General features: G+C 55.0%; 56 protein-coding genes, 3 tRNA genes, 1 other RNA gene and 1 riboswitch (1 of these 61 cut by a window edge). Of the genes, 32 read left to right on the forward strand and 28 right to left on the reverse strand.

Features of this window, described 5'->3' with window-relative positions; all coding sequences use genetic code 11:
• Positions 1 to 101: 101 nt before the first annotated feature.
• Complete coding sequence (locus tag IPZ49_RS10625) at positions 102 to 668, forward strand: cytochrome b (RefSeq protein ID WP_063932822.1); 567 nt, start codon at positions 102 to 104, stop codon at positions 666 to 668.
• Position 669: 1 nt separating this feature from the next.
• On the forward strand, positions 670 to 1,248 hold the full coding sequence (locus IPZ49_RS10630; RefSeq protein WP_063146121.1) for a YceI family protein: 579 nt from the start codon (positions 670 to 672) through the stop codon (positions 1,246 to 1,248).
• A 38-nt stretch (positions 1,249 to 1,286) separates the two neighbouring features.
• Here IPZ49_RS10630 and IPZ49_RS10635 read toward each other — a convergent pair whose 3' ends face one another.
• Positions 1,287 to 2,336 carry a rhodanese-related sulfurtransferase gene (locus IPZ49_RS10635; RefSeq protein WP_063146122.1) on the reverse strand — a complete coding sequence of 350 codons (1,050 nt, stop codon included), beginning with the start codon at positions 2,334 to 2,336 and terminating at the stop codon, positions 1,287 to 1,289.
• A gap of 218 nt (positions 2,337 to 2,554) precedes the next feature.
• On the opposite strand from IPZ49_RS10635, the gene IPZ49_RS10640 reads away from it, so the two are divergent.
• From IPZ49_RS10640 to IPZ49_RS10650, 3 genes are all read left to right on the forward strand, one after another.
• The gene (locus IPZ49_RS10640; protein WP_023305852.1) at positions 2,555 to 3,481 is read left to right on the forward strand and encodes a Kdo(2)-lipid IV(A) acyltransferase; all 927 of its coding nucleotides are present in this window, start codon (positions 2,555 to 2,557) and stop codon (positions 3,479 to 3,481) included.
• 141 nt (positions 3,482 to 3,622) lie between these two features.
• Positions 3,623 to 4,858 carry a multidrug efflux MFS transporter MdtG gene (gene mdtG / locus IPZ49_RS10645; protein WP_063146123.1) on the forward strand — a complete coding sequence of 412 codons (1,236 nt, stop codon included), beginning with the start codon at positions 3,623 to 3,625 and terminating at the stop codon, positions 4,856 to 4,858.
• A 79-nt stretch (positions 4,859 to 4,937) separates the two neighbouring features.
• Positions 4,938 to 5,312, forward strand: a complete 375-nt coding sequence (locus IPZ49_RS10650; protein ID WP_003858026.1) for a MysB family protein — start codon at positions 4,938 to 4,940, stop codon at positions 5,310 to 5,312.
• A 7-nt stretch (positions 5,313 to 5,319) separates the two neighbouring features.
• On the opposite strand, the gene IPZ49_RS10655 is transcribed toward IPZ49_RS10650, so the two are convergent.
• The 3 genes from IPZ49_RS10655 to mdoG all read right to left on the reverse strand — a co-directional run bounded on the left by IPZ49_RS10655 (position 5,320) and on the right by mdoG (position 9,706).
• On the reverse strand, positions 5,320 to 5,547 hold the full coding sequence (locus tag IPZ49_RS10655) for a YceK/YidQ family lipoprotein (protein ID WP_003858030.1): 228 nt from the start codon (positions 5,545 to 5,547) through the stop codon (positions 5,320 to 5,322).
• An 84-nt stretch (positions 5,548 to 5,631) separates the two neighbouring features.
• Complete coding sequence (gene mdoH / locus IPZ49_RS10660; RefSeq protein ID WP_063146124.1) at positions 5,632 to 8,160, reverse strand: glucans biosynthesis glucosyltransferase MdoH; 2,529 nt, start codon at positions 8,158 to 8,160, stop codon at positions 5,632 to 5,634.
• On the reverse strand, positions 8,153 to 9,706 hold the full coding sequence (gene mdoG / locus IPZ49_RS10665) for a glucans biosynthesis protein MdoG (RefSeq protein ID WP_032622136.1): 1,554 nt from the start codon (positions 9,704 to 9,706) through the stop codon (positions 8,153 to 8,155). The genes mdoH and mdoG overlap by 8 nt, the downstream gene beginning before the upstream one ends.
• A 255-nt stretch (positions 9,707 to 9,961) precedes the next feature.
• Between mdoG and mdoC the strand changes: the two genes are divergently transcribed.
• Positions 9,962 to 11,101 (forward strand): glucans biosynthesis protein MdoC, encoded by a 1,140-nt coding sequence (mdoC, locus tag IPZ49_RS10670; protein ID WP_022647705.1) that lies wholly within the window; start codon positions 9,962 to 9,964, stop codon positions 11,099 to 11,101.
• Between the two features lie 41 nt (positions 11,102 to 11,142).
• Here the strand turns inward: mdoC and ymdB are convergent, their stop codons facing one another.
• The 5 genes from ymdB to csgB all read right to left on the reverse strand — a co-directional run bounded on the left by ymdB (position 11,143) and on the right by csgB (position 13,573).
• Positions 11,143 to 11,679, reverse strand: coding sequence for an O-acetyl-ADP-ribose deacetylase (gene ymdB / locus IPZ49_RS10675; RefSeq protein ID WP_038415816.1), 537 nt, complete (start codon positions 11,677 to 11,679; stop codon positions 11,143 to 11,145).
• Positions 11,680 to 11,759: 80 nt separating this feature from the next.
• Positions 11,760 to 12,080, reverse strand: coding sequence for a type 1 fimbrial protein (locus IPZ49_RS10680; protein ID WP_063146125.1), 321 nt, complete (start codon positions 12,078 to 12,080; stop codon positions 11,760 to 11,762).
• A 153-nt stretch (positions 12,081 to 12,233) separates the two neighbouring features.
• Positions 12,234 to 12,566: a curli assembly chaperone CsgC gene (csgC, locus tag IPZ49_RS10685; protein ID WP_023299776.1), complete on the reverse strand. Its 333-nt coding sequence runs from the start codon at positions 12,564 to 12,566 to the stop codon at positions 12,234 to 12,236.
• Positions 12,567 to 12,622: 56 nt separating this feature from the next.
• Complete coding sequence (gene csgA, locus IPZ49_RS10690; RefSeq protein ID WP_003858043.1) at positions 12,623 to 13,078, reverse strand: curli major subunit CsgA; 456 nt, start codon at positions 13,076 to 13,078, stop codon at positions 12,623 to 12,625.
• A 39-nt stretch (positions 13,079 to 13,117) separates the two neighbouring features.
• Positions 13,118 to 13,573 (reverse strand): curli minor subunit CsgB, encoded by a 456-nt coding sequence (csgB, locus tag IPZ49_RS10695; RefSeq protein WP_023299774.1) that lies wholly within the window; start codon positions 13,571 to 13,573, stop codon positions 13,118 to 13,120.
• A 742-nt stretch (positions 13,574 to 14,315) separates the two neighbouring features.
• On the opposite strand from csgB, the gene csgD reads away from it, so the two are divergent.
• From csgD to csgG, 4 genes are read left to right on the forward strand one after another with little or no spacing between them, the layout of a single operon-like run.
• Positions 14,316 to 14,966: a biofilm master transcriptional regulator CsgD gene (csgD, locus tag IPZ49_RS10700; RefSeq protein ID WP_006809293.1), complete on the forward strand. Its 651-nt coding sequence runs from the start codon at positions 14,316 to 14,318 to the stop codon at positions 14,964 to 14,966.
• Between the two features lie 4 nt (positions 14,967 to 14,970).
• Positions 14,971 to 15,360 (forward strand): curli production assembly/transport protein CsgE, encoded by a 390-nt coding sequence (gene csgE / locus IPZ49_RS10705; protein ID WP_063146126.1) that lies wholly within the window; start codon positions 14,971 to 14,973, stop codon positions 15,358 to 15,360.
• A 26-nt stretch (positions 15,361 to 15,386) separates the two neighbouring features.
• Positions 15,387 to 15,803, forward strand: coding sequence for a curli production assembly/transport protein CsgF (csgF, locus tag IPZ49_RS10710; RefSeq protein ID WP_063146127.1), 417 nt, complete (start codon positions 15,387 to 15,389; stop codon positions 15,801 to 15,803).
• Positions 15,804 to 15,829: 26 nt separating this feature from the next.
• Complete coding sequence (gene csgG, locus IPZ49_RS10715; protein WP_023299773.1) at positions 15,830 to 16,663, forward strand: curli production assembly/transport protein CsgG; 834 nt, start codon at positions 15,830 to 15,832, stop codon at positions 16,661 to 16,663.
• A 43-nt stretch (positions 16,664 to 16,706) separates the two neighbouring features.
• Here the strand turns inward: csgG and IPZ49_RS10720 are convergent, their stop codons facing one another.
• From IPZ49_RS10720 to ghrA, 4 genes are all read right to left on the reverse strand, one after another.
• Positions 16,707 to 17,189 (reverse strand): DUF1097 domain-containing protein, encoded by a 483-nt coding sequence (locus tag IPZ49_RS10720; RefSeq protein ID WP_074143090.1) that lies wholly within the window; start codon positions 17,187 to 17,189, stop codon positions 16,707 to 16,709.
• A gap of 96 nt (positions 17,190 to 17,285) precedes the next feature.
• Positions 17,286 to 17,840, reverse strand: a complete 555-nt coding sequence (locus IPZ49_RS10725; RefSeq protein ID WP_063146129.1) for a molecular chaperone — start codon at positions 17,838 to 17,840, stop codon at positions 17,286 to 17,288.
• A 19-nt stretch (positions 17,841 to 17,859) separates the two neighbouring features.
• Positions 17,860 to 18,597 (reverse strand): phosphatase, encoded by a 738-nt coding sequence (locus IPZ49_RS10730; protein WP_022647697.1) that lies wholly within the window; start codon positions 18,595 to 18,597, stop codon positions 17,860 to 17,862.
• Positions 18,598 to 18,681: 84 nt separating this feature from the next.
• On the reverse strand, positions 18,682 to 19,620 hold the full coding sequence (gene ghrA / locus IPZ49_RS10735) for a glyoxylate/hydroxypyruvate reductase GhrA (protein ID WP_045307923.1): 939 nt from the start codon (positions 19,618 to 19,620) through the stop codon (positions 18,682 to 18,684).
• 229 nt (positions 19,621 to 19,849) lie between these two features.
• Between ghrA and IPZ49_RS10740 the strand changes: the two genes are divergently transcribed.
• Both IPZ49_RS10740 and IPZ49_RS10745 read left to right on the forward strand, forming a co-directional pair.
• A tRNA-Ser gene (locus IPZ49_RS10740) sits at positions 19,850 to 19,937 on the forward strand.
• A gap of 44 nt (positions 19,938 to 19,981) precedes the next feature.
• A non-coding RNA gene (locus tag IPZ49_RS10745) (RtT sRNA) lies at positions 19,982 to 20,117 on the forward strand.
• A gap of 65 nt (positions 20,118 to 20,182) precedes the next feature.
• Here the strand turns inward: IPZ49_RS10745 and IPZ49_RS10750 are convergent.
• Entirely contained in the window at positions 20,183 to 21,088 is a 906-nt protein-coding gene (locus IPZ49_RS10750) for a LysR family transcriptional regulator (RefSeq protein ID WP_058646886.1), read from the reverse strand.
• 109 nt (positions 21,089 to 21,197) lie between these two features.
• Here IPZ49_RS10750 and IPZ49_RS10755 point away from each other — a divergent pair, with 109 nt between their 5' ends.
• From IPZ49_RS10755 to IPZ49_RS10765, 3 genes are all read left to right on the forward strand, one after another.
• Complete coding sequence (locus IPZ49_RS10755; RefSeq protein WP_022647694.1) at positions 21,198 to 22,058, forward strand: pirin family protein; 861 nt, start codon at positions 21,198 to 21,200, stop codon at positions 22,056 to 22,058.
• Positions 22,059 to 22,078: 20 nt separating this feature from the next.
• Positions 22,079 to 22,756: an isochorismatase family protein gene (locus IPZ49_RS10760; RefSeq protein ID WP_003858068.1), complete on the forward strand. Its 678-nt coding sequence runs from the start codon at positions 22,079 to 22,081 to the stop codon at positions 22,754 to 22,756.
• Positions 22,757 to 22,893: 137 nt separating this feature from the next.
• Positions 22,894 to 22,981: transfer RNA gene (locus tag IPZ49_RS10765), tRNA-Ser, on the forward strand.
• Positions 22,982 to 23,194: 213 nt separating this feature from the next.
• On the opposite strand, the gene IPZ49_RS10770 is transcribed toward IPZ49_RS10765, so the two are convergent.
• The 5 genes from IPZ49_RS10770 to efeU form a co-directional block, all read right to left on the reverse strand.
• Entirely contained in the window at positions 23,195 to 24,700 is a 1,506-nt protein-coding gene (locus IPZ49_RS10770) for a sodium:alanine symporter family protein (protein ID WP_022647693.1), read from the reverse strand.
• Positions 24,701 to 25,119: 419 nt separating this feature from the next.
• On the reverse strand, positions 25,120 to 25,911 hold the full coding sequence (phoH, locus tag IPZ49_RS10775) for a phosphate starvation-inducible protein PhoH (RefSeq protein WP_017384762.1): 792 nt from the start codon (positions 25,909 to 25,911) through the stop codon (positions 25,120 to 25,122).
• A gap of 499 nt (positions 25,912 to 26,410) precedes the next feature.
• The gene (gene efeB / locus IPZ49_RS10780) at positions 26,411 to 27,694 is read right to left on the reverse strand and encodes an iron uptake transporter deferrochelatase/peroxidase subunit (protein ID WP_063146130.1); all 1,284 of its coding nucleotides are present in this window, start codon (positions 27,692 to 27,694) and stop codon (positions 26,411 to 26,413) included.
• Between the two features lie 3 nt (positions 27,695 to 27,697).
• Positions 27,698 to 28,825 (reverse strand): iron uptake system protein EfeO, encoded by a 1,128-nt coding sequence (gene efeO, locus IPZ49_RS10785; protein ID WP_022647690.1) that lies wholly within the window; start codon positions 28,823 to 28,825, stop codon positions 27,698 to 27,700.
• Between the two features lie 41 nt (positions 28,826 to 28,866).
• The gene (efeU, locus tag IPZ49_RS10790; RefSeq protein WP_063146131.1) at positions 28,867 to 29,700 is read right to left on the reverse strand and encodes an iron uptake transporter permease EfeU; all 834 of its coding nucleotides are present in this window, start codon (positions 29,698 to 29,700) and stop codon (positions 28,867 to 28,869) included.
• Between the two features lie 251 nt (positions 29,701 to 29,951).
• Between efeU and IPZ49_RS10795 the strand changes: the two genes are divergently transcribed.
• The gene (locus IPZ49_RS10795; RefSeq protein ID WP_063146132.1) at positions 29,952 to 31,136 is read left to right on the forward strand and encodes a NupC/NupG family nucleoside CNT transporter; all 1,185 of its coding nucleotides are present in this window, start codon (positions 29,952 to 29,954) and stop codon (positions 31,134 to 31,136) included.
• Positions 31,137 to 31,206: 70 nt separating this feature from the next.
• Here the strand turns inward: IPZ49_RS10795 and IPZ49_RS10800 are convergent, their stop codons facing one another.
• Positions 31,207 to 31,626, reverse strand: a complete 420-nt coding sequence (locus IPZ49_RS10800) for a DUF3574 domain-containing protein (RefSeq protein ID WP_045307917.1) — start codon at positions 31,624 to 31,626, stop codon at positions 31,207 to 31,209.
• Positions 31,627 to 31,695: 69 nt separating this feature from the next.
• Entirely contained in the window at positions 31,696 to 33,204 is a 1,509-nt protein-coding gene (gene putP / locus IPZ49_RS10805) for a sodium/proline symporter PutP (protein ID WP_063146133.1), read from the reverse strand.
• Between the two features lie 422 nt (positions 33,205 to 33,626).
• On the opposite strand from putP, the gene putA reads away from it, so the two are divergent.
• Positions 33,627 to 37,589 (forward strand): trifunctional transcriptional regulator/proline dehydrogenase/L-glutamate gamma-semialdehyde dehydrogenase, encoded by a 3,963-nt coding sequence (gene putA / locus IPZ49_RS10810; protein WP_063146134.1) that lies wholly within the window; start codon positions 33,627 to 33,629, stop codon positions 37,587 to 37,589.
• Between the two features lie 101 nt (positions 37,590 to 37,690).
• Positions 37,691 to 38,086, forward strand: a complete 396-nt coding sequence (locus IPZ49_RS10815) for a lysozyme inhibitor LprI family protein (RefSeq protein WP_063146135.1) — start codon at positions 37,691 to 37,693, stop codon at positions 38,084 to 38,086.
• Here IPZ49_RS10815 and rutR read toward each other — a convergent pair.
• Positions 38,083 to 38,721, reverse strand: a complete 639-nt coding sequence (rutR, locus tag IPZ49_RS10820) for an HTH-type transcriptional regulator RutR (RefSeq protein WP_022647683.1) — start codon at positions 38,719 to 38,721, stop codon at positions 38,083 to 38,085. The two genes, IPZ49_RS10815 and rutR, sit on opposite strands and share 4 nt — an antisense overlap.
• Positions 38,722 to 38,966: 245 nt before the next feature.
• On the opposite strand from rutR, the gene rutA reads away from it, so the two are divergent.
• Genes rutA through rutG form a run of 7 tightly spaced genes read left to right on the forward strand, consistent with a single transcriptional unit; the run spans position 38,967 to position 44,395 of the window.
• Positions 38,967 to 40,058, forward strand: coding sequence for a pyrimidine utilization protein A (gene rutA, locus IPZ49_RS10825; RefSeq protein WP_063146136.1), 1,092 nt, complete (start codon positions 38,967 to 38,969; stop codon positions 40,056 to 40,058).
• A complete protein-coding gene (gene rutB / locus IPZ49_RS10830; protein WP_063146137.1) occupies positions 40,058 to 40,747 on the forward strand; it encodes a pyrimidine utilization protein B in 690 nt (229 codons plus the stop codon). The genes rutA and rutB overlap by 1 nt, the downstream gene beginning before the upstream one ends.
• Positions 40,748 to 40,758: 11 nt before the next feature.
• A complete protein-coding gene (gene rutC, locus IPZ49_RS10835) occupies positions 40,759 to 41,145 on the forward strand; it encodes a pyrimidine utilization protein C (protein ID WP_015570870.1) in 387 nt (128 codons plus the stop codon).
• A gap of 7 nt (positions 41,146 to 41,152) precedes the next feature.
• Positions 41,153 to 41,953, forward strand: a complete 801-nt coding sequence (gene rutD, locus IPZ49_RS10840; protein WP_022647680.1) for a pyrimidine utilization protein D — start codon at positions 41,153 to 41,155, stop codon at positions 41,951 to 41,953.
• 9 nt (positions 41,954 to 41,962) lie between these two features.
• Entirely contained in the window at positions 41,963 to 42,553 is a 591-nt protein-coding gene (locus tag IPZ49_RS10845) for a malonic semialdehyde reductase (protein WP_063146138.1), read from the forward strand.
• 9 nt (positions 42,554 to 42,562) lie between these two features.
• Complete coding sequence (gene rutF / locus IPZ49_RS10850) at positions 42,563 to 43,057, forward strand: NADH-dependent FMN reductase RutF (protein WP_022647678.1); 495 nt, start codon at positions 42,563 to 42,565, stop codon at positions 43,055 to 43,057.
• Positions 43,058 to 43,078: 21 nt separating this feature from the next.
• Positions 43,079 to 44,395 (forward strand): pyrimidine utilization transport protein G, encoded by a 1,317-nt coding sequence (rutG, locus tag IPZ49_RS10855; RefSeq protein ID WP_046618402.1) that lies wholly within the window; start codon positions 43,079 to 43,081, stop codon positions 44,393 to 44,395.
• A 102-nt stretch (positions 44,396 to 44,497) separates the two neighbouring features.
• Here rutG and IPZ49_RS10860 read toward each other — a convergent pair whose 3' ends face one another.
• The gene (locus IPZ49_RS10860) at positions 44,498 to 45,418 is read right to left on the reverse strand and encodes a DMT family transporter (RefSeq protein ID WP_063146139.1); all 921 of its coding nucleotides are present in this window, start codon (positions 45,416 to 45,418) and stop codon (positions 44,498 to 44,500) included.
• A 116-nt stretch (positions 45,419 to 45,534) separates the two neighbouring features.
• Positions 45,535 to 45,705, reverse strand: coding sequence for a general stress protein (locus tag IPZ49_RS10865; protein ID WP_001273664.1), 171 nt, complete (start codon positions 45,703 to 45,705; stop codon positions 45,535 to 45,537).
• 391 nt (positions 45,706 to 46,096) lie between these two features.
• On the opposite strand from IPZ49_RS10865, the gene wrbA reads away from it, so the two are divergent.
• Positions 46,097 to 46,693, forward strand: a complete 597-nt coding sequence (gene wrbA / locus IPZ49_RS10870) for an NAD(P)H:quinone oxidoreductase (protein ID WP_022647675.1) — start codon at positions 46,097 to 46,099, stop codon at positions 46,691 to 46,693.
• 18 nt (positions 46,694 to 46,711) lie between these two features.
• Positions 46,712 to 46,939, forward strand: coding sequence for a YccJ family protein (locus IPZ49_RS10875; protein WP_022647674.1), 228 nt, complete (start codon positions 46,712 to 46,714; stop codon positions 46,937 to 46,939).
• Between the two features lie 32 nt (positions 46,940 to 46,971).
• On the opposite strand, the gene agp is transcribed toward IPZ49_RS10875, so the two are convergent.
• Positions 46,972 to 48,213, reverse strand: coding sequence for a bifunctional glucose-1-phosphatase/inositol phosphatase (agp, locus tag IPZ49_RS10880; RefSeq protein WP_063146140.1), 1,242 nt, complete (start codon positions 48,211 to 48,213; stop codon positions 46,972 to 46,974).
• A gap of 105 nt (positions 48,214 to 48,318) precedes the next feature.
• Positions 48,319 to 48,819 carry a DedA family protein gene (locus IPZ49_RS10885; RefSeq protein ID WP_045308873.1) on the reverse strand — a complete coding sequence of 167 codons (501 nt, stop codon included), beginning with the start codon at positions 48,817 to 48,819 and terminating at the stop codon, positions 48,319 to 48,321.
• 158 nt (positions 48,820 to 48,977) lie between these two features.
• Positions 48,978 to 49,147: riboswitch (M-box (ykoK) riboswitch) on the forward strand.
• A gap of 60 nt (positions 49,148 to 49,207) precedes the next feature.
• On the opposite strand from IPZ49_RS10885, the gene IPZ49_RS10890 reads away from it, so the two are divergent.
• Positions 49,208 to 50,209: a magnesium transporter gene (locus IPZ49_RS10890; RefSeq protein WP_063146141.1), complete on the forward strand. Its 1,002-nt coding sequence runs from the start codon at positions 49,208 to 49,210 to the stop codon at positions 50,207 to 50,209.
• Positions 50,210 to 50,251: 42 nt separating this feature from the next.
• On the opposite strand, the gene IPZ49_RS10895 is transcribed toward IPZ49_RS10890, so the two are convergent.
• A tRNA-Ser gene (locus tag IPZ49_RS10895) sits at positions 50,252 to 50,339 on the reverse strand.
• Between the two features lie 277 nt (positions 50,340 to 50,616).
• Between IPZ49_RS10895 and IPZ49_RS10900 the strand changes: the two genes are divergently transcribed.
• Positions 50,617 to 51,468, forward strand: a complete 852-nt coding sequence (locus IPZ49_RS10900) for a hypothetical protein (RefSeq protein ID WP_023299756.1) — start codon at positions 50,617 to 50,619, stop codon at positions 51,466 to 51,468.
• A 17-nt stretch (positions 51,469 to 51,485) separates the two neighbouring features.
• The gene (locus IPZ49_RS10905; protein ID WP_023305829.1) at positions 51,486 to 52,013 is read left to right on the forward strand and encodes a helix-turn-helix transcriptional regulator; all 528 of its coding nucleotides are present in this window, start codon (positions 51,486 to 51,488) and stop codon (positions 52,011 to 52,013) included.
• Positions 52,014 to 52,044: 31 nt separating this feature from the next.
• On the opposite strand, the gene IPZ49_RS10910 is transcribed toward IPZ49_RS10905, so the two are convergent.
• Entirely contained in the window at positions 52,045 to 53,658 is a 1,614-nt protein-coding gene (locus IPZ49_RS10910; RefSeq protein WP_063146142.1) for a mechanosensitive ion channel family protein, read from the reverse strand.
• A 173-nt stretch (positions 53,659 to 53,831) separates the two neighbouring features.
• On the opposite strand from IPZ49_RS10910, the gene IPZ49_RS10915 reads away from it, so the two are divergent.
• Entirely contained in the window at positions 53,832 to 54,839 is a 1,008-nt protein-coding gene (locus IPZ49_RS10915; RefSeq protein WP_063146143.1) for an ABC transporter substrate-binding protein, read from the forward strand.
• Positions 54,836 to 55,769, forward strand: the 5' portion of a protein-coding gene (locus tag IPZ49_RS10920) for an iron ABC transporter permease (RefSeq protein ID WP_038415793.1). It continues 98 nt past the right edge of the window; only the first 934 of its 1,032 coding nucleotides appear in the window; it begins with the start codon at positions 54,836 to 54,838; its stop codon lies beyond the right edge, outside the window. Before IPZ49_RS10915 ends, IPZ49_RS10920 begins: the two co-directional genes overlap by 4 nt.

The raw sequence follows: 55,769 nt of genomic DNA on the forward strand, positions 1-55,769 counted from the left end.
TGAAATAAAATAACTAAATAACATTATTCCTTTTTTTCAGTTGCATTATTTAATTAATCCGGCCATTTTTATTGCTCAGTCATTTGAGAACGGAAATTCATATGCAATGGCGTAACTCCTCCAGCCGCTACGGAATAATATCCATGTGTTTACACTGGCTATTTGCACTTGCTGTCTATGCCATGTTTGGTCTCGGCCTCTGGATGGTGACATTAAGCTATTATGACGGTTGGTATCATCAGGCCCCCAAATTGCACAAAAGCATTGGGGTTCTGCTGATGATGGGTCTGGTTTTTCGCGTGATCTGGCGACATCTCTCTCCGCCCCCTCCAGCCCCCAAAAGCCATGGCCGTCTTACCCGCATAAGCGCTGTTGGCGCACATATCGCACTCTATGCCCTGCTGTTCGCCATTATGATCAGCGGTTATCTCATTTCGACCGCAGACGGCAAACCGATCAGCGTGTTTGGGCTCTTTGACGTCCCTGCCACGCTGGCTGACGCCGGTTCACAGGCTGACACCGCAGATGTGGTTCATCTGTGGCTGGCATGGAGCGTGGTGATCCTGTCTGTTCTGCATGGCCTTGCGGCCCTGAAACACCACTTTATCGATAAAGACGATACGCTGAAGCGCATGCTTGGCCGTTCGTCAGTTGACTCTGGAGCATAAAATGAAAAAACGCCTGTTGGGTATCGCATTAGGTTCGCTGTTATTTACCACCGGTTCGGCCATTGCCGCCGACTATAAAATTGATAAAGAAGGCCAGCATGCCTTCGTCAATTTCCGTATTCAGCATCTGGGTTACAGCTGGTTATATGGTACGTTCAATGATTTCGATGGCACATTTAGTTTCGACGAGAAAAACCCTGCTGTCGATAAAGTAAACGTCACCATTAATACTAACAGCGTCGACACTAATCACGCCGAGCGTGATAAACATCTGCGCAGCGCTGAATTCCTGAACGTAGGCAAATTCCCGCAAGCTACTTTCGCGTCGACAGAAGTGAAGAAAGACGGTGATAAGCTCGCTATTACCGGTAATCTTACGCTGAACGGCGTAACAAAACCGGTAACACTGGATGCGAAATTAATCGGCCAGGGCGACGATCCGTGGGGCGGAAAACGTGCTGGCTTTGAAGCCGCCGGCAAAATTCATCTGAAAGATTTTAATATCACCACAGATTTAGGACCGGCATCGCAGGATGTAGAGCTGATTATTTCGGTGGAAGGCGTTCAGCAGAAGTCATAAAACAGGCCCGGCAGGCTTTTACGCCGCCGGGCAATGTTTTACTCCGGGTCCGGAATACCCAGTTTGGTATTCAGTCGGCCCCGGGATTTATTAAAGATCTTATTCCCGTTCTCGCGCCCGGCACGGCGACGACGTTGCTCTTCTTCAGGCAGGATACTCTCTTCACTGCACAGCTCGCTACAGCAGCCATTAAACTTCTCGGCACATGCAGGACACTGAATAAACAGAAGATGACAACCGTCGTTTTTGCAGTTGGTATGCGTGTCGCACGGCGTACCGCACTGGTGGCAGTGAGCGATTACGTCCTCTGAAATTCGCTCGCCCATACGCTCATCAAACACAAAGTTTTTACCGATAAAACGCACCGGTAACCCCTGCTCGCGGGCGCGGCGGGCATATTCAATGATCCCACCCTCAATATGCCAGACTTTATTAAAACCGTTGTGTTTCATCCAGGCACTGGCTTTTTCGCAGCGGATCCCCCCGGTGCAATACATAACGATCTTTTTGTCTTTATGCTCCTGCATCATCTCAACCGCTTTCGGCAGCTGTTCGCGGAAAGTGTCGGCAGGAATTTCCATCGCATTCTCGAAGTGGCCCACTTCATATTCGTAGTGGTTACGCATATCGATGAACACTGCATCCGGATCGTCGAGCATCGCGTTCACTTCAGCGGCCTTTAGGTACTCCCCCACATTAGCGGCATTGAAGTTCGGATCGTCGATGCCATCCGCCACAATACGCTCACGCACCTTCATGCGCAGCACCCAGAACGATTTGCCGTCATCATCCAGCGCAATGTTCAGGCGTAAGCCGTTAAGCGCCGGATCAAAACCATAAAGGAGATCGCGGAAGGCGCTGACTTTGCTTTCCGGCACGCTGATCTGCGCGTTAATACCCTCACGCGCCAGATAGACGCGACCAAACACGTTCAGGGTGGTGAAAGCCTGGTAAAGCGCATCGCGGGTCGCCTGTGGATCGTTGATGGTAAAATATTTATAGAAAGAGATCGTTGTGCGCGGTTCGGTTTCGGCCAACATACGCGCTTTCAACATCTCATTCGAAACGCGGTTGTGTAACACTGGCATGGTGTACAAGTCCTGCAATCGTTGAGAAATAAAAATCGGTCGGCATGATATAGCAAACAAAGACAATTTACATCCACACAATTTACGCTACATTTCAGTCAACCTGATTAATCAGACTTAACACTTGCATATTCTTTCATGTTTCGATGACAGACATTTTGGCTATGCCTCAAAAAATGAGACAATAGCCCTTCAGGACGTTAGAACACAGGACAGACATGACCCAGTTACCGAAATTTACTGCCGCGCTTTTACACCCACGCTATTGGTTAACATGGTCAGGCATTGGCTTGTTGTGGCTAATTGTACAGCTGCCTTATCCCGTAATTTTCCGCATGGGTAAAGGACTGGGCCGCATTGCTCAACAATTTATGAAGCGTCGCGCCAGGATCGCGTATCGAAATCTTGAGCTTTGCTTTCCTCAGATGAGCGAATCTGAGCGTCACGACATGGTGGTTAAAAACTTCGAATCTGTCGGCATGGGACTGATGGAGACCGGTATGGCCTGGTTCTGGTCGGATAAGCGCATGGCGCGCTGGACGGAAGTGGCCGGAACCGGCATGGATCCGGTGCATAATCTCCAGGCCAACCAGACTGGCGTCCTGCTGATTGGCGTTCATTTCCTGACGCTCGAAATTGGCGCGCGCATGTTCGGCATGCAGGCACCGGGTATTGGCGTTTATCGTCCCAACGATAATCCGGTGATCGATTTGATACAGACCAACGGACGCATGCGCTCGAATAAAAGCATGATCGACCGCAAAGACCTTAAAGGGATGATCCGCGCCCTCAAATCAGGTGAAGTGGTCTGGTATGCCCCGGATCATGACTATGGCCCGCAATCCAGCGTGTTTGTCCCGTTCTTTGCGGTGGAAGATGCGGCGACAACCACCGGGACCTGGATGCTGGCGCGGATGTCCAAAGCCGCTATCGTGCCGTTTGTGCCGCGCCGTAAGCCGGACGGTTCAGGCTATCAGCTCATCATGCTGGAGCCGGAACTCACGCCGCCGCTGGATGATGCAGAAACCACCGCGCGCTGGATGAATGCTATTGTCGAGAAATGCATTATGCTCGCTCCCGAGCAGTACATGTGGCTGCATCGCCGCTTCAAAACCCGGCCTCAGGGCGTCCCTTCTCGTTATTAATCTGCATGCGGTCTTCCGGGCCGCAAGCTGTTTTAGCTTTAAAAGCTCCCCGTCATTGCGGCAATCATACCCCAGGCGCATAATTAGCAGGCTTATTACCTCACTGGTCACGGTGCCCTGCACCTCATTATGCGGATAGTTATGTCCTCCACAGATGCTCCCATAAACTGGAAACGCAACCTGACGGTTGCATGGCTGGGTTGTTTTCTTACTGGCGCCGCCTTTAGCCTGGTAATGCCCTTCCTGCCCCTCTACGTTGAACAGCTCGGCGTCACCGGCCATAGCGCACTGAATATGTGGTCCGGCCTGGTGTTCAGCATTACGTTCCTGTTCTCCGCCATTGCGTCGCCTTTCTGGGGTGGGCTTGCGGATCGCAAAGGCCGCAAAATTATGCTGCTGCGCTCCGCGCTCGGCATGGCGATCATAATGCTGTTGATGGGGGTGGCGCAGAATGTCTGGCAGTTCCTGATATTACGCGCGCTTCTGGGTCTGCTCGGGGGATTTATCCCCAATGCCAACGCCCTGATCGCAACCCAAATCCCACGCCATAAAAGCGGCTGGGCATTGGGTACGCTCTCCACTGGCGGCGTAAGCGGCGCACTGCTGGGTCCGCTGGCGGGCGGGCTGCTGGCCGACCACTACGGACTGCGGCCGGTATTCTTCATTACCGCCAGCGTGCTGTTCCTCTGCTTCCTCGTGACGCTTATCTGCATCCGCGAGAATTTCACGCCGGTAGCCAAAAAAGAGATGCTGCACGCCCGGGATGTGCTGGCCTCGCTGAAAAACCCAAAGCTGGTGCTGAGCCTGTTTGTGACCACCATGATTATTCAGGTGGCCACCGGTTCAATCGCGCCTATTCTGACGCTCTATGTCCGCGATCTGGCGGGAAACGTCAGCAACATTGCTTTTATTAGCGGCCTGATCGCCTCCGTTCCCGGCGTGGCCGCGTTGCTGAGCGCGCCGCGACTCGGCAAGCTGGGCGATCGCATCGGCCCGGAGAAAATTCTGATCTGCGCCCTGATCCTCTCCGTCCTGCTGCTGATCCCCATGTCGATGGTGCAGTCTCCCTGGCAGCTCGGCGTGTTGCGCTTTCTGCTGGGCGCAGCGGACGGCGCGTTGCTTCCGGCGGTGCAGACGCTGCTGGTTTATAACTCCACCAACCAGATTGCCGGGCGTATTTTCAGCTACAACCAGTCGTTTCGCGATCTGGGTAACGTCACCGGGCCGCTGGTCGGCGCGGGGGTTTCGGCCAGTTTCGGTTTCCGGGCGGTCTTTATCGTGACGGCAGGCGTCGTGCTGTTCAAGGCTGTTTATTCCTGGCTCAGCTTATCCCGGGCGCTACGCCCGGCGCGCATAACACAACATCGTGACGGCTAATTTACGCATTCATACTTGCAAAATCATATAATCAGCTATTCTTTCCCTGAATACCTTCACGAAAAACAGGGAGACACCAATGACCATGTACGCCACGCTGGAAGAAGCTATCGATGCCGCTCGCGAAGAATTCCTCGCCGATAATCCCGGCATTGAGGAAGAAGATGCTGACGTGCAACAACTCAATATCCAAAAATACGTCCTTCAGGACGGCGATATTATGTGGCAGGCCGAATTCTTTGCTGATGAAGGTGAAGACGGAGAATGTCTGCCGATACTGAGTGGTGAAGGTGCGCAGGCGGTATTCGACGGCGACTATGACGAAATTGAGTTACGTCAGGAGTGGCTGGAAGAAAATACGCTGCATGAATGGGATGAAGGTGAGTTTCAGCTCGAACCGCCGCTGGATACCGAAGAAGGTCAGGCCGCAGCGGACGAATGGGACGAGCGATAAGCTCTCGTTACTCGTAAGGGCCGTGGCTGGCATCGATGGGCAGCAGTAGCGTGTCGAAAATCAAAGAAAACGGCAGATCGAGCACGGTGAGATAGCGCCATGCGGAATCGCGGACATCCCACTGTACGCCGGGGTAGTACTGATTCCCGTGGCCCTGTCCGGGAATGGTGCGGCTGATGATGCTGCCGCAGCCGCTGAGCAGGCATGCCATCATGACGACGATGATTACTTTCATTTCTGACCTCTAAAAAAATACCGGCCTCACAGCCGGTATTTTATTTGGCGGGTGGCGCTTCGCTTACCCGCCCTACTTAACAACTTACTTCGTCTTCAGGGCCAGCGGATTCAGCTTCACGTCCTTGTAGTAGTTCACCCACGAAGAGTATCTCTCCGGAGAAGTCCACACGCGGTAGTGAAGCCGTGCCATCGTCACCGGATCGCTCAACAGCACCAGACGACGGTCGCGGTTAAGCTTTTCTGGCGTCTCGTTCAGCGCCTGCTCAACGTGGCGATCGCGGGCGATCTCCAGCACCTGGCTGGCGCGGTGACGCGCAGTCGCCATCGCGGTTGCCAGCGCGTTGAATGACGGGTTAAACACGGCGTGCATAAAGCCATCATCCAGCGTGCGTTTGCGGTTCTGCTCCAGATAGGTATCGGTATCCACCAGCACCTGCGGCGGAGAATACTCTTCCGGGATCAGGAACAGCTTCCAGCGTTTGGTACGCAGGCCCACCGTAGAACGGCTGGAGATCACCGACACAAATGGCGACAGGATCAGCGAGAAGACGATTGGCGCCAGCCAGAACAGGAAACGCAGATCCAGCCAGGCCATACCAACGGCCCACACCAGGCCCAGCAGCAGCTGAGAGCCGTGGCGCATAAAGGCTTCACTCCATGGCGTAGAGTCATCGTCACGCTGCGGTGAATTCCACACCACTTCCCATCCCAGGAACGCGCTCACCACGAATACCGTGTGGAACAGCATACGCACCGGTGCCAGCAGGACCGAGAACAGCACTTCCAGCAGCAGTGAAAGGGTTACGCGGCAAAAACCACCGTACTCCTTCGAACCTTTACACCAGATCAGAATGATACTGAGCAGCTTGGGCAGGAACAGCAGCACCATGGTCGACGCGAACAGCGCAATCGCCAGCTCCGGACGCCATTGCGGCCACACCGGGAACAGCTGGCGCGGTTGCAGGAAGTACTGCGGCTCCGTCAGGGCATGCACAACCTGCAACGCGGTCGAGAGTGCCAGGAACATAAACCACAGCGGCGCAGACAGATAGGACATGACGCCCGTCAGGAACACCGCACGATGAACAGGGTGCATCCCCTTCACCAGGAACAGGCGGAAGTTCATCAGGTTACCGTGACACCAGCGGCGGTCGCGCTTGAGCTCATCCAGCAGGTTCGGCGGCAGCTCTTCATACGAGCCCGGCAGATCGTAGGCAATCCAGACGCCCCACCCTGCGCGACGCATCAGCGCGGCTTCCACAAAGTCATGCGACAGAATGGACCCGGCAAACGATCCTTCACCCGGCAGCGGCGCCAGGGCGCAGTGCTCGATGAATGGCTTCACGCGGATAATGGCGTTGTGGCCCCAGTAGTGAGATTCACCCAGCTGCCAGAAGTGCAGACCGGCAGTAAATAGCGGCCCGTAGACGCGGGTCGCAAACTGCTGGCAGCGCGCATATAGCGTGTCCATACCGGACGCTTTTGGCGAGGACTGAATAATACCCGCGTTCGGATTGGCTTCCATCAGACGGACCAGCCCGCTCAGACAGTCGCCGCTCATCACGGAGTCCGCATCCAGTACCACCATGTAGCTGTACTGGTTACCCCAACGACGGCAGAAGTCATCGATGTTCCCGCTCTTACGCTTAACACGACGACGACGACGACGGTAGAAGATCTGCCCTTCGCCCTGCACTTCAGCAATCAGCTCCATCCAGGCTTTTTGCTCTGCCACGCAGATATCCGGGTTGTAGCTGTCGCTCAGGATGTAGACGTCGAAATGCGCCGCGTTACCGGTCGCCTTTACGGACTCCCAGGTGGCACGCAGCCCGGCGAATACGCGGTCAACATCTTCGTTACAGATAGGCATGATCAGCGCGGTACGGTGCTCAGGATTGAGGGGTTCATCCCCGACCGTCGACGCGGAAATGCTGTATTTGTCACGCCCCATCAGCAGTTGCAGGAAGCCCATCAGCGCCGTCCAGAACCCGGCGGAGACCCAACAGAACAGCACGGCGAACAGCAGAAGGATGCCGCTCTGTAAAATATACGGCAGCAGCTGCATGAAGGAGACCCAGATATCCTGGCCAATCATGTCAGCAGGGTTAATCAATGCCCAGCCCTGGTACGGCAGAATAGTTTTCATGTACCAGGTGGCGACAACCGTCTGTGCCAGCGTCAGCAGCAGCAGAATGTAACGACGAATCGTTCCCACGGTACGCCATTTCTGCTCGGACGCCTGCTGTTCTTTGGTCAGACGTGACAGATAGCGCGGCGTCACGTCACGCCCACGCAGGCGATCCCAGAAGCGACCCACCGGGTTGGTGCGCCACGGATCGGGGAACATAGAGGAACGCGTGGCCTTCGGCATCGCCTGTAGCTGGTCACGCCCTTCGTCGTCCTTGATTAACTGCCCTTCTGCCAGCGAGTCTGGCCATGCCTGCTCCAGACGTGCCTTCACTGACCCCAGCGGCGTATCATCATCACGGGAAAAGTGACGATGTTCACCATCCAGCGCGGTGTGAACCTCGCGGATGTCGCTCGCAGGGAGTGCCGCTTTTTCAATGTCCGTTAGCGGCATGGCATCAATATATTCAGATGTATTATTCATTGGCAGGTAGCTGATAGCTCCAGGTTTCACTCAGCGGCTTATCGTTACTGACCAGCGCGGCGCGCATTTCAGTGGTCTGTTTCGGATCTTTCACCTTCACGCGCAGGGTCAAACGCCACCCTTTGGTGACCGGATTGTAACGCACGGCGTTCTCAACGATTTCACCGTTATCGCCAATGCTGGCCTGTGCCGTCACGGCAGTATCCGGCGCCAGTTTTTTCATATCCTGCCCGGTGAAGTCCACGATAAATGCCAGCGTGCCATCCGGCTGACGAATCAGGTTGGACTGCTTCACGTCCCCCGTAGAACGACGCGTCTGCATCACATACGCGTTATCCGGTGCGTGCAGTTTGTCTTCGTCACGGCTGAAGGTGATCGCATACTTGAAGTTCATCTCTTTACCGGCTTCAGGCAGCTGATCCGGTGTCCAGTACGCCACGATGTTATCGTTGGTTTCATCATTGGTTGGAATTTCAACCAGCTCAACCTTGCCTTTACCCCAGTCGCCTTTCGGTGTAACCCAGGCGCTTGGGCGCAGATCGTAGCGGTCGTCCAGATCTTCAAAGCGGGAGAACTGACGGCCACGTTGCAGCAGACCAAAGCCCTGCGGGTTTTCCATCGCAAAGCTGCTGACGGCGAGGTGTTTCGGGTTGTTCAGCGGACGCCAGATCCACTCGCCGTTACCAGCATGAATGGAAAGGCCATTAGAATCATGCAGTTGAGGGCGGAAGTTAGTCGCCGGAGACGGCTGATTCGGCCCGAACAGGAACATGCTGGTCAGCGGCGCGACGCCCAGTTTGCCCACTTTATCACGCAGGTAAACTTTAGACTGCACGTCAACCACCGTGTCACGCCCTGGCATGATCACGAAGCGATAAGCGCCTGTCGCACGAGGGGAGTCCAGCAGCGCATAAATTGTCAGACGTTTGTCGGTTGGTTTTGGACGTTCGATCCAGAACTCGCGAAAACGTGGAAATTCTTCACCTGATGGCAGCGCGGTATCAATTGCCAGACCGCGCGCAGAAAGCCCGTATACCTGCCCCGCGCCAATCACGCGGAAGTAGCTGGCGCCAAGCATGCTGACGATTTCGTCGTTTTTATCTTTGCTGTTAATCGGGTAAAGCACCTTGAAGCCTGCGAAGCCGAGGTCTTTCACCGTGTCTTTATCGTGTTGCACATCGCCAAAATTGAAATAATCCGGGCTGTACTTGATTTTACGTACCGCGGTCGCCGTCACTTCATTGATGGCAACCGGCGTGTCGAAGTACATACCCTGGTGGTAAAATTCAAGCTTGAACGGGGTTTTAATATTGTTCCAGTACGCTTTATCGTGATTGAACTGGATCTGCTGATAGTCCGCGTATTTCATGTCGCGGAAAACGGAGGGCAGGTTACTTTTTGGCGCTTCGTAGCTCTTGCCCGCCATCGATTTAGCCTGTTTTGCGACATCATCGATGTTAAAGGCCAGTGCAGATGAGGTATACAGTGACAACAGCACTGCTACACCCAACCAACGCATTTTCATCATTTGTGGTTTATGTTTCATAATAAGTAAGCACTTCCCCCTTTGTGTGCTTATATCGATCCGATCCATTTTAATGGAAACTCAGGCAATCCGACAACATTATCACTGCTTTGTTCAGCTCGCTGGCTCATGGATTAAGCAAATGAAAGAACCCGCTTTTCACTTTGCGTGCTTATCCTGGAGACAGGGTGTCGGTCTTGGTGTAGGGTTGGCTCCGAATGTAACCATTATGAGCCTTAGGGATAAGGCGAAAAGTCTGAGAATGCGCAAAGTTATATGAGCACAACCCCTGTACAACGTGAATATTTCCTCGACTCGATCCGCGCATGGCTCATGCTATTGGGGATCCCTTTTCATATTTCACTGATCTATTCCAGCCACACCTGGCATGTGAACAGCCAGATGCCCTCCTGGTGGCTGACGCTGTTCAATGATTTTATCCATGCCTTCCGCATGCAGGTGTTTTTCGTCATTTCAGGCTATTTCTCTTACATGCTCTTCTTGCGCTATCCCCTCAAGCGGTGGTGGAAAGTACGCGTGGAGCGCGTGGGCATACCAATGTTGACGGCCATTCCGCTGCTGACGCTGCCGCAGTTCATCATGTTGCAGCATGTTAAAGGCAAGGCGGAAAACTGGCCTAATCTCTCGTTCTATGAGAAATACAACACCCTGGTCTGGGAGCTGATTTCCCACCTCTGGTTCCTGCTGGTACTGGTGGTGCTAACCACGGTGAGTTTGCTGATCTTCAGTCAACTGCGCCAGCGCGCGAGCGCCGCAACCTCGACCTTCTTCGCCAACATCACCCTGGGCAAGCTGTCGCTGCTGTTTCTTGCGCTGGGGGTCGCGTATGCCGCCGTCAGGCGTACGCTACTCATTGTCTACCCTCCCATTCTGAGCGATGGGCTGTTTAATTTCGTGGTGATGCAGACCCTGTTCTACATCCCCTTCTTCCTGATTGGGGCGCTAGCATTTATTCATCCCCGGCTTAAAGCGCTGTTTACCACCCCCTCCCCCTGGTGTGCGGTGGGTGCTGCGCTGGCCTTTGCCGCCTATCTTCTCAATCAGCGCTTTGGCAGCGGGGACGCGTGGATGTATGAGACAGAGAGCGTGATAACGATGCTGATGGGCCTGTGGATGGTTAACGTGGTGTTCGCCCTTGGCCATCGTCTGCTGAATTTTAAATCAAGTCGCGTCACCTATTTCGTTAATGCTTCACTGTTTATCTACCTGGTCCACCATCCGCTGACGCTGTTTTTCGGGGCGTACATTACGCCGCATATCAAATCGAATGCGCTGGGCTTCTTCACCGGTCTGGTCTTTGTGGTTGGCATTGCCATCGTGTTGTATGAAATCCACCTGCGGATCCCGCTTTTGCGTTTCCTGTTCTCAGGCAAACCTCAGGTTAAAGCGGGATAAAAAAACGGCGCCTCCAGAGCGCCGTTTTTGCTTTTCAGACATCAAAATGCCTGGCTGCGCGCGGTCAAAAGCCGCTGATACAGGTCGGCGGTGTGCTCATCGAAACAGACAAAAATGACTTTTTCCGGCATGGGTTTGAGGGAAAGGTAGTGATAAACGGTATTCACGGCGATCGTAGCTGCCGCTTCCTTTGGATAACCGTACACCCCGGTGCTAATGGCGGGGAACGCCATGGTCTTATAGCCGTTATCTGCCGCAAGCCGCAGGCAGTTACGATAAGCCTGCTCCAGAATCTCAGCCTCATGGCGGTCGCCACCGTGCCAGACAGGTCCAACGGTATGGATCACCGCTTTGGCCGGGAGATCGCCCGCAAGCGTAATAACAGCATGCCCCGGCGGGCACTCTCCCTGCTGCTGGCGCACGGTTTTGCATGCTTCAAGGAGCTGAGGGCCCGCGGCCCGGTGAATGGCACCGTCTACCCCGCCCCCACCCATCAGGGAGGAATTGGCTGCGTTGACGATCACGTCAACGTGCACCGTCGTGATATCGCCATGAATAACGTCGATTTGCGGTCTCATAAACACCCTCTGCAACCCGCCTTTTTCATCAGTGTATCGCAGAGGGAGAAGGAGAAAAACTGTCGCGAAAAAAACGGCGGTTAACGGTAATCCACCTGAACGACCGCAAGCGTTTTCTTTTCATTCAGATATTTCATGGTGACAGCGGCCAGCTCTGAGTGAGGATGATGGCCCCGGAGCGCCTCGTCATAACTGATGGTATGCGTTTTCATACGGTTATTTTCCGGGCAGGAAATTGCAAACTGCTGATGCCGGGGCGTGACTTCGCACGGGTCAGCGACCACCGCGCCACGAAAATGAATCACCCCACCATTCTCTATAGTTGCTGAATAAGCCGGAGGAAAAAAAGAGGACAGGATCAGTCCCAGACCAGAAATAATACACGCTGCGGATTTGAACATTATTTGTACTCCTCAATGAAATTCGTCCTTGAGGGGTAAAAACGCTCCGTTATGACGTATCAATTTAAGCAACCCGTTTGCTGGGTTCTTGATATCAGCATAGCTTACCTGTGCAGCGCCGCCACTTTATTAAATCATTGATTTTATGAATGATTAAAGCGTACTTGCCGGTGCGTTCCACTGCTGTGATAAATGAAGCGATTTTCCATCGGAAACGGTGACGATTATTTTTACCGCATCCCCTGAGCGAATATTTAAACTGATTCGCGTTAGATCAATCGGCTGATTAGCGGGTATAAAAAGAGTATTTTTCTGCCGCGATGTACTTTGTCCCCCCTGCCCCTGCCGGACAGATAACACCTCAACCTGACATTCGCAGGCGTCTGCCAGCGTGACCTGAGGAATAATGGTTGTCACATTTGCCTGCTGTGAGGTGCTGAACGTTATCTGGCTGGCAAGCGCGGCAAGGAGAATGAAGGTGCTCATGAGATCCTCCCGAAAAAAAACAGGGCGCATGCCCTGTTTTTTGGTACAGAAATGAATCAGTACTGGTGTGCGGTCGCGTTGTTGCCGAAGCCAACCTGGTGCACAGTCACCGTTGAGCCGGACGCTGTCTGGTCTACCGCCGCGCCGTTGCCGCCGCCGAACTGTTTCACGTTGATAACAGAATCTTTGCTATTCCACTGGTCGATGGTGGCGCTGTTACCAAAGCCTTTTTGCAGCAGATCGATAGAACTGTCATCAGAGCCCTGGCCAACGTCTGCGCCGTTACCGCCACCATGCTGGGTAATGGTCAATTCAGAATCTCGGGCGTCCGTCTGCAAAGCAAGCGCGGAGTTACCGCCGCCATACTGGTAAATGCTCAGGGTTGAGTCAGGGCCGTTATTGCCGCCACCCCAGCCACCACCGTGACCGCCGCCAAATTGTGGTACCGCACCTGCGAAAGCACTGCCAGAAACTACGATTGCTGCAATAACTGCCACTTTGAAAAGTTTCATGGTAAACCCCCATCGGATTGATTAAGGCGTCACACATCGCTAGCGTTGAATAACGCGAATAGCCATTTGCGACTGTCTCTGTACTACAACTGCTGTTTTCTGCGTACCATACTGCGTTATATTCGCCCTGTTACCCGAGCCTTTCTGGATAATCATGGCGGTGTTGCCAAAAGCGCCCTGCTTAATACTCGCATCGTTGCCGTTGCCGGTCTGATCGATATAAGCAAGGTTATACGTCCCTGACTGATCAACATTCGCGCGGTTATTCCCGCCCTCCTGGGAAATAACGGACAGCAATTTAGAACCGCCCTGGCGTACATCAGCATTATTTCCTGAACCCTGTTGACCAATAATGGCTGCCTGATTGTATGAAGCTTTACTTAATTCATTTATCGCAAAATTATATTCAGAACTGGCTAAATCTGAATCACCTGCGATTACAAACCCAGGCGCACCCAGTAATGTAAACATCATAAACAACGTTTTGTTTTTCATGCTGTCACCCTGGACCTGGCTATAAAAAGGTATTCCTTACTCCGTTAACGCGATTCGTTTTGTTAACGCCGCGTTACGGAAAAGAGTATGTCTGCCGAAACATGTTTAATATCTCACCCGTGCGCCTTATTTTTATATTCCCCTTCACCTCAAAGTCGTAAATCTCGCCTGAAACGATGGGATACTCGCCTAAAGCAGAAACCAAAAATGTCTTCCTGCGCTTGTACAACAGCGAGACAGGCTGTCCAACCTGTACCGGCTTCTTCAGACAAAAACGACAATGCCTTTTGTCACGCGCGTGACACGAAGCAAGTTTTCTTAAGAAAAAATTCCGGCTTAGGGAAGTCTTATGTTTTTAGCAGAGTTCATACTTTTTACCGGCTGGCTTACAATAATAAAAAACCAGATAATACAATTCATTATAATATACCGTATGGTTTTTAAAATCTGTGCACGTTTATACACCTGTACAACTTTCCCCTTATCTTAAAATCTATTAACCCTGCAAAATACACAAATAAATATCGAATTTTACATTCTGTTACACGATTAACACTTGCTTTAAAGTTTGCAATAGCTAGATTGAAAACAGCAGTACGTTATTTGTTTTTAATTTTACCGCCTCCTTTGGAGGAAGGTTTTTTAACTACACACAGCAGTGCCACACCTGCAGTACTTCTGGTGCCCTTTTCAATAAAACGAGGGCAACTGCCGGGTGTCATAAATAACGTGGGGTTTCATCATGTTTAATGAAGTCCATAGCTTACCCGGTCATACATTATTGTTGATCACAAAACCTTCCTTACAAGCGACAGCGTTATTGCAGCATTTAAAACAATGCCTGTCACTTAACGGGAAACTTCATAACATTCAACGTTCTTTTGATGATATCGCTCCTGGCAGCATCATTCTTCTCGATATGATGGAAGCGGATAAAAAACTGATCCATTACTGGCAAGATAATTTAAGCAGGAAAAACAATAATATCCGCGTGTTGTTATTGAATACGCCTGATGAGTATCCTTTCCGCGAAATTGAGAGCTGGCCGCATATTAACGGCGTGTTTTACGTTACAGAAGAAGAAAACCGTGTCGTGGAGGGTTTGCAGGGCATATTGCGGGGGGAGTGTTATTTCTCGCAAAAACTGGCCAGCTACCTCATTACCCACTCCGGAAATTATCGCTATAACAGTTCGGAATCGGCCCTTCTGACGCACCGTGAGAAAGAGATCCTGAACAAACTGCGTATTGGTGCTTCAAATATTGAAATCGCCCGTTCGTTATTTATCAGCGAAAATACGGTTAAGACGCATCTTTATAATCTTTTCAAAAAGATAGCTGTTAAAAATCGCACGCAGGCGGTGTCGTGGGCAAACGATAACCTCAGGCGTTAATAGCATGAAACGCACCCTAAGTTGGATTGCCGCCGCAGGCATTATGCTTGCTGGCGGAAACCTTCAGGCTGTTGAGGTGGAAGTTCCTGGACTGTTGACCGACCACACCGTCACCTCTGTCGGACACGATTTTTATCGTGCCTTCAGCGATAAGTGGGAAAGCGATTATCCGGGTAATTTAACCATCAACGAACGGCCCAGTGCGCGGTGGGGAAGCTGGATCACAATAACCGCTAATCAGGACGTTATTTACCAGACTTTTTTATTCCCAACGAAAAGAGACTTCGATCAGAACGTCGCTTTCGCACTGGCACAAACAGAAGAAGCTATTAACCGCCTACAGTTAGATAAAGCCCTTTTGAGCACAGGCGATTTAGCAAAAGATGAGTTCTAGCAACGACACCTATTTCGGAGGCTGTAATGCGTCTCGCACACACAGTGATTTCGTTAATGCTCATTGCGCCGTTGAGTTGGGCCGGAAATATGACATTCCAGTTCCGCAACCCTAATTTTGGCGGCAACCCGAATAACGGAGCCTTTATGCTTAACCAGGCGCAGGCTCAAAATTCCTATAAAGACCCCAGCTATGACGATGATTTCGGTATCGAGACCCCGTCAGCTCTGGATAATTTTACTCAGGCCATCCAGTCGCAAATATTAGGTGGCTTATTAACCAACATTAATACCGGAAAACCCGGCCGGATGGTCACTAATGACTTTATCGTCGATATTGCCAATAAAGACGGGCAGCTTCAGTTAAATGTGACAGACCGAAAAACCGGTAAGACGTCGACAATCCAGGTTACCGGTTTGCAGACCAGTTCAACTGATTTCTAAACAACCCCGAAATAAGGACAATTATCATGCAGCGCTTTTTTATTTTAGTTGCAGTGTGCTTATTAAGCGGTTGTTTAACTGCCCCGCCAAAAGAAGCCGCTAAACCCACCCTAATGCCCCGTGCCCAGAGCTATCGGGATCTGACGCATCTGCCCGGCCCTACCGGGAAGATATTCGTCTCGGTCTATAACATTCAGGATGAGACGGGCCAGTTCAAACCGTATCCGGCCAGTAACTTCTCCACGGCCGTACCGCAGAGCGCCACCGCGATGTTGGTTACCGCCCTGAAAGATTCGCGCTGGTTTATCCCGCTGGAACGCCAGGGGCTGCAAAACCTGCTTAACGAACGAAAAATCATTCGTGCTGCACAGGAGAATGGTACCGTTGGCGTCAATAACCGCATGCCGCTACAGTCTCTCACCGCAGCCAATATCATGGTGGAAGGCTCGATTATCGGCTACGAAAGTAACGTGAAATCGGGCGGCGCGGGTGCCCGTTACTTTGGTATCGGGGCCGACACGCAGTATCAGCTGGATCAAATTGCCGTCAACCTGCGCGTGGTTAACGTGAGCACGGGTGAAATTTTATCCTCCGTGACCACCAGCAAAACGATTCTCTCATATGAAGTGCAGGCGGGGGTATTCCGCTTTATCGACTACCAGCGTTTGCTGGAGGCTGAAATTGGCTATACCTCTAACGAGCCGGTCATGCTGTGTCTGATGTCGGCCATCGAAACCGGGGTGATTTTCCTGATTAATGACGGCATCGATCGCGGCTTGTGGGATCTTCAGAATAAAAGTGACGTGAGTAATGCGGTGCTGGTGAAATACCGTGAGATGTCGGTTCCGCCGGAGTCATGATTGGCGGCGTATAAAAAGGCGAGATTTTCGTCTCGCCTTTTTTTTATTTACTTACCACAGGAACGTTCTGGCTCTTCTCGCGTCGGGCTGCAAGCCAGAGACCGCTGTTCTTCATAGCGTAGCCAAACAGTAATCCCAGCATGAGCGAAGGGACCACCAGCTTCCAGTCCCCCTGGCCTGCAAAGGTCGCGCAGGCACCCATGAACGTGCCGGGCACAAAGGACAACAGCAGATGTTTTGCCTGAACGCACATCAGGAAAGCCACAATACCGGTCATGAGGTACCCCAGGATTTCCACATGCGGCGCCAGCGCGCTGCCCTTCATAATGATTAGCGCCCAGACCACGCCACTCAGTAACGTGCTGCCTGAAATAAAGAGCCCTTTATAACCACCCTGCGGACAGGCGAAATAGGCCGTGCAGCCAAGAAAACCGGCCCAGCTCAACAAACCGAGAGATACCGCCACCCAACCCCAGAGGCCGGAGAGGATGCCAGTCGTTATTGCAATACAAAGTAATATGTTCATGGTGCGCATCTTAGCAGATGCGCACCCTAGAAATGAGATCAGAAGCACGTTACGTGCAAGTTGAAATGTATCGTTGCAGGATTTTTGTGATTTAAATCACTCTTCACTCTCTTCTTCCAGCTCATCCCACATGGCAGCGATAGCGTCACGCGTCAGCGGAGCCAGCGTTCTCCAGAACGGAGAGGTGGCGTGGGCTTCAACTTTACCCAGGAAGGTTCCGACCCACGGGAGCAGATACATTTCGAACAGGGTTTCAATCGCCTCATTCTCATCATCACCTGCTTTATCTTCAATCCATGAGGCCGCCAGCAACAGGGTACCGATATGATCGGCAGGCATATCCGTCAGCGGCATGCCGCGTTCTGAAAGAAACGCCCGAACTTCCGCTTCGGTCGCACCTTCCTGCCAGGCAGAACGATACGGCGACACGCGACACTCTTCTCCCACGAACAGCGCGTTGTAATCCGTTGAAATCTGCTGCATATCGCAACTTTTTTGCAAGCGTTCCAGCAACTCATCCTGTTCCAGCGGCCAGCTCTGCGCCAGTTTACCTTCACGAATCAGGGTAAACAGCGGAACCAGCAGCGGATCCTGCGGCTGGCGGTAATATAAGGTGCCCAGCACGCGGCAAAGGATGGAAAACTCATTCATGTTTTTATTCCGTTATTAATTAAAGATCGGCAAATTCATCAATCGGCGCCATGCCGCGCGACTCAAGGAAGTCGAGCATACGACGCGGCGTGACGTTCAGGATCTGTTCTTCCGGGAAATTCACGTCCCGCAATATTTTCAGGCACTCGCTAAAATCACCCAGCGTGAAGGCCGTGTGTGAATCAGAGCCCAGCGCCACCATTCCGCCCGCGTCACGCACGGCCGCCGCAACGTCGCGGCAGTTGGCCTCACTGCCCTTACGCGAATGCACGAACGAGGAGTTGTTGATCTCCAGCGCCACGCGGTGCTTCGCTGCGGCCTGTGCCACGGCCTGAATATCGATCGGGTATTTCGGATTTCCCGGGTGGCTGATAATGTGCACATTGCCGCTGGCAATGGTGGCAATCATCGCCGCGGTGTTGGTCTCTTTATCCTGGGGCGCAAAGACCGGCTCGTGGAAGCCGGCGAGGATCAGATCTAACGAGGTCAGCATCGGGCCGGTGCAGTCAATTTCACCGTCGGTATTTTTGATGTTCGCTTCGATGCCTCGCAGTATCCCGATACCGTCAACCAGACGTGGCCAGATACGCATATTCACAAAATGCCAGTAGTGCGGCGCATCCGCCATATCCGGACCGTGATCGGTTATCGCAAACAGCTTGATGCCTTTCAGCTTCGCCTGAGCGATATAATCATGGAGGTTACTGTAAGCGTGAGTACTGGCGACGGTGTGCATATGCAGGTCAACGGGATACATCTTTCTCTCCTCTGCGGTTTTTCCAAAGGATAGCAGTTATCAGCGGCGAATATTAGCAAAAACCCGGCGAACGCCGGGTTTCTCTCAGTAGCCTCGCTGTCTGTCGACCTGTCCGGTCACCACGTTGCCCTTCTCTATTTCGCTGATGGTATGCGAGATATACGCCACGGCCTCCGCCGGTCGCGTCACGGCCGCAATATGGGGCGTCATCGCCACGCGTGGATGTGCCCAAAGCGGGCTGTCTGTCGGCAGCGGTTCGCGGCTATACACATCCAGCATTGCGCCTTTCAGTTTACCGCTATCCAGCGCTTTCAGCAGATCGTCTTCCACAACGTGTACCCCGCGCGCCAGGTTCATTAAGTAGCTATCTTCTGCCAACTGGTTGAGGAGCGTGCCATTGATAATGCCGACCGTTTCCGCCGTATTCGGCAGCAGGTTAATGAGAACGCGTGTCCCTTTCAGGAACGCCGGGAGTTCGTCCGTTCCGGCAAAGCTCTCGACGCCCGGATAATCCTTACGGCTCCGGCTCCAGCAGCGCAGTGGGAAGCCCCACGGGGCGAGCGCTTCGGCGACTTTCGAACCCAGCACACCCGCTCCGAGGATGCCGATGGTGAAATCTTCACGCTGATAATCCGGGAGCGGTTCCCAGTGGGATTGCTGTTTAAACGCCTGATAATCGTCGAAGCGGCGGAACCAGTGCAGCACCTGGCTTACGGCGTATTCCTGCATCTGCTCCCCCATACCGGTATCTTCCAGACGAAACAGGGGAATATCTTCCGGCAGCATTTCAGGGTGTGCCTTCAGCTTACTGAGAATGGAATCCACCCCCGCACCAAGAGCAAACACCGCCTTTAAACGGCGTCCCTGTAGCATTTCGACCGGGGGATGCCAGACCAGCGCGTAGTCGGCATGTTCATTATCGCCCTGTTTCCATTCGCGAACGCGTGCGCCAGGCAGTGCCGCCGTGAGCGCCTTAATCCAGTAAGCCGTATCAAAAGTGGGGTGATAGAAGATAATATCCATAGTCATTGCCTTTTAGTGCGCTGTTTTATTTTCATTTTCAACTGGCTTGTCAGCATAACAAATTTATCGCTAAACCGCGTTGCTGATAAAAGAGGCGCTTTTCGCACATTTCGAAATCAGGTTGCCTGAAGTTTGTCTAAACACGCTAAATTACTGAAAAAGTGGGTTGACGGCAGTACGGCTTTTCCTTACATTAGCGCCCGTCCCGACAACAACGGGATGACAATATGGTGAGGTGTCCGAGTGGCTGAAGGAGCACGCCTGGAAAGTGTGTATACGGCAACGTATCGGGGGTTCGAATCCCCCCCTCACCGCCATATTTGATGAAGAGCTCGCATGAAAATGCGGGCTTTTTTTTCGCATGTTGCACGACTGCGGGGGGATGAGAACCCCCGACCGGGGTTCGACAACTGGCGCAGCCAGTTGGACAGACTGTGAGCGTAGCGAACAGGCTGCCCGAAGGGCGAGCGAAGCGAGTCAATCCCCCCCCCTCACCCTAACCCTCTCCCCGGAGGGGAGAGGGGATAGTTAGGTGCTCGCATTCAGTTGTCCCCTGGAAACGTTACTCCTCCACCATCCGGGCATATTCTTCGGTGAGAAAATCCACCAGCGTCCTGACCGACGGCAGTAAACCGCGCCGGGAAGGATATACTGCGTGAATCACTTCCCGTCTTGGCTCCCACGCGTTCAGCACCCGAACAAGCTCACCTGAAGCCAGCTGATCCTTCACCATCAAAATGGGCAACTGTACCACGCCCACGCCCGCCATCGCTGCCTCCCGCAGCGCCAGCATATCGGTAGTCACCAGGCGCGGCGTGAAGTGAATGTCTGCTTTCGCCCCCTCCGGCCCGCTCAGCTCCCACTTATGCAGGTGTTTACCAGCGCCCATACTTAAACCCGGCCATTCGCTGAGCTCAGAAGGCATCGCCGGGTTGCCCATCCGTTCAATCAGTGTCGGTCCGGCAACCAGACAGTGACCCCTGTCCGCCAGCACCCTTAATACCAAATCGCTGTCATCAAACGGGCGCGGACGAACGCGGATCGCCACATCCACACCCTCCCCCACCAGATCGACCCGGCGGTTGGTGGCTTCAAGCTGGAGGTTAATTCCCGGATAGCGCGCCATAAACCTCGCCAGCATGGGCCCCACGTGAACGTGCAGTAGGGTTACGGGGCAAGTGATCCTGACCATACCGCGCGGCTCAGCCTGTAAAGCAGCCACCGCCTCCTCCGCAGCTTCAGCCTCCACCAGCATGGCTTTACAGTGCTGAAAGAACGTCTGCCCCACTTCAGTCACCGCAAACTGCCGCGTAGTACGTTGTATCAACCGAACACCCAGGCGTTCTTCCAGCTGCGCAATCCGACGGCTCAGTTTCGACTTTGGCTGATCGAGCGCCCGCCCCGCTGCCGCAAAGCCGCCATGCTCCACCACCTTCACAAACCATACGAAATCATTGAGATCCTGCATACGCCCCCATTGTTCCATTTAAGGAACAGTGAATGTCATTTTTGCTATCTACCGGGATATTAACCCTGAATATAAGCTATTTACATCAACAGGACATCAGGAGTTAATCATGAAAAACGTAACAGGCGTGTATACCGCACCTCGTCCGCACTGGGTCGGTGATGGTTTTCCGGTTCGTTCGATGTTTTCTTACCAGACGCACGGCGAACCGCTGAGCCCGTTCCTGCTGCTTGACTACGCCGGACCACATACCTTCCCGGCGGATGGCGCAAAACGCGGCGTGGGCGAGCATCCTCATCGCGGTTTTGAAACGGTGACCATCGTCTACTCAGGCGAAGTTGAGCACCGTGATTCCACCGGCAGAGGCGGCGTTATTGGTCCAGGCGATGTGCAGTGGATGACGGCAGGCGCAGGCATTTTGCACGAGGAGTTCCACTCCAGCGCGTTCTCGCAGAAAGGCGGTGAACTGAAAATGATGCAGCTGTGGGTCAACCTGCCCGCCAAAGACAAAATGGCGACGCCTGGCTACCAGAGCATCACTCAGGCGGATATCCCGGTGGTCACCCTGCCGGATAACAGCGGAACAATGCGCGTGATTGCTGGCCGCTTTGGAGAGGTAACCGGCCCGGCGCATACCTTCTCACCGCTTAACGTATGGGATCTCGCGCTGCACCAGGGCAGCCACCTGACGCTCAATCAGCCCGAAGGCTGGAGCACGGCGCTGGTTGTTGTTGAGGGCAGCGTGACGGTGAACGGCACCACGCCTGCGGGTGAGGCGCAGCTGGTCGTGCTGAGTCAGAGCGGCGACAAGCTGCATCTCGAAGCCAGCAGCGATGCCAAAGTGTTGCTGATGGCCGGGGAGCCACTGAATGAACCCATCGTGGGCTATGGCCCGTTTGTGATGAACAGTAAAACCGAAATCGCCGAAGCTATTCGCGATTTCAACTCCGGCCGCTTTGGCCAAATCTAAACGTAATAAAGGAGCGCATTATGTCTACCCCTGCAAACTTCAACGGTGCACGTCCCGTTATTGACGTCAATGATGCCGTTATGCTGCTTATCGATCACCAGAGCGGATTGTTCCAGACTGTTGGAGACATGCCAATGCCTGAGCTGCGCGCTCGTGCAGCAGCGCTGGCAAAGATCGCCTCGCTGGCGAAGATCCCGGTGATCACCACGGCGTCGGTTCCACAGGGACCGAACGGCCCGCTTATCCCGGAGATCCACGCCAATGCGCCGCACGCACAGTATGTGGCACGCAAGGGTGAGATCAACGCCTGGGATAATCCGGAGTTCGTGGCGGCGGTGAAAGCCACCGGACGCAAAACGCTGATTATCGCGGGGACGATTACCAGCGTTTGCATGGCCTTCCCGTCCATCAGCGCGGTGGCGGACGGATATAAAGTGTTTGCGGTGATTGATGCCTCCGGCACCTACAGCAAAATGGCGCAAGAGATCACCCTGGCGCGCGTGGTGCAGGCAGGCGTGGTACCGATGGACACAGCGGCAGTGGCCTCAGAGATCCAGCGCACGTGGAACCGTGAAGATGCGGGAGAATGGGCAGAGGTGTACACACACATCTTCCCTGCCTACCAGCTGCTGATCGAAAGTTACAGCAAAGCGCAGGACGTCGTGAAAAACAGCGAAGTGCTCGATTCGCAGCGTTGATCCTGCGCGGTGCGCCATAAGCTGATTAAGGCTTAACCGAACAGGCACGAATGCAGAAAATCTGCTTGACCGCTTTCGCGCAACTCCCTATAGTAGCGCCCCGTTGCCCCCCAAGCGGTCAGGCAGCAAAACAATATGGTGAGGTGTCCGAGTGGCTGAAGGAGCACGCCTGGAAAGTGTGTATACGGCAACGTATCGGGGGTTCGAATCCCCCCCTCACCGCCATATTTTAAGAAGAGCTCGCATGAAAATGCGGGCTTTTTTTTCGCATGTTGCACGTCTGCGGGGGGATGAGAACCCCCGACCGGGGTTCGACAACTGGCGCAGCCAGTTGGACAGACTGATAGCGAAGCGAGTCAATCCCCGCCGGTGCGGGTGATACCGCCTCACCCATAAAAAAAGCCCGCGCATAAGCACGGGCCCGTTTTAAACTATTCCTCAGTTATTCAACTTCCCCGCCGGCTGCTTTCCTTCAGGAGAAGAAACCTGCCCCGGCAATCCCCCCTCTTCATCTCTGCGCTCCCCCAGCCAGTAATCCGCATTTTTAATCCCAAGCCGAACCGGATCAAACTGTGGATCAATTCCCTGCGCATTCTGGGTTTCATAATCCTTCAGGCTGGCAAAGGCTTTTTTATGCAAGAGGACAATGGCAATAATGTTGAGCCAGGCCATCAGCCCTACCCCGATATCCCCTAATCCCCATGCCAGATCCGCGGTGCGGATTGTGCCATATACCGTGGAAGCCATCAGACATAATTTAAGCAGGAATGTCAGCCACGGACGGTGAATTTTACGGTTGATGTAGGCGATATTGGTTTCAGCGATATAGTAATAGGCAATGATGGTGGTGAAGGCAAAGAAGAATAGCGCGATGGCGACAAAGTAATTACCAAAGCCCGGCATCATACTTTCCATCGCTGTCTGCACATAGCCAGGACCCGCCGCCACGCCTGCAATACCGGTATAAAGGGCTGCGCCGTCGACGCCCTGAACATTATAAAGCCCGGTGATCAACAGCATAAACCCGGTCGCGGAGCAGACAAACAGCGTGTCGATATATACGGAGAACGCCTGAACCAGCCCTTGTTTCACCGGATGACTTACGGCTGCTGCCGAGGATGCATGTGGCCCGGTGCCCTGCGCCGCCTCGTTGGAATAGACGCCGCGTTTAACGCCCCACATGATAGCCTGGCCCAGAATAGCGCCAAATCCCGCTTCAAGGCCAAAAGCACTTTTCCAGATCAGCAGGATAACAGCAGGCAGTTTTTCAATATTGATCGCGATAATAACGCAGGCAACAATAATATAGCCGAGCGCCATAAACGGAACGACCATACTGCTAAAGCTGGCGATCCTTTTTACACCACCGAAAATAATGAAGCTTAACAGTACAGCCAGTATTGCCGCCGTAACGTTTGGGTTAAGACCGAAGGCAATATCCAGGCTGGCGGCAATTGAGTTTGCCTGTACGCCCGGAAGTAATAAACCGCAGGAGAAAATGGTCACAATAGCAAATAACCATGCGTACCACTTCACCCCCAACCCTTTTTCAATATAAAAGGCAGGTCCCCCACGATATTCGCCGTTAATTTTTTCTTTATAAACCTGACCTAACGTGGATTCAACAAAAGCAGAGCTGGCGCCTAAAAATGCCACTACCCACATCCAGAAAAGCGCACCGGGGCCACCAAAGGTAATGGCGGTCGCCACACCGGCGATATTCCCTGTCCCTACGCGGCCCGCCAGCGTCATCGTCAACGCCTGAAACGATGATACGCCGGCATCGGTAGCCCCGCCCTGAAACATCAGGGTAATCATATGTTTTATATGACGTAATTGTAGAAAACGACTACGCAGTGAGAAATAGAGACCGACACCCAGACATAAAAATATTAACGCAGGGCTCCAGATAACACCGTTAATTGCACTAACCAGTTCGTTCATGTATGACCCTCAGCGTGATGTTCCAGAGGAAACGATCCCCTGGTGTGTTTCTTCTTAGAATTTAATTTGAACAAGTACGAAACATAGATAATTACCCAAAAGACACCAACTTAATTTTTACTGCTTAGTCATGTTCTGTGACAACATTCACGTTTAATTTTCACCTAACAATTAGCGCGATCATTATATTCACAGGTATTTTGTGGGTATTGTAAATACATATCACATTTTTGCGACCTGTATAAAAAGCGTTCGCGGCAAATTAACAGCAATATTATTATTACCGCAAAACGGTGCGTAAATCCCGTTGAATGCTATAGGAAATAAATATGATTTAAAAAAAGCCATGCGAACAGAGGGAATAAAAGAAGCTTCCCGGCATGACGCCGGGAAGAAATGACTTAAAATGTGAAATGATCTTAGTCGGAGTACACTTCCAGCGTTCGTTGACACAGCGCTGAGCGGACGCAGTCCTCTTTTGTGAAGCGGACCACCCCTATCATCTCATCTTCCTCAAAACGTGACATGGCATCGCTCAGGCCAGACTTCACGCCCGACGGCAGGTCACACTGGGTAATATCGCCGTTGACGATAACCGTCACGTTCTCCCCGAGGCGCGTTAAAAACATCTTCATTTGCGCAGCGGTCACGTTCTGAGCCTCGTCAAGAATAACGACCGCATTTTCAAATGTACGTCCGCGCATATAGGCGAACGGCGCGATTTCCACCTTGCCAATCTCTGGTCGCAGGCAGTACTGCATAAAGGAAGCGCCCAACCGCTTCACCAGCACGTCATAGACGGGCCTGAAGTACGGGGCAAACTTCTCAGAAATATCGCCGGGCAGGAAGCCCAGATCTTCATCCGCTTGCAGTACCGGACGGGTAACGATGATCCTTTCCACGTCCTTATGAATCAGCGCCTCCGCCGCTTTGGCGGCACTGATCCAGGTTTTCCCGCATCCGGCTTCACCGGTTGCAAAGATGAGCTGTTTACTCTCGATAGCATTCAGGTAGTGCGCCTGAGCTTCATTCCGCGCCACTATTGGCGATGCATCGCGGCTGTCCCGCGCCATGCCAATGGATTCTACGCCGCTCATCTGCACAAGCGAGGTGACCGATTCTTCTTCACGCTGTTTATGGCTACGTGAATCCCGTCTCAGCACACGTTTTGCTTCGCGACGAGCTTTGATCACTGCTTTCTGTCTTCCCATGGATAGCACCTTGAGTTGTTGGTATTCATCACACGCGCCAGCATCGGCACGATTATGCGCACGAACATCAGAGGGTTGGCTTCCTTGTAAGCCATTGCTTGCATTACCGGATGACGATACAGAACGGCTACGCGCACCGTTATGCACGTCGGTAGAAATCGTATTTAGAGGTGGAGGGGAGAATTTTGTGGTGAGGAAATCGCTGCCGGAGTCTGAGCCTCCGCGCCGGGTGCTGCGGTTGATGTGTTTACCTTGTCCAGTACAGGACGCAACCATTCGCGATCTCCATAGTGAGTCAATATCACTGCCGGGAACTACCGCTGTCTTATCTTAAGTACATCAGGAATTATCATAAATGCAACATTTATTTTACCTAGATGCAACCTTTAAGACTGCTCCTGCAGCGGAATCAGTCTCATATATGAATATTACAGAAATATAACAACAAGATAGTCATATGGAAAAATAATGTCCCCGCGAACTGTCGCAGGGACGATTATCAGGCTTCTATCAGACCCTGAGCGAGCCAGGTCTTCGCGTCACGCGCGCCGGGCAGGGCAAAGAAATAGCCGCCGCCGATGGGCTTGATGTACTCCTCCAGCGCTTCGCCGTTGAGCCGCTTCTGCACGGTGAGGAACCCTTTCTCCAGATCGTGCTGATAGCAGACAAACAGCAGTCCCATATCAAGCTGACCGGAATTGGTCACCCCCAACGAGTAGCTGTAGCCCCTGCGCATCATCAGGCTGGACTGGGTCTCTTTGGTGCGAGGATTAGCGAGACGAATATGGCTGTCCAGCGCGATAACATCTCCGTTCGGATCGCGGGCGTAGTCGGGTTCATTGTGCTCGTGCTTCATGCCGAGCGGTGCGCCGGTTTGCTTATCGCGGCCGAAGATCGTCTGCTGCTCTTTCAGCGGCGTGCGGTCCCAGAACTCCACGTGGAACTGAATGATACGCACCGCCTGATAGCTGCCACCCACCGCCCAGGCCGGTTCGCCCTGATCCGCCGTCACCCAGACCACGTTTTTCATCAACACGGTATTGCTGCTGTCCGGGTTGGCGGTACCGTCTTTGAAGCCCAGCAGGTTGACCGGCGTCTCTTTCCCTTTACTGCGCGCGGCGTGGTCTGAGATAAAACCTTCCCGCTTCCAGCGCACGCTGAGCAGATCCGGGGTGTGCTTGATGATATCGCGCAGGGCGTGGATCACCGTATCCTGGGTATTGGCGCAGATCTGCAACAGCAGATCGCCGTGGCACAACGCCGCGTCGAGAGAGTCATTCGGGAATCGCGTCATTTTTTGCAGCGCTTTCGGCTTCTGCTTCGCCAGACCGTAGCGATCATCAAACAGCGATTCCCCCACCGACACGGTGATGGTCAGATTATCGGGAGCGATAAACGCCCCGAGGATCCCGGAATCCATCGGCGGCAGGCGCGGATTCGGTGTTTCCGGTGCCGGACCGCCCGCCGTAAGGAAGGCAATGCGCGTGGTCAACAGCCTGAACAGACGCTCAAGGTCAGCCTTATCACTCGCCAGCGAATCGAAAGCCACCAGCATCATCGAGGCCTGCTGCGGCGTCAGGATTCCTGCCTGGTGCTCACCATAAAACGGCTGCGTTTCCATACGCGCATCCGGGGAGAGCGTGCCGGGGGCGCTTTGTGGTTTTGCCGCATGCGCCACCGGACAGCCGCCCGCCAGGGCAAACGCGCCGCCCAGCGCCCCTACCTCTTTTAACAAACGACGTCGGGAAGGTTCCGCCACGTCGTACTCATCATGCTTGTTCATCGCTTAGTCCAGACCCAGAACGCCACGCAGCAGGGAGAGATCTTCCGCCAGCGTCGTAATCGGGCCTTTCAGCGCGTTACGGTCAGCATCGGTCAGCTTGTCGTAGGTTTCGAACCCGTCTTTGGTACGGTATTTCGCCAGGATGGCGTCAACTTTCTTAAAGTTGGCATCCACTTTCGCCAGCAGTTCGCCGTTCTCTTTTTGCAGCTGGGGCCGCAGCAGATCGACAATTTTTTGTGCGCCGTCGACGTTTGCCTGGAAGTCCCACAGGTCGGTGTGGCTGTAGCGATCTTCTTCGCCGCTGATTTTGCTCGCGGCCACTTCTTCAATCAGACCCGCTGCACCACCCACCACTTTCGACGGCGGGAAGGCCAGCTCGCTGATGCGTTTTTGCAGCTCCAGCACGTCGCTATTGAGCTGATCGGCGTATTTTTCCATCCCTTTGGTGGAGCTATCGCCAAACAGGGCTTTTTCCAGGCGGTGGAAGCCGGTGAATTTCGGATCGGCGGCCTTCTGCTCGTAGTCATCTTCGCGGGCGTCAATGCTGCCATCGAGGTCAGAGAACAGCTCGGCAATCGGCTCGATGCGCTCGTAGTGCTGACGTGTAGGCGCATACAGGGATTTCGCTTTTTCGATATCGCCCGCTTTCACCGCGTCGGTAAAGGCTTTGGTGCCTGCCACCAGGTCAGCCGTCTCTTTGGTGACGTAGGCTTTATAGGCGGTAATGGCGTCGCCGAGGCTCAGCAGCGCGGTGCCTTTGGCCGCGTCCGCCGTCGCTGCGCCTTTGACGATCAGCTTACCTTTCGGGTTAGTCAGCAGGCCGCAGGTCATGTCATATTCCCCCGGCTGAAGATTAGCGGTCATTTTCTGGCTGAAGCCAGGCGCGATATTTTCACGCTCTTCCACCACCATCACGCCTTTCAGGATCTCCCACTCCAGCGCCTTCTGGCTGTGGTTCTGAATAATAAACTGGGTTTTACCGCTGTTAACCGTGATGGTCATCGGCTCGCACTGTTTATCGTTGACGGTGACTTTTACCTGCGGAATATCTGCTGCCTGAGCGGCGAAGGCAGACGCGAACAGCGCTGCCACACCAACCTGTAACGCGCTACGACGGAATTGAATAGCCATGTCTCTTCCCTTTAAAGTATGTTGTAACTAAACAAAGCGCTTCACGGCGCAGTACGCGACGGCTGAGCGCTGGGGCGCGATGGCATGAAGAACAGCACCAGCGCCGGAATAAGATAGATAAAGTACATCGCCACCTCGCTGACGCTCGGCGTTTCCTGATAGCCGAAGATACCTTCAAGGAGCGTGCCGGTCAGTGAGTGGGTGGAAAGAACGTTACTAAAATCAAACGCCACGTCCTGGAAGTGGTTCCACAGGCCCGCTTCATGGAAGGCGCGGATCGCACCTGCCGCCAGCCCCGCGGCCACCAGCAAAATAAACAGGCTGGTCCACTTGAAGAACGCGCCCAGGTTAAGACGAATGCCGCCCCAGTAGAGCAGGAAGCCAAGCACAACCGCCGTGGCCAGCCCAAGCATCGCGCCCAGCGGCGGCCAGATGCCCACGTCCTGCTGAAAAGCCGCGAGCAGGAAGAACACTGACTCCAGGCCTTCACGCGCCACGGCGAAAAAAACCATCATGATCAGCGCCCAGCCGTGGTGGTTGCCTTTTTGCAGGGCGTTATCCACCGCCTGCTCCAACTGTACCTTCACGTTACGGGAGACCTTGCGCATCCAGAACACCATCCAGGTGAGGATCACCACCGCTATTACGGCAACAATGCCTTCAAAAAGCTCTTGCTCTTTCTGAGGAAATTCTCCGGTGGTTTCGTTGATAAGAATACCCAGCCCCAGGCAGAGCGCCGCGGCCAGGAAGACGCCAACCCACATCACGCCGATCCAGCGTCCACGCTGGGTGCGCTTCAGATAACTGGCGATAAGGCTAACAATCAGGGCCGCTTCAAGGCCTTCACGTAACATAATGAGAAAAGGAACAAACATGCAGACACCTTAAATGTTTATCGCGGTCAACTGATGCAAAGAAAGGTAAATTCTTGTGATAGTGATTATCATTACGGCCACAAGAAAAACAAGCGAAATATGTGGAGTTTTGATGACCAGATGTAAACGCATTGCGGAATAATAATTGCCTGAGTAACCGTTGCGTTTATAAGGTATAACGAAAATGCCCATTTACGGTTAACCGGGGCTGTGGCTAAATGTCCGCCTCGAAAACCAACTGAAAATAACCCATGTTTAAAATTGTCCATTTCCTGCTGGCGCTGGTGATTATTCTTGCGCTTGCCTGGCTGGTGAGTTTCGACCGCCGAAAAATTCGCATTCGTTTCGTTTTACAGCTGATCGTGATTGAAATCGCGCTGGCATTCTTTTTTCTGCATGCAGAAAGCGGCCTGTTCATTATTAAACATGTCTCCGGTTTCTTTGAATCACTGCTTAAATTCGCTGCCGAAGGGACGAATTTTGTCTTTGGCGGGATGGGTGAAAAAGGGCTGGCGTTCATTTTCCTTGGCGTGCTCTGCCCCATTATTTTTATCTCGGCGCTGATTGGTATTCTGCAGCACTGGCGTATTCTGCCGATCTTTATTCGGGTTATCGGGACGCTGCTGTCAAAACTGAACGGCATGGGCAAGCTGGAATCCTTTAACGCGGTGAGCTCACTGATACTCGGTCAGTCTGAAAACTTCATTGCCTATAAGGGCGTGTTGGGCGATCTCTCCTCACGCCGCCTGTTTACGATGGCTGCAACGGCGATGTCGACGGTTTCGCTGTCGATTGTCGGTGCCTATATGACCATGCTCGACGCCAGATTTGTCGTCGCGGCACTGATCCTGAACATGTTCAGCACCTTTATTATCCTTTCGGTCATTAACCCGGCCCGCCCGGAAGCCGAATCCGATATCAAACTGGAAAAGCTGCATGAATCCCAGAGCTTCTTTGAAATGCTGGGCGAATATATTCTGGCCGGTTTTAAGGTGGCGATGATTATTCTGGCGATGCTGATTGGCTTTATCGCCCTTATTAGCGCCGTTAATGCCCTCTTCTCCAGCGTATTTGGCCTGAGCTTCCAGCAGATTCTGGGTTACGTGTTTTATCCGCTGGCGTGGCTTATTGGTATTCCGCTGAGCGATGCCTTAAACGCGGGGAGTATTATGGCAACAAAACTGGTGGCGAATGAATTTGTGGCGATGATTGAGCTGCAAAAAATAGCCCATCAAATGTCCCCGCGCGGTCTGGGTATTTTGTCCGTGTTCCTGGTGTCGTTCGCTAACTTCGCCTCGATTGGCATTGTAGCGGGGGCAATAAAAGGCCTGAACGAGCAACAGGGTAACGTGGTGTCGCGGTTTGGTCTGCGCCTGGTATACGGTGCGACGCTGGTGAGCCTGCTGTCGGCGAGCTTTGCGGGGTTGGTGCTCTGATGCAATGCCGGGTGGCGCTTCGCTTACCCGGCCTACAAAACAACAGCGGCGGGAATTCCCGCCGTTCTCATTAAAACTGCACGCACACCGGCTGGTCGACCCGCATTACCGATTCCTGCGCGAAACGAGACTTATAGATCCCGCGCAACGCTTCGATGTTCTTCTCGCTCTGCGCGTCTTTACCATGGATGAGCATTAACGCTTTGCTGGGTTCACGCGCCACTTTTCCGTCGTTCCCCAGCCACTGCCCGCGGGCATCAACCACCGTTAAGCCATCGCGAAAACGCGGCGTCACGTCCTGGTCGACAAACTGCTGCCACTCGCTGCCGGTAATCTGCGCCCCTGCCGGGCGATTCAAGCCAAAATAGAGCGTAGTCTGCTGCATCTGGTTATCCGCTTTGCAGGTCTCCACCGCCGCATGCTGCGTGGGAGCGTTACACCCCGCCAGCAGCAGTAATGCTGCCATCATCAACCCTGTTTTAATCATCATTCTCATCTCGAACGGGTGAACGGTCTGTCCCCTCTCCCCTTTGGGGAGAGGGTTAGGGTGAGGGGGAAATTACTCAGCCTGGAGCTTAGACGGCGGCGCTGAGTGGTAATGCGCATCCGCTTCCGCAAAGCGCTTCTGCATAGATGCAGACGGCGCTTTACCCAGCAGGCTAAACACCACAATACCGAGGCTGCCGAAGATGAAGCCCGGGATAATTTCGTACAGGCCCAGCCACGCGAACTGTTTCCAGACGATAACGGTAACCGCACCGATGATCATCCCCGCCAGCGCGCCGTTGCGGGTCATGCGTGACCACAGAACGGAGAATAGCACCACCGGACCAAATGCGGCGCCAAAGCCCGCCCACGCGTAGCTCACCAGCCCCAGCACGCGGTTTTCCGGGTTAGCCGCCAGCGCAATCGCCACCAGCGCCACCAGCAGCACCATAAAACGCCCTACCCACACCAGCTCTTTCTGGCTCGCGCCCTTACGCAGGAACGCTTTGTAGAGGTCTTCGGTGATGGCACTGGAGCACACCAGCAGCTGACAGCTCAGGGTGGACATGACTGCCGCCAGGATCGCGGAGAGCAGGATACCGGCAATCCACGGGTTGAACAGGATCTGCGCCAGCTCGATGAACACGCGCTCGGCGTTCTGGTTCACCGCGCCCGCCTGCGCCGGGTTGTTGTTGAAGTAGGCGATACCGAAGAAACCGACCGCGCACGCCCCCGCCAGACACAGGATCATCCACGTCATGCTGATGCGACGCGCGTGAACGATGGTGTGGTGAGAATCCGCCGCCATAAAGCGCGCCAGAATGTGCGGCTGACCAAAGTAGCCCAGGCCCCATCCCATCAGGGAGACGATGGCCACGAAGTTCAGCCCTTTCAGCATATCGACGTTTTCGATGCTCTTCTGCTTGATCACTTCCAGCGATTCGCCAAAGCCGCCGACGGTAAAAATCACAATTATCGGGGTCAGGATCAGGGCGAAAATCATCAGACTCGCCTGCACGGTATCGGTCCAGCTTACCGCCAGGAATCCGCCCACGAAGGTATAGAGGATGGTCGCGGCCGCACCGGCCCACAGCGCCGTTTCATAGCTCATGCCGAAGGTGCTTTCGAACAGACGCGCGCCCGCCACAATGCCGGAGGCACAGTAGATGGTGAAGAACAGCAGGATCACCACCGCAGAGATAATACGCAATATGCGGCTGTTATCTTCAAAGCGTCCGGTGAAGTAATCCGGCAGCGTCAGGGCGTTGTTGTTGGCTTCGGTATGCACACGCAGACGGCCTGCTACCAGCTTCCAGTTGATCCATGCGCCAAGGGTCAGGCCGATGGCGATCCAGCTTTCGGAGATACCGGAGATGAAAATCGCGCCCGGCAGCCCCATCAGCAGCCAGCCGCTCATGTCGGATGCGCCCGCTGAGAGCGCGGTGACCATCGGGCCCAAGCTGCGCCCGCCGAGGATGTAGTCGTCAAAGTTTTTAGTGGAACGCCATGCCAAAAACCCTATCAGGATCATGCCAAAAATATAAACGAGAAATGTCACCAGCATCGGTGTGCTAATAGCCATTCAAATTCTCCAAAATGTCGAGCGACAACCGTCCGGGTTGCCTTGTTATGTCATCACCGGAACGTAGTGATGTGTGTATGTGTTTCCGTTGGGCGCGCTATCCTGCCGTATACGCATCCCACTGACAAACGATTTAACACTGCATTTACATGAATTTCATCCCTGGTTTTATACGTCTTTCCTATAGGTTGCACTCGCTCACGCTTTTATGGGTTGCACCTTTAAAAAGTGTTAAGCACCGCATAAAAACTGGGCTCAGAAACCGCCGCATGTTCTTTTTCACAGCTAACTAATCGTTAACAATCCATTCATTTTCCAGCTTGCAGACCAGGTCACATTTAACACGGTTGCACAAAGTTGCAACATGGTGGATATTTCACGCTATCAACAGAACGCTATTACAGAACAACAGGAGTTTTGGCATGGGGATGACCACCATGGGGGTTAAGCTGGATGACGCTACCCGCGAACGGATTAAAACCGCTGCGACCCGTATCGACCGCACGCCGCACTGGTTAATCAAGCAGGCGATTTTTAACTATCTGGAAAGACTGGAGAGTGAAGAAGGTCTGCCGGAGCTGCCTGCCCTGCTGGCGGGCGCTGCGAACGAAGGCGAAGAGGCCGCGACGGCCGCTGATGAGAACCACCAGCCGTTCCTGGAATTTGCCGAGCAGATCCTGCCGCAGTCCGTCAGCCGCGCCGCCATTACCGGCGCCTATCGCCGTGCCGAAACCGACGCCGTGCCGATGCTGCTGGAGCAGGCGCGCCTGCCGGAAGCCGTTGCCGCTCAGGCGCACAGCCTGGCGTATCAGCTCGCCGACAAGCTGCGTAATCAGAAAACCGCCAGCGGACGCGCCGGCATGGTGCAGGGTCTGTTGCAGGAGTTCTCCCTCTCCTCGCAGGAAGGCGTGGCGCTGATGTGTCTGGCGGAAGCGCTGCTGCGTATTCCGGATAAAGCCACCCGCGATGCCCTGATCCGCGACAAAATCAGCAACGGCAACTGGCACTCCCACATTGGCCGCAGCCCGTCCCTGTTTGTGAACGCCGCCACCTGGGGCCTGCTGTTTACCGGCAAGCTGGTCTCCACCCATAACGAAGCCAACCTGTCGCGCTCCCTGAACCGTATTATCGGCAAGAGCGGCGAGCCGCTGATCCGCAAGGGCGTGGACATGGCGATGCGCCTGATGGGCGAGCAGTTCGTCACCGGGGAAACCATTGCCGAAGCGCTGGCGAACGCCCGCAAGCTGGAAGACAAAGGCTTCCGCTACTCCTACGACATGCTGGGCGAAGCGGCGCTGACCGCCGCCGACGCGCAGGCCTACATGGTCTCTTACCAGCAGGCGATCCACGCCATCGGTAAAGCGTCCAACGGTCGCGGTATTTATGAAGGGCCAGGCATCTCTATCAAGCTTTCCGCCCTGCACCCGCGCTACAGCCGCGCGCAGTACGACCGGGTGATGGAAGAACTCTACCCGCGCCTGAAGTCCCTGACCCTGCTGGCGCGCCAGTATGACATCGGCATCAACATCGACGCCGAAGAGGCGGATCGTCTGGAGATCTCCCTCGATCTGCTAGAAAAACTGTGCTTCGAGCCGGAGCTGGCGGGCTGGAACGGGATTGGTTTCGTTATCCAGGCCTACCAGAAACGCTGCCCGTTCGTCATTGACTACCTGATCGACCTGGCCAGCCGTAGCCGTCGCCGCCTGATGATCCGTCTGGTGAAGGGCGCCTACTGGGACAGCGAAATCAAACGCGCCCAGATGGAAGGTCTGGAAGGCTATCCGGTCTATACCCGCAAGGTCTACACCGACGTCTCTTACCTCGCCTGCGCGAAAAAACTGCTCGGCGTGCCGAACCTGATTTATCCGCAGTTCGCCACCCACAACGCCCACACCCTGGCGGCGATCTACAGCCTGGCGGGTCAGAACTACTATCCGGGCCAGTACGAGTTCCAGTGTCTGCACGGCATGGGTGAACCGCTGTACGAGCAGGTGACCGGTAAAGTGGCCGACGGCAAGCTGAACCGTCCGTGCCGTATTTATGCCCCGGTAGGTACCCACGAAACCCTGCTGGCCTACCTGGTGCGTCGTCTGCTGGAGAACGGGGCGAACACCTCCTTCGTTAACCGCATCGCCGATACCACCCTGCCGCTGGACGAACTGGTGGCCGATCCGGTACAGGCCGTAGAGAAGATGGCGGCGCAGGAAGGCCAGATTGGTCTGCCGCATCCGAAGATTGCCCTGCCGCGCGAGCTGTATGGTGCAGGCCGCGTCAACTCGGCGGGTCTGGATCTCGCCAACGAACACCGTCTGGCGTCGCTCTCTTCTGCCCTGCTTAACAGCGCATTGCAGAAGTGGCAGGCCAAACCGATCCTTGAGCAGTCCGTTGAAGACGGTGAAATGCAGCCGGTGATCAACCCGGCAGAGCCGAAGGATATCGTCGGCTACGTGCGCGAAGCCACAGAAGCGGAAGTGGATCAGGCTTTGGAGAGCGCGGTGAACAACGCGCCAATCTGGTTTGCCACCCCGCCGCAGGAGCGTGCCGCCATTCTGGAACGCGCGGCGGTGCTGATGGAAGATCAGATGCAGCAGCTTATCGGCATTCTGGTGCGTGAAGCGGGTAAAACCTTCAGCAACGCCATCGCCGAAGTGCGTGAGGCGGTCGACTTCCTGCACTACTACGCCGGTCAGGTGCGTGATGATTTCGACAACGAAACGCACCGTCCGCTCGGCCCGGTGGTCTGTATCAGCCCGTGGAACTTCCCGCTGGCAATCTTCACCGGCCAGATTGCCGCGGCCCTTGCCGCAGGCAACAGCGTGCTGGCAAAACCGGCAGAGCAGACTCCGCTGATTGCCGCTCAGGGCATTAACATTTTGCTGGAAGCGGGCGTACCGGCGGGCGTGGTGCAACTGTTGCCGGGGCGCGGTGAAACGGTGGGTGCCAAACTGACCTCCGATAACCGCGTGCGCGGCGTGATGTTTACCGGTTCGACCGAAGTAGCCTCCCTGCTGCAACGCAACATCGCCACCCGTCTGGATGCGCAGGGCCGTCCAACGCCGCTGATCGCTGAAACCGGCGGCATGAACGCCATGATCGTGGACTCCTCCGCGCTCACTGAGCAGGTCGTCGTTGACGTGCTGGCCTCTGCCTTCGACAGCGCGGGTCAACGCTGTTCCGCCCTGCGCGTGCTGTGCTTACAGGATGACGTGGCTGACCACACGCTGAAGATGCTGCGCGGTGCGATGGCGGAATGCCGCATGGGCAACCCGGGCCGTCTCACCACCGATATCGGGCCGGTGATCGACGCGGAAGCCAAAGCCAACATCGAAAACCACATTCAGACCATGCGTGCCAAAGGCCGTCCGGTGTTCCAGGCGGTGCGCGAGAACAGCGAAGATGCCCGCGAGTGGCAGACCGGCACCTTCGTGCCGCCAACGCTGATTGAGCTGGCAAGCTTCGACGAGCTGAAAAAAGAGGTCTTCGGCCCGGTACTGCACGTGGTGCGCTACAACCGTAACAACCTCAACGAGCTGATCGATCAGATCAACGCCTCAGGTTACGGCCTGACGCTCGGCGTGCATACCCGTATCGACGAAACCATTGCCCAGGTGACCGGCAATGCTAAAGTCGGCAACCTGTACGTCAACCGCAACATGGTTGGCGCGGTCGTGGGCGTGCAGCCGTTCGGCGGTGAAGGTCTCTCCGGCACCGGCCCGAAAGCGGGCGGTCCGCTCTATCTGTACCGCCTGCTGGCAAACCGTCCGGAAAATGCGCTGGGCGTGACGCTGGCGCGTCAGGACGCGGACTATCCGGTGGATGCGCAGGTGAAAGCCGTGCTGACCCAGCCGCTGGACGCGCTGATTAAGTGGGCAGAAAACCGCCCTGAACTGCGTGCAATTGCGCAGCAGTACGGCGAGCTGGCGCAGGCCGGTACCCAGCGCCTGCTGCCGGGTCCAACCGGTGAGCGCAACACCTGGACGCTGATGCCGCGCGAGCGTGTGCTGTGCATGGCGGATGACGAGCAGGATGCGCTGGTGCAGCTGGCAGCCGCTACAGCAACGGGCTGTGAGGTGCTGTGGCCGGAAGATGCGCTGCATCGCGACCTCGCCAAACAGTTGCCAAAAGCGGTCTCGGCTCGCATTCGCTTTGCGAAGGCCGATGCCCTGCTGACCCAGCCGTTTGACGCGGTGATCTACCACGGTGATTCCGACCAGCTGCGCGAACTGTGTGAGCAGGTTGCGGCCCGCAGCGGCGCGATTGTCTCGGTGCAGGGCTTTGCGCGCGGGGAAACCAACCTGCTGCTGGAGCGTCTGTACGTGGAGCGCTCGCTCAGCGTTAACACCGCGGCGGCGGGCGGTAACGCCAGCCTGATGACCATCGGTTAATCGTGTAAACTCTCCCCGGTGACGCTACGCTTACCGGGGCTATAAAACAGCCGCAGGCCGGATAAGCACAGCGCATCCGGCTTTTTTACATGGAGGGGATGATGAAAAGAGTATTTCTCGCAGGTGCAGCCCTGCTTATGAGCGCCAGCGCGCTTGCCGACGAGTGCAACAACGCGACCACCCAGCTTGAACTGAACACCTGTAGCGCGCAGCAGTACCAGGCCGCCGATAAAAAGCTCAACGAGACCTATCAGGCCGCCATCAAACGTGCGGCTGCGCCTCAGCGCGATCTGCTGAAAAAGGCGCAGCAGGCGTGGATCAGCCTGCGCGACGCGGACTGTGCGTTTATCGGTTCGGGTACGGAAGGCGGGAGCGTTCAGCCAATGATTGTGAACCAGTGTCTGGCGGAAAAAACCGTGGAGCGCGAAGCGTTTCTGGCCACGCTGATGCAGTGTGAAGAGGGCGACTTAAGCTGCCCTTTCCAACCGGCTGATTAACGCACGCGGATCCCTTCAATAATCATCCGCTGCACGTTTTCCAGGGTGCTCTGGAAAAACGCCTCGTCCTGGAGCGTTTTACCGGTTACCGCCTCGACCTGGGCCGCGAAGTCAGCGTAGTGCTGGGTTGAGGCCCAAATCATGAAAATCAGATGCTGCGGATCGACGGGCGCCAGTTTTCCGCTGGCGACCCATCCGGCAATAATGGCCGATTTTTCGTCCACCAGCTGCTTTAGATCTCCCGTCAGCTCCGCCTGCAACAGCGGCGCGCCCTGTAACATCTCCAGACAAAACAGCCTCGATGCCTGGGGATAATCACGCGATACCTCCAGCTTCAGGCGTATGTACTCCTCTATCGCCACCAGCGGGGCCAGCTCTTCGCGAAATGCTTTAAGCGGTGCGAGCCAGATATCCAGGATCTGCTGCATCACCGCCACATATAGCGCCTCTTTCGACGGGTAGTAGTAGAGCAGATTGGTCTTGGACACCCCGGCCTGCTCCGCCACCTGCTCAAGGCGTGTACCGTGAATACCAAACTGCGAAAATGTCTCCAGCGCGGCGCTGAGGATCGCCTGTTTCTTGGCGCTCACCGCCTGCGAACGTTTACCGGGTGTTTTCACTGCGCCTTGTGTCATTTTCGCTCTCCATTTTCTGTCCTGCGCTCAGCATAGCAAAACCCCCGTCTCGCCACGACCTTCTGCACCCTCAGCGCGCATGAGTGCCTGTTTTCTGTGCAATGATTTTGACCACTTAGTCCACATTTTCGCTGTTAAATTTAACAGCCACCAGTTAACACCCTAATAACAAAGTATTTTTCAAAACTGGCACTCCCTTTGCAAAAACGTCGTGACACCTGCGACGTAATGAAGAGAGGTTCGTGATGAAAATTGGCGTATTTGTACCGATCGGCAACAACGGCTGGCTTATCTCGACCACGGCCCCGCAATACATGCCGACCTTTGAGCTGAATAAAGCCATCGCGCAGAAAGCGGAGCATTACCACTTCGACTTTGCGCTCTCGATGATCAAGCTGCGCGGTTTCGGCGGTAAGACCGAATTCTGGGACCACAACCTGGAGTCCTTTACCCTGATGGCGGGCCTGGCGGCGGTAACCTCGCGCATCCAGATTTACGCCACCGCCGCCACCCTTACCCTTCCCCCGGCAATCGTGGCGCGGATGGCCTCCACCATCGACTCCATCTCCGGCGGGCGCTTTGGCGTCAACCTTGTCACCGGCTGGCAAAAGCCGGAGTACGAGCAGATGGGGATCTGGCCGGGTGACGATTACTTCTCCCGTCGCTACGACTACCTGACTGAATACGTGCAGGTGCTGCGCGATCTGTGGGGCACCGGCAAAAGCGATTTCAAAGGCGACTTCTTCACCATGAACGACTGCCGCGTCAGCCCCCAGCCGTCGGTGCCGATGAAGGTGATTTGCGCCGGGCAGAGCGACGCGGGGATGGAATTCTCCGCCAAATACGCCGACTTCAACTTCTGCTTCGGCAAAGGCGTTAACACCCCTGCCGCCTTCGCGCCCACCGCGGCACGCATGAAATCGGCCGCCGACAAAATCGGGCGCGACGTGGGCTCCTACGTGCTGTTTATGGTGATTGCCGACGAAACCGACGACGCCGCGCGCGCCAAATGGGAACAATATAAGGATGGCGCCGACGAGGAAGCCCTGAGCTGGCTGACCGAGCAGAGCCAGAAGGATACCCGCTCCGGCGCGGACACCAACGTTCGCCAGATGGCCGACCCGACGTCTGCCGTCAATATCAACATGGGCACCCTGGTTGGCTCGTATGCCAGCGTCGCCAGAATGCTCGACGAAGTGGCTGCCGTGCCCGGCGCCGAAGGCGTGCTGCTGACCTTCGATGATTTTCTCACCGGCGTGGAAACCTTCGGCGAGCGTATTCAGCCGCTGATGCAGTGCCGCGCCCACATCCCTGCCGTGACGAAGGAGGTGGCGTAATGACGACCCTCAACGCTCGCCCGGAGGCCATCACCTTTGACGCGCAGCAGAGCGCGCTGATCGTGGTGGATATGCAAAACGCCTATGCCAGTAAAGGCGGGTATCTGGATCTGGCCGGGTTCGACGTCTCGGCCACGCAGCCGGTGATTGAGAATATCAAAACCGCCGTGAGCGCCGCGCGTGCTGCGGGCATGCTGATCGTCTGGTTCCAGAATGGCTGGGACGACCAGTACGTCGAAGCTGGCGGTCCCGGCTCACCCAACTTTCACAAATCCAACGCCCTGAAAACCATGCGCCAACGGCCTGAACTCCAGGGCACGCTGCTGGCGAAAGGCGGCTGGGATTATCAGCTGGTGGATGAGCTGGTACCGGAAGCTGGCGATATCGTAATGCCGAAACCGCGCTACAGCGGCTTTTTCAATACCCCGCTCGACAGCCTGCTGCGCAGCCGGGGCATTCGTCATCTGGTCTTTACGGGCATTGCCACCAACGTCTGCGTGGAGTCCACCCTGCGCGACGGCTTCTTCCTCGAGTATTTTGGCGTGGTGCTGGAAGACGCTACCCATCAGGCCGGGCCGGATTTTGCCCAGAAAGCCGCCCTGTTCAATATCGAAACCTTTTTTGGCTGGGTCAGTAACGTCGCCGATTTCTGCGACGCGCTGGATCCCCCGCTCGCCCGCATCGCCTGAGGAGAACCGCTATGCCGAAATCCGTGATTATTCCGCCGGGCACCAGCACCCCGATAGCCCCGTTTGTCCCCGGTACCCTCGCCGACGGCGTGGTGTATGTCTCAGGCACGCTGCCGTTTGATAAAGACAACAACGTGGTGTTTATCGATGACCCAAAGGCGCAAACCCGCCACGTGCTGGAGACGATCAAAACCGTGATCGAAACGGCGGGTGGCACGATGGAGGACGTGACCTTCAACAGCATCTTTATCACCGACTGGAAAAACTACGCCGCGATTAACGAGATCTACGCGGAGTTTTTCCCCGGCGATAAACCGGCGCGATTTTGCATCCAGTGCGGGCTGGTAAAGCCTGAAGCGCTGGTTGAAATTGCCACCGTTGCGCACATCGCGAAGTGAGGCCGCCATGAAACTGTCCATTTCCCCGCCCCCCTTTGCGGGCGCGCCCGTGGTGGTGCTGATTGCCGGGCTCGGAGGCAGCGGGAGCTACTGGCTGCCTCAGCTCGCCGTGCTGGGGCAGGAGTATCAGGTGGTGTGCTACGACCAGCGGGGCACGGGGAATAACCCGGATACCCTGCCGGAAGACTACACCCTCGCACACATGGCCGACGAGCTCGCGCTGGCGTTAGCCGGGGCCGGGATCGCCCGTTACTGCGTGGTCGGCCACGCGCTGGGGGCGCTGGTCGGCCTGCGGCTGGCTATCGATAAGCCTGACGCCCTCACCGCGCTGGTTTGTGTCAACGGCTGGCTGACCCTCAATGCCCATACCCGACGCTGTTTTGACGTTCGCGAACGTCTGCTGCATGCGGGCGGGGCTCAGGCGTGGGTAGAGGCACAGCCGCTGTTTCTTTACCCGGCAGACTGGATGGCTGCCCGCGCTCCGCGGCTGGAGGCCGAGGAAGCGCTGGCGCTGGCCCATTTCCAGGGCAAAGCCAATCTGCTGCGCAGGCTGCATGCGCTGAAACAGGCCGATTTCAGCCGCCACGCTGCACGCGTTCGCTGCCCCGTGCAGATTATTTGTTCCACCGACGATCTGCTGGTGCCGTCCGTCTGCTCCGCGGAACTGCACGCCGCCCTCCCGCACGCCCGCAAAACGGTCATGCGCCAGGGCGGGCATGCCTGCAACGTGACCGCGCCGGACATCTTTAACACGCTGCTGCTGAACGGGCTTGCCAGCCTGCTGCACAGCCCTGAACCCGCTTTGTAAGGAGCCTGAATGAGCGAAGCCATCACGCCCGCCGCGCTGGAAACGCTGTTTACCGGCGCACGTACCCATAACGGCTGGCTGGATATACCGGTCAGTGACGAGACGCTGCGCGAGATTTATGACCTGATGAAATGGGGGCCGACGTCCGCCAACTGCTCCCCGGCGCGCATTGTCTTTGTGCGAAGCCCGGAAGGAAAAGAGAAGCTGCGCCCGGCGCTCTCCAGCGGCAACCTTGAGAAAACGCTCACCGCCCCGGTCACGGCAATTGTCGCCTGGGACAGCGAGTTTTATGAGCGCCTGCCTGTACTGTTCCCGCACGGCGATGCCAGAAGCTGGTTTACCTCCAGCCCCGCACTGGCGGAAGAGACCGCCTTTCGCAACAGCTCGATGCAGGCCGCGTACCTGATCTTCGCCTGCCGCGCGCTCGGGCTCGACACCGGGCCGATGTCCGGCTTTGACCGGGAAAAAGTGGACGCGGCCTTTTTCACGGGCACGCTGCTTACAAGCAATCTGCTGATTAACATCGGCTATGGCGATATGAGCAAAGTCTATGGGCGCTTACCGCGTCTGACCTTCGAAGACGCCTGCGGGCTGGCGTAAGGAGCCATCATGACGACACCCGATCAACAAACCTTCCGTGATGCCATGGCCTGCGTCGGTGCGGCGGTCAATATCATCACCACCGACGGCCCTGCGGGAATGGCGGGCTTTACCGCCAGCGCGGTATGCAGCGTGACCGATTCCCCGCCCACTCTGCTGGTTTGCCTCAACCGTGGCGCGTCCGTCTGGCCGATTTTCAACGAGAACCGCACCCTGTGCGTTAACACGCTGAGTGCCGGACAGGAGCCATTATCCAACCTGTTTGGCGGTAAAACGCCGATGGAGGACCGCTTTGCCGCTGCCCGCTGGCAGACAGGCGACACGGGCTGTCCGCGTCTGGAAAATGCCCTGGCCTCGTTCGACTGCCGCATCAGCCAGGTGGTTAGCGTCGGCACCCACGACATTCTGTTTTGCGACATCGTATCCATCGTTCGCCACCCGGCACCGCAAGGGCTGGTGTGGTTCGACCGCGGCTATCACGCACTTATGCGACCCGCCTGTTAATCCGCATTCAGGAGACAGAACATGTTCGGACTTCCCCACTGGCAGTTGAAATCGACCTCCACAGAAGCAGGCGTGGTCGCGCCGGATGAAAGGCTCCCGCTCGGGCAGACAATGGTGATGGGCGTGCAGCATGCGGTCGCGATGTTTGGTGCGACGGTGCTAATGCCCATGCTGATGGGGCTGGATCCTAACCTCGCCATTTTGATGTCGGGTATGGGTACCCTGCTGTTCTTTTTTGTCACCGGCGGGCGCGTGCCCAGCTATCTGGGCTCCAGCGCCGCCTTTGTGGGAGTCGTTATTGCAGCGACCGGGTTTAACGGTCAGGGTATTAACCCCAACCTGAGCGTGGCCCTCGGCGGCATTATCGCCTGTGGGCTGGTCTACACCCTGACCGGTCTGGTGGTGATGAAAGTCGGCACGCGCTGGATCGAACGCATGATGCCCCCCGTCGTCACCGGGGCGGTGGTGATGGCGATAGGCCTGAACCTCGCGCCGATTGCGGTGAAGAGCGTATCCGGCTCGCCGTTTGAAAGCTGGATGGCGGTGATTACGGTGCTGTGCATCGGCGTGGTGGCGGTCTTTACGCGTGGGATGATCCAGCGGCTGCTGATCCTGGTCGGGCTGATTGCGGCCTGTCTGATCTACGCGCTGCTGGCGAACGTGTTTGGTCTCGGCAAGCCGGTTGATTTCACACTGATTCACCAGGCCGCCTGGTTCGGGATGCCGCAGGTGACCTCACCCACCTTTAACGCTCAGGCGATGATGCTCATCGCGCCTGTCGCGGTGATTCTGGTGGCTGAAAACCTGGGCCACCTGAAAGCCGTAGCGGGAATGACCGGGCGCAATATGGACCCGTATATGGGGCGGGCGTTTGTGGGAGACGGTCTGGCGACCATGCTCTCCGGCTCGGTCGGCGGCAGCGGCGTGACGACCTACGCGGAAAACATCGGCGTGATGGCAGTGACCAAAGTCTACTCGACGCTGGTCTTCGTGGCGGCGGCGGTGATGGCGATACTGCTCGGCTTTTCCCCAAAATTCGGCGCATTGATCCACACCATCCCGGCACCCGTGATTGGCGGCGCCTCGATTGTTGTATTTGGTCTGATTGCCGTCGCGGGGGCACGCATCTGGGTGCAGAATCATGTTGATCTGAGCCAGAACGGTAACCTGATCATGGTGGCGGTCACGCTGGTGCTGGGCGCAGGCGACTTCGCCCTGACGCTGGGCGGGTTTACGGTGGGCGGGATTGGCACGGCGACCTTCGGCGCGATCCTGCTCAACGCCCTGCTTAGCCGCCGCAAAGGGGATGAAGCGCAAGCGGAACCCATCACCCCCTGAACCTGAAATAGCCGGGTGACGCTACGCTTACCCGGCCTACATGCCAATTGTAGGCCCGTGCAAGCGAAGCGCCGCCGGGCAAAACGGACAGCGTGCGCGTTGTTAGCTATCTGCCCCTTGTTCAGTGCCCAACCCGGCAGTCGCCTTACGTCGTTTTTTTAACTTTAACTCGCTCACCAGCACCCCGGCGACAATAAATGCCGCGCCCACCAGCGCCAGCAGCGGCAGACGCTCCCCGGCGAGTCGCCCGAAAATACCCGCCCACACCGGTTCACCGGTATAGATGACCGTCGCCCGTGTCGGAGATACGCTGCGCTGCGCCCAGTTCATGGTGACCTGAATAATAGCGCTAAAAATGCCCAGCCCCAGCGCCACGACGATAAGCCCGGTAGACATCGGCGGGACGGACTCCCCTGCCGGCACCATCGTCGCGAACGCCACCAGCGACGCGGTGGCAAGCTGCACGACCGTCACCCGCTTGACGTCCACTTTTCCTGCCCAGGCGCTAATCAAAATAATTTCAGCCGCAATGGCAACGGCCCCCACCAGCGTGATGATCTCTCCCGGCCCCAGCGCCAGCAGATTATTTTCCGGCCCGGCTAATAAAATGAGGCCGATGAACGCCAGCACGATACCAATGCACGACATCAGGCCCGGTATTCTGCCCAGGCACAGCCACTGCAACAGCGGCACCAGCGGTACGTACATGGCGGTGATGAAAGCGGATTTACTGCTGGAGATAGACTGAAGCCCCCACGTTTGCAGGCTATAGCCCATGGCAATCGCCACGCCAATAGCGACACCCGCTTTAAGCTCTGTCAGGGTCAACCCGCGCAAGGTTTTCAGCGAAATAAGCGCCACGGCAACCGCCGCGGTTGCAAAACGCAGCCCTACAAAGAAAAACGGATCGCTCATCGTGACCGCGTACTGAACGGCAAGAAAGGTTCCGCCCCAGAACATGGTGATCAAAATCAGGATGGCTTCCTGAGGCTTAATGGAGAAAGTAAAACGGGAAACGGACATGGGACACCAGCACGAAGAATCAATCCTGTAGTGTGCGATGCCTTTGATTACAGTTCAATGTAGCAGACATAAAAAAACCGCCGGGAAACCCGGCGGCAGAGAGTTAACCCGGCGTACTACTTGTTGCTGCCGTGGCTATTTTTACCCCCTTTTTTGCCAGCCTCTGATGCGCGCTGAGGGTCGTTTTTAAAATTGCCCCCGCTAGACTGGCCACCTTTACGACCTGCTTCTGATGCTCTTTCACGGTCTTCAGCGAAATTACCTGAACCACCACGATGGTTTGCCATCTCTAACCTCCAGAGTGTGAAACATTAGACATCATATTGCATTCAGTAAAAGAGGATTCTTTCACCTCGCGGCTCAAGGACAGTGCCTTTATCTGTGCCGCGTGAAACTAAGCTTAGTGTAATGCGGCTATCCGGCAAGCGAGAGGTAATATTCTGCAACATGATCTCAGCCTTTCGTATGAAATATTGAGGAGGTTATCCATAAGCCATTCTTATATTTTGAAAAATCAGCGCCGCTAAAGTTGTTTCATTTTGCTACAAAGCACATAACGAAAAGATATTGTTATATATCAAATAAATGCCGTTCATTTTTGCAGTCTGGCCGTGATGTCATATCTTTAAAGTAACGCAGCGATCCGCTGTAAGAAAAACCAACGAGGAGTGATGCAAAATGGCAAAAGTTCTGGTGCTCTATTATTCCATGTATGGACACATTGAAACCATGGCTCACGCAGTTGCAGAAGGCGCAAACAGAGTAGACGGCGTTGAGGTTGTGGTTAAACGCGTACCGGAAACCATGCAGGCGGAAGCCTTCGCCAAAGCCGGGGGAAAAACACAAAACGCCCAGGTCGCCACCCCGCAGGAGCTCGCGGACTATGATGCCATTATCTTCGGCACCCCGACCCGCTTCGGCAATATGTCCGGCCAGATGCGCACCTTCCTCGACCAGACGGGCGGGCTCTGGGCCTCCGGCGCGTTATACGGCAAGCTGGCCAGCGTGTTCAGCTCTACCGGCACAGGCGGCGGCCAGGAGCAGACGATCACCTCAACCTGGACTACCCTTGCACATCATGGGATGGTGATTGTGCCGATTGGCTACGGCGCGCAGGAACTGTTCGATGTTTCCCAGGTTCGTGGCGGGACACCGTATGGCGCGACAACCATTGCCGGTGGGGATGGTTCACGTCAGCCAAGCAATGAAGAACTTTCGATCGCCCGCTATCAGGGTGAATACGTCGCGGGTCTTGCCAAAAAACTGAACGGCTAACCCAACAGGAGGACAAGTATGCCAACTCAAGAATCCAAAGCTCACCACGTGGGCGAATGGGCAAGTTTACGCAATACCTCTCCGGAGATTGCAGAAGCCATCTTTGAAGTCGCCAGGTATGACGAAAAGCTGGCTGAGCAGATTTGGGAAGAAGGCAACGATGAAGTGCTGGTTCGCGCTTTCGAAAAAACCGACAAAGACTCGCTGTTCTGGGGCGAGCAAACCATCGAACGTAAAAACGTCTGAATGTTCCCCCCGCCCGCGCGGGGGGTTTTCTTCTATTTCGCCGCGTTGTTCATCACCGCATTGAATCTATCGATCGGACAGAAGCCGTTGCCATCTACCGGACAGCCCTTCAGCTCCAGCGTCACGCGCTGCGCAGGAGATTGCAGCGACAGCACGCTGGCATTACGCAACTGCTCAGAACTCTGGTAGACATACTCAATTTTCATCAGCTCCTGGTTAGTGTTTTTGTCATGCCAGCGCTGGAAGACAATTTTACCGCCAATCGGGGTTCGTTCCTGCTGGTCGTGCAGCTGATACGGCCTGAAATCCAGCGCGGTCAGCAGCGAGGCAATGTTGGAGTCGTGCCCCACCAGCAGGGTAATTTTTGGCGCTTTGGCCTGTTCGGTCACCAGCGCTTTATCAATGTACTTCACCAACGGTTTAGCCACGTTCTGCGCCACGTCCGTCGAGGTAAACAGCGAGTCCTGGTAGCCGTTTTTCAGCTTCGACAGCACGCGCCACTGCTGATCGGTTTTGATTTCCCCCCATGCCACCTGGTCTGCCGGGAATCCTTCGTAATACTGTAGGGTGAACGCATCCACCAGCGAGTTACCCACTTTCAGCGGCCCGGAGACGCCCGGCTCTTTTTCATAATCGGCGCTGAACGTATCTTTCGCCTCCGTCAGGGAACAGACTTTTTTCTCCTTGCAGGACGGCGAGTCGCTATAGTTTGTCAGCAGCTCCAGCAGTTTGTAGCTTTCATCCAGCTGCATTTTCTGCCGTTCTGTCTCCATTGCTTTCAGCGCTTTCTCACGAAACTCAGGGGAATTATCGGTAATGACCGGATTGAAGGTGGGGTCCATAGTGCCCATTTTTTCCTGATGATGCACAGGCACATCGCACCCCGGGAACGCGCCGGTGATAAAGAACTGCGCGGTCGCCACGGTGCGCTGGAGGCTGTTGGCGTAGGCATAGACGGTATCCGCTGGTGGGCATTCACCCGTCTTCACCATCCCCTGCTCTGCCAGCCACTCGCGTATATAGTGACCCATATACACTTCCAGTACGCCCCCTTTGGTGGTGAGCTGTCCACCCGGGACGTCCCACTCCGGCCACTGCTTCGGCGTGGACTGCTCCAGCACGCTGCCGTTATTGGCGAGCGGCGCACGCAGGTTGTGGCGGCTCATGATGAGTACCTGTTCCAGCTGATAGCCGTCCGGTGTGTCCTGCGCCTGTGCGCCAAAGGTCACGGCAAGGGTACCTGCCACGGCAACTGCAAGTAGTGCTTTTCTCATCCCTAATTCCTCACACGTTTTTTTAATGTCGCATTGAGTGTGACAGATTCGTGACAGGTTTTTCGGGAAGCATTTCTCAAACTGATGAATACGTGACTCGCTGATTCAGAGGCTGATGCCGGTGACGATACCGACATACAGCGCCGCCCATGCGCAGGCTGAAAGCAGGCTGATGGCGTAAACCTTTATCGCGCTCAGCCTGAGCATGCCCGCCGCCAGCGGCACGATATAGCGCAGTACCGCCAGGAAACGCGAGGTGAACAACACCAGCAGGCCATTTTTATGCAGCTGGTGCTGTACCCGCAAAAACTTCCCGGCATGTTTTGCCGTGAAGCGTGACACTCGCCGGGTATGCCCCATCAGCTGGCCGATATGGTAATTCAGCACCGATCCTGCCGTAGCGCCCATCACCACCGCCAGCCACGTCAGCGCCGGATGCATACTCGACTGGCTGACGGCAATCCCCGCCAGCAGCATGACCGATGCGGGCGGGAGCACGGAAGAGATCAGTACCGTTGATTTACTCAGTGCCATAACAACGAGCAACGCGAAGAGATGCGTTGGATAATGCGCAAAATGATCCAGCAGCGTGTCCAGCCATGCCATTTTACTCTCCCCGGTAACATCAGAATTCCCCATTAGAAGTGAAAATAGTTAAATAAAACGTCAACATTCATTCAATAATATTCATTTAAACCATACTTAAACATTATTTAAATTCCTCAGCAGCCATTTTAAATCAGCGTATTATCCCTCACGTTTTACAACGATCTCGTTATGGCGAGGCTCCTGTACAAATACACGTTATCGCTCTGGTGGGTTCGAGAGAACCGGCACAGGGTAAAACAGGCACTGTCGAATCAAGGCTTTGCCAGTATAACTTCCCTTACGGGATACGGTGTACAGTGCTGAACCCAGGACGTGGGGATCTCCTTTCCGACATGCCCTGTCTTGCTCGCCCCTGAGAGATTTTATTATTCAAAGGGAAGTTACAATGTCTTACGCTATTCACAACCAAAATCTGGCTTTTAACGACAGCGCCATCGCACAATATATGAATACCGATTTTATTGTTATTGATATTTCATTATGCGTGGCTCTGGCACGCGAGCAATTCTTTGAAAAATTAAAAGATGATGATATTCCGTCACATATTTTTATCGAAGACAACGGTCGCCTCGCGGGTTTGATTGCCGTACGTAAATTATTGCAGGCCACGGATACCGTACAGCCCGTTAAAGGTCTGATGATATCGGATTTTATCCAGCTTAAACCGGAAGATGAGCGGGCGGATGTCGCCGGGTTGCTGGCGCACGCAGGTGCGGATGTCGTACCGGTGGTGACCCACGGCAAGCTGGTGGGCTGCCTTACCGAGCGTGAAATCGCCCATCTGCTGGAAGATGACGTTACTGAAGATGCCCAGCTTCAGGGGGCAACGCTGCCGCTGGAGAAGCCCTATCTGGAAACCAGCGCCTTTAGCCTGTGGAAGAAACGCTCCGTCTGGCTGCTGCTGCTGTTTGTCGCGGAAGCGTATACCAGCTCGGTGATCCAGCATTTTGAAGAGGCGCTGGAATCCGCCATTGCGCTGGCGTTCTTTATTCCGCTGCTGATTGGCACCGGCGGAAACAGCGGGACGCAGATTACCTCGACGCTGGTGCGCGCCATGGCGCTGGGTGAAGTCCACCTTCGCGACGTGGGTCGCGTGTTGCGCAAAGAGATGAGCACCTCGTTAATGATTGCCGCCACGCTAGGCCTGACGGGCTGCGTTCGTGCCTGGATGATGGGCATTGGGATGGAAATCACGCTTATCGTCAGCCTGACGCTGGTCTGCATTACGCTGTGGAGCGCCATTGTCTCATCGGTGATCCCGATGGTATTGAAACGCTGCAAAATCGACCCGGCGGTCGTTTCCGCGCCGTTTATCGCCACGCTGATCGACGGTACCGGGCTCATTATCTACTTCAAAATCGCACAGTATACGCTGGGGCTGGAATAACGAAAAAACCCTGCGATATTGCTATCGCAGGGTTTTCGAATTTGGCGGAAGCGTAGAGATTCGAACTCTAGAACCCTTTCGGGTCGCCGGTTTTCAAGACCGGTGCCTTCAACCGCTCGGCCACGCTTCCAAAGTGAGGCGCACTATAAACATCTCTGAGCATGATGTAAAGCAGGAAATTGCATTACGTTGAGCTTCTTGCGTCATTCCCTTCCGCTCCGATCACTTCTTCGTCATCGGCTGGCTAAAATGTAAACATTTATTTTTACATCACATAAACTTATTAGAATGAAAGTTTGTGATCTAGACTCTTTTTCATACACCGCAGCTTATCCGTGCAACATTACCACCTCAATATGCCCTTGTAAGACCCTATTCACGCAGGTCACTGCGATAAGAGATTTTCCATGAAATTATTCGATACCGATAACTACAGACTTATTCTCTGGCGTAAATTTCTGCCGTGGCTGATCCAGAACGGTGCGCAAAAAAACAACCCGCATGACTATTTTCTGGTGTACTTAAAAGATGCCGACAATACGCGTTATATTCTGAAGAAGCACGAAAGCAGCAACGTTGTGCTCTGCCCGATGCATAAAAGCGAAGATGTCAGTATGAGCGTGGAAGATATCAGCGAAATGCAGGCTGAAATCATTCACTATAAGCGCAATGGGTTTCAGGCTTACAAAGGCATTATCCCGTTTGCCTTTGACCATTATACGAAAATCATCACCTTAAAAACGGCCCTGGCTCGTCTGAAAGGGCGCTGTATTTCTGGCCTGAAATCTGATTCAGAAACCATCAGCCGGGACCGTTACAACTTGCTCAGGCTGCTGGTGACCGACTACGTCAACCAGCGCCCTTCGCGCGTTTCGTCTGGTTTCACCCAGCGGGAAGTGATCGCCATGCTTTACGGCACACTTTGGTATAAACATATCAAAAATGAGTCGTTTAGCAGAAAAATCGCGCTGTTACTTGAGTCGCTCGTGATCACGGGCGATCTCAGCGAAGAGGGTAAGGTGTACTACGTGCAGGGCCAGGCTATTACCACCATGGTCGAGTATGAAAAAGAGGACCAGCGGGTAACGCATCAGCAAAAAATGCAGAAAAAAATTACGCGTTTTATGTTTGCGATAACGCTATCTACGCTGCTGATTATTCTGGTTCTGCTGTCGATGGCCGGGGTCGTCGACCTCGCCGCTGTCTGGCAGAAAATACTACAGATTAAGCCTCTCAGATTTTTAATGAATTTTATCTAATACCCTGCCCATTAATTATGAATTTTATTTTTATCAGCGATAACTATTACCTTTGCCACGGTGTCTCAAGCTCACTGACATCTACCCATTTGATTCGCGATGAGGAGGATATTCACCATCTTTATGAGGTCGATCCCGAGCTGGATTTTATCATTGCGATTGAACAGGATAAGTTACGCAATAAAACCATTCAGCAGGTCAAAAAAGTCAAGCGTGATTACATTGTCCTGATGCATGAGATAGAAGCCAACAGCGCGGTGAGAATTGATAATATTATCTATTCGTCGATGCATTTTACTGCTCACCCTTTTCAGCAGCTGATGCGTTTTTATCGGGCGCTCAGGACACACTCCTTTACCCGACGCGAATATGACGTGCTAAAGCTTTTCCATATGGAAAATCATGAAATCGCGAAAAAGCTGCAACTGTCACAAAAAACGACCAGCACCTACCGCGTGAGGATCCTCGAGAAATTGAATATGCGTTCAAAAAACATTCTGGCGATGACCCGTATAAAATCGGCGATTGTCGATCAGAAACTGTGATCTTTTGGCTTACCTTGGGAAAACCGGGGCCTCAGGTTTCGCCCTGAGGGGGTTTGGCGGGCGCGGTATACCAGTTCTCTTTGGCAACCATTACGCTGCCCTTTGGCTGCATAACAAAATTCGGAGACATGATCTGCACGTTAAATTCGTTAAACACATCCTGTATCTGGCTATGCAGTTCATTGCGGGCAACCGCGAGGGACTGGTCGGGCAGCAGACGAACCTGCAACTCGTAGGCGATATACCAGTCCATTAACCCTAACTGGCGCACCAGCGGCGGTTCGGATAGGTCGATCCCGTCCGCTCGTTTCGCCGCCAGTTCCAGCATGGCATGCACCTGTCGCCAAGGGGTGTCATAACCGATAGTAACGCTGACCGTAAGATTGACGCTCCCATCGGAATGCAGTGCGCTCAGGTTAGTGATCTTACCACTTACCACCACCGCATTGGGCACGGTAACGACATAATTTTCCCGGGTAATAATTTTGGTAGCCAGCATGCCTATTTCACTGACCTTACCTTCGTTATCCGCCACCCGAATGACATCGCCTTTACGCAGTGCGCGGGAGTAAATCAGGACCAGACCGCTCATGGCATGGTTCATCACCCCTGCCGAACCCAGCGTTAACATCAGGCCGAAGAAGACGCTAATACCTTTAAACGCCAGTGAGTTTGCGCCGGGCAGAAACGGCCAGGCAGCGGAGAGAGCAAATAGCCAGACGGCGACGGAAATGAGCTTACGGGTTGCCCCCACGGTTTCCGGATGTACGCCGGGAAGTTGCAGACGACCAGCCTCCACCTGATTCAGCACCATCCTCAGAAGCTTCAGAATAAAAGCGGTAATGAGGAAAATGATCAGAACAATCGTCAGCCCCGGCAAAGCCGAGACAATCGCCAGGGCAATTTGCTGCACCACGCGAAGCGACCAGTCTCCCAGCGACGTGCCCCACACCCGCGTCCACGGAAACAGACTAAATGCCCAGCTCAGCCAGACGTAAAAGCCAATCAAACCCAGCAGGAACATCAGCAAGGCGTAAAGCCGAATCTCAATGGCGCCAATGTACCGCCGCCAGCTTTGCGGCACCCGGCTGCGATTCTCCACAATACGCAGACGGTAGACGCGCCGGAACCAGCGCCAGGATCGCCACGCGCCGTAGCAGAGCAGCAACAGCGCCAGCAGGCCAGCGGCAGCTTTTACCGTCGACAGCGCCAGCCAGCCGGTATCGTATTGATCGCGCAGCGCCATTCTCTGCGCTTCCATGCGCGCCAGCACGCGCTGCGCGGCCTGATCGAGGGTGAGATCGTCCCCTTCGTCCAAATCCCCTTCCGTCAGCAGCATCATGGGCTTACCGTTCATCACGATCAGCCGCCCCTGCTGGTTATAGCGGGTCACGGGGACGATAGTGAGGGGCTCACGCACGTCCGCCTCGGTAAAATTGCGCAGGGTGTTGCGGATGCGTAAAACGCGCTCCTCCGGCGTGGTCAGGCCAAATTTCGCCTGAAGCATGACGATCGGCTGATGAAAGATATAGACCGTCCGGGCGCGCTCCTGCTCAGAAGGCGCCTGGCGGGGCTCAGCGGCATACGATGAGAAGGCGCTCAGGGAGGCAAAACAGAACGCAAACGCGAGCAGGATCTTTTTCATCCTCACTACCCCAGATCAGAAATCTTGTTGTTTTTCAGGCAACCCGCGAATGCCAGGTGGGTATGTTGAGAATAGTCCAGCCTTTCGTTTCTGCAACAAGCGACGGTGAGCGTGTTGCTCTCAATCACAATATATGTATTATGTTATAACATAACAATTGGGGGTTGTGTTCTATGTTACTTAAAAAAGGGTTATTTCTGGCTTTATTGCTCTCCACGGCGCCTGCCGCTTTCTCAGCAACCTCCTGGCCCCTCACGATTGAAAATTGCGGCGTAAAGCAGACCTTTGCGCAGGCTCCTCAGCGCGTCATGACCGTGGGACAGCATGAAACAGAATTACTGCTCGCACTGGGGCTGGAGAAAAAGATCGCCGCAACGTCGGTCTGGTTCGGCATGCTCCCGGATCCGCTGGCAGATGCCGGGAAAAATATCCCCCGGCTTGCAGATAATTCCCCCTCCTTTGAAGCCGTGGTGGGACAGAAACCTGAGCTCGTTCTCGCGCAGTATCACTGGCACATTGGTCCGCAGGGAGAAGTGGGCACCCGTGAGCAGTTTGCCTCGCTGGGGATTAATACGTGGATCTCTCCTGCCGACTGCACGGATAAAGCGGTGACGGAAAAGTCAAACGCAGACGGAGCACGCAGCGCGCCGTTTTCGCTGGCCGAAATCACACGGGAAGTGACAGATCTGGCGACGATATTTGATGTTTCCGCGCGAGGTGAGCAGCTTAATCATACGCTGACGGAACGTATCAAAAAGGCCAAGGCGCGCGTCTCAGCGAAACCGCTTCGCGTCGTATTCTGGTTCTCAAGTAGCCGTCTGAATGGCGATCCCTGGGTGGCGGGGAATTACGGCGCGCCTGGCTGGATCAGCCGCACGCTGGGGTTGAAGAACATTATTGACTCTCATGACGAATGGCCGGCTGTAACCTGGGAACATATTGCCCAGTCGCAGCCGGACGTGATTGTTATCGCCGGGATGTCCCGCAGGCTCTACCCTGCCGATGACGTTAAGGTAAAAAAAGCATTCTTGCGTAATGACCCGGTGACGAAGAACATGCCTGCGGTCAGGAACAACCACATTATTGTGGTGCCGGCGATGTCGTTAAACCCTTCATTACGTAACGTCGATGCGGTTGAGCTTATCAGCGAGCGGCTGGCTTCTTTCCGGGATGAACAATGAGTCATTTCGCTTTTGACCGCCGCCAGCAAGGTTTACTGGCAGCAGGCGTCATGGCGCTGCCGCTAATGCTGGTTTTTGCCGCCAGTATCGGTGATATGCCGGTGTCGTATGCCAGTACCGGGAAAGCGATCCTCAACGGACTGGGTTTGACCTCTTATGCGTTGCCACAAACGGAGGAGGGTATCGTCTGGCAATATCGCATGAGCCGGGCAGTGATGGCCGCGTGCAGCGGCGGTGGCCTGGCGCTGTGCGGGCTGGTGTTACAGTCGATCCTGCGTAACCCTCTGGCTGAGCCTTATCTGCTGGGGATTTCCGCGGGCGCCTCGCTGGGGGCCGTCTGCGTGATGCTTCTCGGCATGGGGGGAAGCGTGATTGGCGTGAGCAGCGGTGCGTTTGTCGGCTCCTGCGCCGCCTTTGCGCTCATCATGGTGATTACAAACGGGATGAGTGAAAGCCCCTCGCGCATTTTGCTGGCCGGTATTGCGGGCACCCAGCTCTTCAACGCCATGACCGCGTACGTCGTCAGCACGTCCGCCAATGCCGAGCAGTCCCGTAGCGTCATGTTCTGGCTGATGGGGAGTCTGAGCGGCGTGCGCTGGCCTGACGCGCTGCTGGCGCTGGCCGTTACGCTTGCGGGTTTACTGGTGGTATTGCTCTTTTCCCGGGCGCTGGACACCTTCACCTTCGGGGATGAGGTCTCCACCACGCTGGGGATCCCGGTTACCGCCGTGCGTATTGTTTTATTGCTGACCTGTGCCGTTGTCACCGCCACGTTGGTGAGCGCCACAGGCGCAGTGGGGTTTGTCGGGCTGGTCATTCCCCATGTGACGCGCATGCTATGCGGGCCGGGCCATCGCCGCTCGATCCCGCTGACGTTTCTCATTGGCGCCCACTTTATGATCCTTGCCGATATCGTCTCACGCACGCTGA

This window comes from Enterobacter cloacae complex sp. S2 (assembly GCF_015159675.1).
Lineage (GTDB): Bacteria > Pseudomonadota > Gammaproteobacteria > Enterobacterales > Enterobacteriaceae > Enterobacter > Enterobacter intestinihominis.

Bases quoted from the DNA above. Each gene is read 5' to 3' on its own strand.
- IPZ49_RS10625 (WP_063932822.1), top strand. From the start codon at position 102: ATGCAATGGCGTAACTCCTCCAGCCGCTACGGAATAATATCCATGTGT.
- IPZ49_RS10630 (WP_063146121.1), top strand. From the start codon at position 670: ATGAAAAAACGCCTGTTGGGTATCGCATTAGGTTCGCTGTTATTTACC.
- IPZ49_RS10635 (WP_063146122.1), bottom strand. From the start codon at position 2,336: ATGCCAGTGTTACACAACCGCGTTTCGAATGAGATGTTGAAAGCGCGT.
- IPZ49_RS10640 (WP_023305852.1), top strand. From the start codon at position 2,555: ATGACCCAGTTACCGAAATTTACTGCCGCGCTTTTACACCCACGCTAT.
- mdtG (WP_063146123.1), top strand. From the start codon at position 3,623: ATGTCCTCCACAGATGCTCCCATAAACTGGAAACGCAACCTGACGGTT.
- IPZ49_RS10650 (WP_003858026.1), top strand. From the start codon at position 4,938: ATGACCATGTACGCCACGCTGGAAGAAGCTATCGATGCCGCTCGCGAA.
- IPZ49_RS10655 (WP_003858030.1), bottom strand. From the start codon at position 5,547: ATGAAAGTAATCATCGTCGTCATGATGGCATGCCTGCTCAGCGGCTGC.
- mdoH (WP_063146124.1), bottom strand. From the start codon at position 8,160: ATGAATAATACATCTGAATATATTGATGCCATGCCGCTAACGGACATT.
- mdoG (WP_032622136.1), bottom strand. From the start codon at position 9,706: ATGAAACATAAACCACAAATGATGAAAATGCGTTGGTTGGGTGTAGCA.
- mdoC (WP_022647705.1), top strand. From the start codon at position 9,962: ATGAGCACAACCCCTGTACAACGTGAATATTTCCTCGACTCGATCCGC.
- ymdB (WP_038415816.1), bottom strand. From the start codon at position 11,679: ATGAGACCGCAAATCGACGTTATTCATGGCGATATCACGACGGTGCAC.
- IPZ49_RS10680 (WP_063146125.1), bottom strand. From the start codon at position 12,080: ATGTTCAAATCCGCAGCGTGTATTATTTCTGGTCTGGGACTGATCCTG.
- csgC (WP_023299776.1), bottom strand. From the start codon at position 12,566: ATGAGCACCTTCATTCTCCTTGCCGCGCTTGCCAGCCAGATAACGTTC.
- csgA (WP_003858043.1), bottom strand. From the start codon at position 13,078: ATGAAACTTTTCAAAGTGGCAGTTATTGCAGCAATCGTAGTTTCTGGC.
- csgB (WP_023299774.1), bottom strand. From the start codon at position 13,573: ATGAAAAACAAAACGTTGTTTATGATGTTTACATTACTGGGTGCGCCT.
- csgD (WP_006809293.1), top strand. From the start codon at position 14,316: ATGTTTAATGAAGTCCATAGCTTACCCGGTCATACATTATTGTTGATC.
- csgE (WP_063146126.1), top strand. From the start codon at position 14,971: ATGAAACGCACCCTAAGTTGGATTGCCGCCGCAGGCATTATGCTTGCT.
- csgF (WP_063146127.1), top strand. From the start codon at position 15,387: ATGCGTCTCGCACACACAGTGATTTCGTTAATGCTCATTGCGCCGTTG.
- csgG (WP_023299773.1), top strand. From the start codon at position 15,830: ATGCAGCGCTTTTTTATTTTAGTTGCAGTGTGCTTATTAAGCGGTTGT.
- IPZ49_RS10720 (WP_074143090.1), bottom strand. From the start codon at position 17,189: ATGAACATATTACTTTGTATTGCAATAACGACTGGCATCCTCTCCGGC.
- IPZ49_RS10725 (WP_063146129.1), bottom strand. From the start codon at position 17,840: ATGAATGAGTTTTCCATCCTTTGCCGCGTGCTGGGCACCTTATATTAC.
- IPZ49_RS10730 (WP_022647697.1), bottom strand. From the start codon at position 18,597: ATGTATCCCGTTGACCTGCATATGCACACCGTCGCCAGTACTCACGCT.
- ghrA (WP_045307923.1), bottom strand. From the start codon at position 19,620: ATGGATATTATCTTCTATCACCCCACTTTTGATACGGCTTACTGGATT.
- IPZ49_RS10750 (WP_058646886.1), bottom strand. From the start codon at position 21,088: ATGCAGGATCTCAATGATTTCGTATGGTTTGTGAAGGTGGTGGAGCAT.
- IPZ49_RS10755 (WP_022647694.1), top strand. From the start codon at position 21,198: ATGAAAAACGTAACAGGCGTGTATACCGCACCTCGTCCGCACTGGGTC.
- IPZ49_RS10760 (WP_003858068.1), top strand. From the start codon at position 22,079: ATGTCTACCCCTGCAAACTTCAACGGTGCACGTCCCGTTATTGACGTC.
- IPZ49_RS10770 (WP_022647693.1), bottom strand. From the start codon at position 24,700: ATGAACGAACTGGTTAGTGCAATTAACGGTGTTATCTGGAGCCCTGCG.
- phoH (WP_017384762.1), bottom strand. From the start codon at position 25,911: ATGGGAAGACAGAAAGCAGTGATCAAAGCTCGTCGCGAAGCAAAACGT.
- efeB (WP_063146130.1), bottom strand. From the start codon at position 27,694: ATGAACAAGCATGATGAGTACGACGTGGCGGAACCTTCCCGACGTCGT.
- efeO (WP_022647690.1), bottom strand. From the start codon at position 28,825: ATGGCTATTCAATTCCGTCGTAGCGCGTTACAGGTTGGTGTGGCAGCG.
- efeU (WP_063146131.1), bottom strand. From the start codon at position 29,700: ATGTTTGTTCCTTTTCTCATTATGTTACGTGAAGGCCTTGAAGCGGCC.
- IPZ49_RS10795 (WP_063146132.1), top strand. From the start codon at position 29,952: ATGTTTAAAATTGTCCATTTCCTGCTGGCGCTGGTGATTATTCTTGCG.
- IPZ49_RS10800 (WP_045307917.1), bottom strand. From the start codon at position 31,626: ATGATGATTAAAACAGGGTTGATGATGGCAGCATTACTGCTGCTGGCG.
- putP (WP_063146133.1), bottom strand. From the start codon at position 33,204: ATGGCTATTAGCACACCGATGCTGGTGACATTTCTCGTTTATATTTTT.
- putA (WP_063146134.1), top strand. From the start codon at position 33,627: ATGGGGATGACCACCATGGGGGTTAAGCTGGATGACGCTACCCGCGAA.
- IPZ49_RS10815 (WP_063146135.1), top strand. From the start codon at position 37,691: ATGAAAAGAGTATTTCTCGCAGGTGCAGCCCTGCTTATGAGCGCCAGC.
- rutR (WP_022647683.1), bottom strand. From the start codon at position 38,721: ATGACACAAGGCGCAGTGAAAACACCCGGTAAACGTTCGCAGGCGGTG.
- rutA (WP_063146136.1), top strand. From the start codon at position 38,967: ATGAAAATTGGCGTATTTGTACCGATCGGCAACAACGGCTGGCTTATC.
- rutB (WP_063146137.1), top strand. From the start codon at position 40,058: ATGACGACCCTCAACGCTCGCCCGGAGGCCATCACCTTTGACGCGCAG.
- rutC (WP_015570870.1), top strand. From the start codon at position 40,759: ATGCCGAAATCCGTGATTATTCCGCCGGGCACCAGCACCCCGATAGCC.
- rutD (WP_022647680.1), top strand. From the start codon at position 41,153: ATGAAACTGTCCATTTCCCCGCCCCCCTTTGCGGGCGCGCCCGTGGTG.
- IPZ49_RS10845 (WP_063146138.1), top strand. From the start codon at position 41,963: ATGAGCGAAGCCATCACGCCCGCCGCGCTGGAAACGCTGTTTACCGGC.
- rutF (WP_022647678.1), top strand. From the start codon at position 42,563: ATGACGACACCCGATCAACAAACCTTCCGTGATGCCATGGCCTGCGTC.
- rutG (WP_046618402.1), top strand. From the start codon at position 43,079: ATGTTCGGACTTCCCCACTGGCAGTTGAAATCGACCTCCACAGAAGCA.
- IPZ49_RS10860 (WP_063146139.1), bottom strand. From the start codon at position 45,418: ATGTCCGTTTCCCGTTTTACTTTCTCCATTAAGCCTCAGGAAGCCATC.
- IPZ49_RS10865 (WP_001273664.1), bottom strand. From the start codon at position 45,705: ATGGCAAACCATCGTGGTGGTTCAGGTAATTTCGCTGAAGACCGTGAA.
- wrbA (WP_022647675.1), top strand. From the start codon at position 46,097: ATGGCAAAAGTTCTGGTGCTCTATTATTCCATGTATGGACACATTGAA.
- IPZ49_RS10875 (WP_022647674.1), top strand. From the start codon at position 46,712: ATGCCAACTCAAGAATCCAAAGCTCACCACGTGGGCGAATGGGCAAGT.
- agp (WP_063146140.1), bottom strand. From the start codon at position 48,213: ATGAGAAAAGCACTACTTGCAGTTGCCGTGGCAGGTACCCTTGCCGTG.
- IPZ49_RS10885 (WP_045308873.1), bottom strand. From the start codon at position 48,819: ATGGCATGGCTGGACACGCTGCTGGATCATTTTGCGCATTATCCAACG.
- IPZ49_RS10890 (WP_063146141.1), top strand. From the start codon at position 49,208: ATGTCTTACGCTATTCACAACCAAAATCTGGCTTTTAACGACAGCGCC.
- IPZ49_RS10900 (WP_023299756.1), top strand. From the start codon at position 50,617: ATGAAATTATTCGATACCGATAACTACAGACTTATTCTCTGGCGTAAA.
- IPZ49_RS10905 (WP_023305829.1), top strand. From the start codon at position 51,486: ATGAATTTTATTTTTATCAGCGATAACTATTACCTTTGCCACGGTGTC.
- IPZ49_RS10910 (WP_063146142.1), bottom strand. From the start codon at position 53,658: ATGAAAAAGATCCTGCTCGCGTTTGCGTTCTGTTTTGCCTCCCTGAGC.
- IPZ49_RS10915 (WP_063146143.1), top strand. From the start codon at position 53,832: ATGTTACTTAAAAAAGGGTTATTTCTGGCTTTATTGCTCTCCACGGCG.